Origin of the sequence: Acinetobacter sp. SK-43 (assembly GCF_015351505.1) — a bacterium.
GTDB classification, from domain to species: domain Bacteria; phylum Pseudomonadota; class Gammaproteobacteria; order Pseudomonadales; family Moraxellaceae; genus Acinetobacter; species Acinetobacter junii.
Map to the genome: position 1 here is coordinate 115,344 of NZ_JADKPY010000001.1, position 55,578 is coordinate 170,921.

Genomic DNA, 55,578 nt, shown 5'->3' on the forward strand with positions numbered 1-55,578 from the left:
TTTGAACATTTGTACCACAACCCATTTTTGCAGTAGAGCCTACCAAAACTCGAATCTCACCAGAATTGACTAGATCAAAGATTTCCTGCTTTTCTTGGTCTGTTTTTGCTTCTTGAATGAATTTTATTTGATTACTTGGTATCCCCAATGAAATTAAATTGTTTTTTATTTCCTGATATGCCGACCAGTTAGAATCTTGTGCCAATCTGATAGCTTCTATTTCATGCACATTAAAGCATTCCAATCGATCTTCAAGTATTTGTATTGCGGTCTCGTTTTGTTCATCTATAGCCTTATTCAACCTACCAATAAGTGAATCATATTGTTTAATGAGTTTCACATCACTATTGGATTTTGGAACAGAACGATCAAGAAAAATTAATTGAGTTCCTTTTGAATGATTCCATTCGTTATATATCGAAAACACATTATTGGCTAAAGCTGTAATTTTGCCTCCTGTTTCACCAGAATACTTAACGGGGTCTACACATCTGGCAGATAAGGATAGTTTTCTTGCTAAATCCATCAGTCTTAGACGTTCACTATTGCGATCCTTCAAATCGGAAATATTTTCCAATTTTTCATATCGCTGCAAGATTTGATCTAATATTTCTCTTTGTTCAACTGTCGGCTTAACAACATGTGTTTGACGACCGCCATTCGCAACACGAGGAACAGGGAAATCTTTACCTGTAGTCTCTCTATGAATTCTGTTTAAATCTTCTTTACTGATAGAGTCTGCAAATTGAAACCATAAGCCCATCATTGAACTTAAGTTTCTCCACTCCCTTGCAAATCGCGTTACTTGTTTTAATTTACCTGATTCAGTAGCTTCAAACTTAGTTACGTTATCAGCATACAACCGCGCCCAATTATCGAAATGGTCTAAGTTCAATTCTTTAAGAATATTAGGAATTAAGAAGCGTTTGATATTGTAAATTTCAACAGCACTATTCGATACTGGCGTACCGGTGTAGCAGCCCGCAGAACCATTAATACTATGTAAATACAAAAATTTGATATACATATCAAAAGCACGGTAGGAACCACTAGGATTTCCCATTCCTACAACGTTATTTAAATTGCTGTAATATTGAAGATTTTTATAGGAATGGAATTCGTCCACCTCAATATTATTGACCCCAAGCAGATCAAATGTAATCAATTTATCTTCACGCTTAAGGTTTAATCCATTCGATAATTTTTTCTCTAATCGTTTTTTCAAAGTCACAAGAGCTTTTGCCGTTCTACGCTGACCACTATTTGTCTCAATTTCTAATAAGGCATTTTCGACCGTATCAATTTCATCTTGTATAAATTTATCTTGGATTGAATCACTTAATTTAATAAATTCAAAAGATGAATGTGCCATGATTACTACATCATAATCACCAGTTGCAATCCTGCAAAAAAGACGTTTACGGTTTTTCTTTGCAAAATCATTAGGTGTAGCAGCTAAAACTTTTGCCGATGGGAACAATCTATATACATCTGCTGCGAATTGGATAACTAAATGGTTTGGGACAATAATTAACGATTTTTTTGTTAACCCCAATTGTTTTCTCAACATTGCTCTGGCAATGGAAATAAAGCTTTTCCCTGCACCAACTGTATGATCATAAAGGGTAAATTGTGAGAGTACACCACGGTAGATCGCATTTAGCTGATGTTGCCTAAACTCAATGATCGAATCTGGCACTTTACCTTCTAAGATAATATTTGAGCCTTCAAACTTTGGAACTACATAAGAATTAAACGTCTGGTTATAGATTTCTTCAAGGTTTTCTAAAAGGTGCGTTTGACTGTATAACCATGTAATAAATTCTTGCTTCATTGTTTCTGCAAGAGAGATTGCTAGTTCAGTTGCTTCTGCATCAAAAACTTTTACATCACATTTTTTTATAGTGCAATAATCATTTCGAATGATTCTTATTGTAACGTTATTAAATAGATGTTCAAGAAGCTTAAGTAAACTCAAGTTATCTGTACTATAAAGTGCTGATTTCGCAGCACTTGGTGTACATACTAGGTCATATACGTTTGACACTCTTTCATAAAAGATTTTCGCGTTTGGATCATCGGAAATATAACGAATAAACGATTCATATAAGCTTACTGGTAGCCAAGTCATCCCTAGTGATATTGAAATATTTTCTAAGTGAATATATTCAGGTTGAACGGCTAGAAGTGCTTGCTCAGCAATTGCATCACCATTACTTTGCGCATATTTAAGTTTCTTTCTGACATTTCCAGATAGATAGACACTCTTATGAACCCATTCATAAATTTGGTGATCAAAAAAGATTTGCGGGGTAGGGGTGTTTGTATAAAGCTGATCTATAACTTGTTGATTATCCATATCTAACAGATCAGCCATATATTGTATATCAACACCTCCTTTATAACTTAAAGACAAACTCAGTGCATGAGCGCAATCAACAGCCTTTCTTGGTCGAATTTGTTTGAATATCACACGTTGACTAAAAATAGCTGCTTTGGTTGCATTCTCATCTTGAACAATTCGATAATTTTGTTTGCCGGTCGGCAAATATCCCACAAATTCCTTAACAGGTTTTTTATAGCCATCCTCTAAAGCAAGTAGCAACCCCGCATCTGGCAAATCATTAATTAAACTTAATGTTGCACTTGCATTGATATATCCAAATTTCTTTAAAAAATTATCGTATTTGGTATTTAAAATAATTCTGTTACTTTCAATTTCATCAATACTACAATCATTTGATTCAAGTTTGAGCTGTTGATTCAAGCATTCGCGCAGATCGACAAGAAGCTCCAATTTTTTCATACGTGTTTTGCCGAGCTTAGATCGAACGCCAATTTCATCAAGTTCTATAAATTGTTTTTCGTAAACAATTCTACCATTTGAGTAGCCTTGGTCATTGACCTCGTAAACTTTATTGCCTAGTTCATCAAGCTTCGGAATTTTAGAATAATAATTTCCACTGACATGAAAAACATATTTGTCGGACCAAACCGTATCTTCACACAATATTTGAGTTTTGTACCTGAAACCAGAATCAACATCTTGCTCAATAATTCTATACAATTCTCCTGTCTCGGTCTTATCAATTACACCTATTTCCTTACCCGACATTTCTATATACAAGTGAGCTACCAGAGCATCAAATTCAGTCTGAATTTCAACTAGATTCGGTACTTCTGCATCTTGATTGACTTTAAAAGTAATATCTACCCAATTTGTTAGGCTTACTTCTAAATTAGCAGTCGGAGCAATAAATAACTCACGACCAAACGGACCGCTTTTAAACTCAATTTGACCGGCAAGATTTTCTGGATTTTTACTAAAAAATCGATTTAAAAAGAGATTCTTCCCATTTTGATCATCAATGACATCTGCATTTACCCATACAGGAAAACTTACACCATCTGTACCATATTTTGAACGTGCAAAATTTTCATCATTTAAACATTTTCTTTTAAATACAAGAATATCCGTAATTACCTCTGTATTAGAGGTTGTACCATCTTTAAATGCACCAGACGGCAATCGGAATGCTGAAACTAAATCAGCAAGAAACGAAATTTCTTTTCTAGCTTGCGCATCTGAACTATCTAATACATATCGAGAAACAACGAAAACGGCGTACTTATTATGTTTTAAAGACTGTAAACTTTTTAAAATGAACTGATTGTGAATAGAGAAGCGATTGTATTCTAAAAAATCCGTTAAATTTATGCCGAAATCTCCATAAGGAGGATTGCCGATAATGAGGTCAAAGCATCCTTGTTGTAATGGCAAATTTTCGAAACCAGTTTCGAAAATATATGAACCTGTATTATTGATAAGCTTTGCAATTCTCGCGCTTATTGGGTCATTTTCGACACCTATAAAACGCATATTTTCAGGGGAAGGGCATTTGTAAATGAATTTACCTGTACCGCAACTTGGTTCAAGTACTACACCTTGATCTTGCCCAAGGCGCGCTATTATTTCCCACATCGAGGAAATGATAACATCTGGTGTATAAAATGAATCTGTAATCGAAGCCCGTGCGGCTGTGTATTCAATATCCGCTAAAACTTCTCTTAGGAGAGAATTTCGAGTTGCCCATTTTTCAGAAACAAAACAATTTTCAGAGTCAGGAAATACTTTTGCAAGACTGCCCCAACCAATATACCCCTTTAATATTTCTAATTCATTTTCAGTAGGGAGGGTGCCGTTAGCTTCATGTTTTTTTAAACATTTAATTGCTTCTATATTATTATCAAAATGATGAATTTCTAAAAAAGATAATTTCTCTAAGTTCATTAAATATGCTCCAAAGTTGATTTTATAATTATACAACTTATACCGCATATTTAGCATATTATAATAATATTTAACGACATATTCTGTCGCTTTTAAAAACATTAGATTCTAATAAGCACATGTTTTAATTAAAAAATTAAATCGTGCTATTCGTTGAATAGCACTCTGGATGCGCTAGCAGATAGAGTACAAGCGCAAGCGGGCACGGCGACAGAGTTAAAAACTCTGCAAAATTTAGTTTTTGTTAGTCGGTACTGCGCCAGAAAACTTTCTTTTTTTAATTACGACAATGCTGCCGTTTGAACTTAAGCTTTTCGAAAGGATTTGATCGCTTTGTGCATTAGTAGATTTTTTACTTTTGACTTTATTAGCCTTTTTTATAGTTGATCGAATCTTAGCTAAAGACTGTTTAAATATTTTTTCTGCTTCTCTTAAGGGTAAAATAATGTTGAGTTCTTCTTCTGATAGTGATTCGAACTCCTTTAAACCTTCGCCAATTTTATTTAATTGGAATTTTTCTATCAATTTTTTATTTATAATGACATAGAAATGGTGGTCTCCCATCTGAACTACGCCATAATTAAAGGCACCTAATACATTAAAGCCTTTTAAATTCACTAACTTACTATAAATTAGGAAGCGAAAGATTTCTGTTCGTTCAGCATGAAAAAATTGCTGTTTCTTCGTTAATTGCTTAAGTTTAAGCTTTAAGGCATTTAGCTCCTCATCACTTGCTGTGTAGGAGCTAATTACCTCTTTTAAACGAAGAATTTCATTTTTCCGTTGATTTGCAATTTGTGATAACACGAATAATGCTTTTGATAAATTTTTAAGATTTTTTTCAATAGACGAGTTTTTCTTACCCTTATTCATGGCAGTAATCCAAAGTTGATATTTATAAAATATAAAAGATATACCGCAAATATACAAGGATTTTAGATGTATTTTTACATTATTAAACGTACAACTAATGCCACGACTAAAGGTGGTAAGCCTGCAACAATAAATCTCGTGAGTTTTGTATTAGAGTTAAGTGCAAATCTTTTCACATAAGAAATATATTTCAATGCAAATAATGCACTTGATGCTAAACAGGAAAATAAAACACTCAAGCCAAATGAAAGATAAATTTTATCTAAAGGAATTACTTCGCCCACGAACTTGAAGTATTGATAAAAAATACTAGCTATCATGAATAAAAGGCATAGTACACCTAATCCTGTACCAAAAATCTCTAAATTTTTATCTTTTTCTTTGAAAAGATATTTAGTACAGACCATGCAAATATTCATTAGAAGTGGTATCAATAATAAAGCTACACTAATCAATATGTTAGTTAAGAAAAAACCCTTTGGATCATCGCCTTTTATGAGTAAATATAAAGTAGTAAAAGGCATGAAAACGACAGGGAAAAAATTTAAGTACAGCACTTTAAACTTCTCTGTCTTTGAAATTTCCATTTTACTCTCAACTCTCATACATTCACCTGATACGATATTCAATATTGATGAATTTTTTTACCTAATTTGGTAAAATATTTCATCAAACTGTTAAATATTATTAATTTGCACAATATACCACATATATGACATATATTATGTTAATATCCTTGACTTAAATGTATATTTAATTAGTATTTTCTACAAAGTTATTTTCATGGTGTTCCTATGGACTTAGACCCGATTTCATTATTGAAATCAAAAGTAGTTCCTCTTTTTAAAAATGAACTCGCCGAACTAGATTCTGAAATAGGGATTTGTGAAGTATTTGGCACAAAAGAACAAGTTTATTGTTGGGAAGATTCCTACGGCGTTCATTACTCGTATTCTGACGCAGCAAAAGTTTTCACAATCGGCAGTTACGATGTTATTGGATTAAATCAAGGTACTTGGGCAGCTCCTAAATCTGCAATGCGATTTATGGATTACAAGGGTGCCTTTATGATTGTACCTGTTGACAATGCTGCCCCTGAATTGTGGTGTTCTGGGAACTACTACAAAAAGCTATCCCCCAAAACGCCATTTAAAACTAAAGAATTAGCGGGGAATGCGGCTTATTTAGAACTGATCGAAGATAGACGTTCAATGCTCGTTATCGAAGTTTCTATTCGAAAAGAGCTATACCTCAAGAACTTAATGATAGGTGATGAAGATCATTTGGTTTTAGCAACATTAAATGGCTGTGTGATAGTCCCAAGAAAGGGGTGGAGCGAATTTAAATCAGCTTATTTATCTCTGCCCAAACCTAAGAGAACAGAGGCTTTAATCCTTTTACGTTCACTTACTTCTGGATCGCTACAATCAGCCAATCCCCGTGTTCAAAAATTCTTTGCCGAATATAAGGATTTTGCTTCAATTTCACAAAAAACACTTCCTTCTTACCCTCACGCTAGAATGATTTGGTTAGCAGCTTTAGGAGCAGCAGTTTAATGAAAGCCTTTAATTTTGCATTCAAACAAGCCGGTCCTGATTTGCATACTACGCTTTTTAATAACCTTAAGCGGCTTAACAATCACGATTTTGATTTAAAAAATGAAAATCGAGCAAAGCTAGTTTTCCATTCAATAAATGAGAGAATCATGGTCCGAAGTGCTATTAAGCCTTCTGGGATTACTTCTATCGAAGAAACGCTCGATGTTGAGCAAGGAAATAGGATAAAAGGGACCGTAACTTTAAGTCAGATTAAGCAATGCTATTTATCTAAGGATGAAATTGCGAATTTCATTAAAGAAAAAGGGAGAGAACCCAATAATAAGGAAATTTATCCATATTTATTGATGACTGGTGAACGACTAGATCAATACATTGTGACCTTATTTGCTAAATCTGGTATGAATTTAGAGAAATTTATTCATATAGAAAATGGGAGTCGTTATTTCAAGAAAACGGATACATCCTTTAAAGCCATTGATGTTGTTTTCGAAGCAAAAATCACTGATATACAACTCTTTGAAAAGGCTTGGTATAACGGTATCGGTCGTTATAAAACCATGGGCTTCGGTATGTTAAGGGTGATCAACAATGAAGGATGAATTCTTAAATCTTATTGAACAAGTGTTTGGTAAAGATGGTGCCATTGTTAAATTGGGTGGTCGTTATAGTGATCAGCAGCTTCAATATGCTCAGCATGTAGGTCAATCTCTGATTGAAAATAATAAAGTTGCATTTTTAGAAGCTGAGACAGGTATTGGCAAGAGTCTGGGTTACTTTGTCCCTACCTTACTCTATTTATATCTCCAGAAGCGTAATGGTAATAACATAAAGCCCATAGCCATAAGTACTTTTACGAGACAACTCCAAAAACAGATTTTTCTTAAAGACGCACCTTTCGCTAAACAAGCTTTGAATCAAATTGGTCTTGATACATCCGAAATTACCATAGCATACCGCATGGGTAGAACCAGTTTTTTTTCTAAAAGTAGAACACAATTAGCGTGTGAACGTATATTGTTTGAAAACCCAGAAAGAAAAAATGAATTAAATAATTTTCTACGCCATGCACACATTAGTTGTGATTCTGGTACCGGATTAATATCTGACTGGTTAAATGATTACGGTTCATTTCCAGAGGGTATCAAAACTACGGATATTTGCTTGCTCGCAAGACAACAAGTAGATAATGATGCTTACCTCCTTCACCTTCAACAAGCAAAGAATGCTGATTGCCTTATCACAAATCACGCAACTTTAATCAACTTTAAAAAAGTCGGCATAGAGGCTAATTCATTTAGCGCAATCTTCTTTGATGAAGCCCACAAAATTGAAGGGATTTGTCAGGATCATTTCAATTATCACAGCAGCTTCAAAGAGTTGATCCGGTCCCTCATAAGCACCTATAAAATATTTCCTTCTGTTAAAGAAATCGATAGCGCAATTGATCTATTGTCAGAATTACAGAATTCAATTTCGTCCAGACACAAAAGAACCAAAGATAATTACATTACCTTTGCTAACTCTCCGGAGGATATAACTCATTATTTTCAAATAATTGATAAGTCGAGTAAATTACTGAAAAAAGCTTCAAACAAGATAGATAAGTATCTTGAACAAAGCGAGCTTGAAGCTGAAACGGCGAACGCTCTAACAAACTTTGATTATGCTGCTAGAGTATTGGAATTCTGGAAGCCAAAACAACCATATCCGCATATTATTTCTGCTATTCATTTCTCTCCAGTTATACGGAAGATGTCTTTAGCAACAATCAATATTTTTGGTTCAAGACTAATGGCATGGATGTGCAATGAACTCTCAGATAAAGCCATTTATACCAGTGCAACGATTTCCGACAATAAATCAACTCTTTCGTTCAAAGTGATTGCTAATACACTAGGCTACAAAGATGAAGAAATCGGGCAACAATGTTCACTTTCTCCAACCAGATATGGAGAAATGAATTTTGTACTGAGTCAAAAGAAAATTAACTCACCAATACAAACTTTTGATGATGAACAAACAGAATTTGATCCTGATTGGCTGAATAATGTATTAGGGATGATTGAAGCAGCTTATGATGAGGGTGGGGCTGTACTTTGTCTTACAACATCTCACCACGAATCTAAAGTCATTAGTGACCATCTTTCCCACCTATCATCCTTAATTTCAGTTCATAAAAGAAATACTGCTCTGAATGAATATTTGACAGACTTCATTAGTGGGAAAGTGAAAATATTGATTACTTCTGCCGGATGGGAAGGGTTAGACGTTAGACAAGCTGATGGTAGTCAACTGATTAAACATGTTGTCATAAGTAGAATACCCTTTAGCCCTCCTGATGATCTTTTAGAATATTTTTATAATGAATACGTTAAATTCAAGATGAAAGATGGTAAATACCAAGCGCAGGGTATTAGTTGGTTAAATCAAGTCAACAATGTAGTTCCTAAACTTAAGCAAGGTTTGGGGCGTGGTGTGCGAGGACCAAACGATAAAGTAAAAATCTGGATTGCTGACCCTAGAATGCCTCATTCCAATAGCGAACGTGCCAACTCAACGCTTATGTATGCCATTCCTAAACGTTTTCTTATTAACTACTCAAAAGCATCGATATTTGGAGAGCAAAAAACAGAGGTCATCATGATATGAAAAAATTAAAAATCACTCTCGAAATCCTTGCTCCAATTGAGGTTCCTAAATTTCCTATTCATCTGGATGGACTACTATTCTGGTCCATTATTGACCACTCTGAGTTCAGTGAAAGTCAGGCTATAGATTATCTGGATACCATCTTGGATAAGGAAAATGGAATCTATAAAACTTCTGCTCTTATCTATACAAGAAGCCTTAAGCACCCATTAACTGCCTGCGAAACGAACCATCCTACCACGGTTAACTGGAATGAGTTTTCACTTCCTTTATCAAAAAAGGTGGGGACTATCGTAACTAAAACAGGTTATTACAGAAAGAAAATGACCTCTCGAAATGCTCTCTCTGTAGCATTTGTTGAGTTCTATGCGGTTGGTGATGCCAATAAAATTAGACACCTGTTAGAACTTGCAGGATTTATTGGTCTATCTAATAAACAAGGTTACGGAGAAATTGGTGAAATCATCATTGAAGAAATTGAAAATGATTACAGCTTTTTCTTGGAGGATGGCTCTATTGCACGCAATTTGCCAGTTTCAATGTTACCAGAAGGCTATCAAGGCTTAAAACAGCAACTACCACTTAAGCCTCCATACCGATCAGCAGAAAGACATCTCGCTGCGCTTCCCGAATTTACTGTTATCACATATTAATTTTTCTGGAGAAAAACATGACTGTTACATCTAATACTACTGCAAAGAACTATAAATTTGTTGGTACCATAACTACTATTCAACCCGTATCTATTAGCTTGCCTAAAACTACAGGTATGCCAATTAACTCGCATGGCTCTGCATATATCCCTGCTTCTTCTATTCGTGGATTTTTAAGAAGCATTGCTCATCACGCAGTAGTCTTAGAACTCGAAAAAGCAGGAAAAGTACTGTCAGTAGACCAACATTACATGAATGCCTCTGGTGTAGATACTGCCCGAGTGGTCAAGCTTGGTGGGGGGTATGAAGCGGTCAATAAAAATTTACCTATCCGTAAAAAAAATCCCTTACTTTCTCTTTTTGGCAACTTTGTTGTTGGCAGTCACTCTCAAATCGGTAATGCCCTTGCAAGTCCAAATGAAAACCCTCTAGTAGTACTTGGGAATGGTTCACGTAGTCATGTTTTTACTCGTAATAAAGATTTAGTAAAAAGCGTAGATGAAAATGAATTAGAGTATCTACAAAAAGTAATGAGTGCTACAGCAGATACGGCAGAACAAACGGGCAGTATCAAGGATGAAATTTCAAAATTGAAAAAACAATTGAGTAAAGCTGATCCAGAAGCTAAAGCCGCAATTTTTGCTCAAATTGAAACTCTGAATGATGAAATGAAAGAGGTAAAAGAATCTCGTACTGGTAGTACTGAGTCCATTCAGCGAATTCTTGATGGGTTTGAGGCAATTGATGCCGGATACACACTATCACATCGTATACAAGTTACGGATGTTACCGGTGATGAATTCGAGTTCTTTTTGTGGGTCCTTTACAAAGCAGGATATGATTTTCGTATCGGGGGTCACTCGAATCTTGGATGTGGTCAGATTCATGCTGAATGGGATGTTTCGGTTAGCTCATTAAATGATCCGAAACCTACAAAATTGGGCAAAGTTTTAATGGGTGATGATGGATTTGAAGCGGTTCCAAACAAAGACGTGATTGATAATAAGTTAGTCTTTGATCCTTCAAAAGTTGAAGAAAAAATTCGTAATGGAACTTATGATTTCACTACTTACTAAACAATCAAACGATAAGTATAAAAGGAGGGGTTAACCCTCCTTTTTTTCGCCTTGTAAAGCCTTATAAGCGATATGCCCACGGACTAACAGGATCATAGCTACCACACCAATTACAAACGCTATAATCGCAAATGTGAGCTGTATAGCACTAACTGGATCAAGAGCATCTCTCATAAACAATTTTACGCCGGTAAATATTATTAAACCGTCAATGATCAAAAAGAGTAAAGAGCCAAGCGTAGAAAAGAACTTAAGTCGGGCAGGGGGGTATCTAGGTGTCTTATCTTCCTCTATTGGAACTGGCGATCCTTTAATTGCAAAATAAGTATGGAATGAGACCAAAATGATAGTTGAAATCATTACAGCTATCAGACCATAAAAAATAATCCATATACCAGTTGATTTTTCAGCGGATTGATATAGTGACTCCAGAATCATCGTCCCTAGTAAACACCCTGATATTGCCATAAAAATAAAATCTAATGACACTCCAGAGAAAAGGTATGGTTGACTTCTACCATCCAAATTCTTCCATTCTTCTTCAAATTTTTCTTCTTTAAGTTGATTTTCTTTTTGTTTTTCTATGATTAAATACTTTGCTAAACGATGTTTGTCCAGTTCAGTGAGGAGATCAAAGTCCTTTCCGGTAAGATCGGCAATATTTTTCTTCTGAACTATATCTATCAATAAAAGTTGCTCTCTTGAGGTTTTTATTACCAAGTAGCCGCGATATAATGTTATTAACGCATATAAAACAGCAAAAATAAAAAAGTATGTTTCATATCGACTAACGAACAAAATTAAGTCAAAAACAAATTGATTTGCTTGTAGATATTCCATGAAAGAGGGGTCAGATAGAAAGGACTTTACAATCAACTGAGATGTAATAAACATTGTTGGTAAAGCTATTCCAGTGAATAAGAAAAAACGTCCTTTTTTTATGTTTCCATACAATTTAGCCTGTAATCTTTTCTGATCCATTTCGGATAATCTTTCGAGCTGATGCATAAGTTTGACCGCTTAGAATAATTTTTGAAAAATGTTAAATTTTAAGTTGCTTTCCCTTTACAGACTTTTCATAAAAGCCGTGTTTAGAAGAAATAAGCAAATTTCGTTCAATCAATTTGTTCAAAGAGGGTTGTATTTCGTCCAATGTATAACCTTTAAGAGAATCTGGACGCTCAGATGTGGCACCAATAAAAATTCGATTATTGCCGACCCAATTTAAGATTGCTCTTTGGATTTTACCTATACGCATATTCTTATACTCAGCAACGATTTAGCTATCTGTATTTTCTTCTAAATCAATTGAATCGTCTGAATCATCGTTTTCATCATCCTCACTTCCTTCCTCGTTGTTTTCAAGTTTTTGCTGATAATTAAGCGCAAAATAATAGTCTAAGTCGATTGGTTTTTTAGAGTTTACAAGAGCTAAGTTTTCCGTGAGTAAAGCCTTCATAATGACTTTGGCAGTATTGTCATCGAAAGTACCTAAGAAATGTTCTCCGTAATCATTCATGAATACCTCGGAACTGATTAAGAACTTAATTTGTCTAGGCTTCAAAGACGTAGGAGGTGTGAAATGATTTTTTCGATCGGGATGGCGAAAATGCGAAAGATCATCAGACCACGGAATTGCTTTTTTGGCGTAAGAAATTTTTAATTTTTCAAGTGCCTTCGCCATTCGTGTATTAATGTCATTTTGCTTAAATTCGAAAGTAAATTCGACAGCATCAATGCTATTACCGCTTGTTTTAAGAAATTTATGTTCTACCTTGATATTTGTAAGGGTATTAATTTCCTCTATCGCCGGTTCAATGATTCTAGTTTTAAAGTGGATATGCTGCTTGTACTGATTCTCCTTCATAAACATACGTCTTAGCTCGTCATAGGTGAAAACGAGTCTATTTGTTCTCCAAATTTGACTGTTGAAAATACGATACAGCCGGAGCGAATAGTACGAACTCATTTTCATGATCTGCTTCAATTCATGACGATTAAAGCTGTTATTTTTAAATTTCAACAAATTATAAAAAAACTTAAAGAATTCTTCTGCAAATTGAATGCTGAAAACTTTGGACTTCGGTTCATAATGAAGTTTAAGGATCATCGTTACTTTTTCTGGTACCTCACTACCATCCACCTTAACCAACATTACTGGACTTGATGTAAACCGCTCATAAGCACGTTCCATGATTCTATGGACATTTTGCATACGTGTTTTTCTGGTCCTTGATTCCTCTGCTGTCAAATTATGAGGTGAACCTTTAGTTGTTGTATCGTCATATAGGAGTTGATAGAAGTTTTCGGCAGTGATTGAGACTTTATCTTTAGGATTGAAATCTTCTTTGTTATCCATTTCGTGCTTATGAATGATAGTTATTGCACAGTACATCAACTTCTCAAGATTAATATCAAGATTATAAGAAGCAGAGGGCATTGAACTTAGCGTGGAAACAACATCATGTTCCCGAACCGGTTTCATAATAGCATTTGAATTTGGATCACTCATATTATTAAGCAGCCAGTTACGTTATTTGAAGAATTTTATAAAAAATAAAATAACTTTCACTAAATAACAAGCACTTTAATTTAAATATATGTTTTTAAAGAAGTTATAAGTTCACAAATCTGTGTGAATTTATCAAAAATAATGGAACAGAAGTGTGTGAATCCTCAAGATATTGTTAAGTTTTGAATAATCTTTAAACGTATTTCGCTACTTTTAAAATTTTTCGGATGTAAGCCACACAAAAAATTTAAAAAAAGTAGGTATTGTGTGTGATGTACTAAAAAATAATTCATTCCAGTAGGTATTATGTGTTTTTTAAATTAAAAATGACCGAATTCGGTAGGTATTATGTGTGTTTTATTCTCTTTTTTTCTAAAAAGTAGGCATCATGTGTGCCCAGAATCAAATTTTAAATTTTGGGTAGGTATCATGTGTGAATAAATATTTTTATCGATAAATCATAATTTTAAGTTTTAATTTCCATTTCTCAAATCAATAAAGATAGGTAGGTATTATGTGTGCGAGATCAGCAAATTTCAAAGTTTGGTAGGTATGGCGTGTGTTTAAGCCTAATTAGAATCATTAAAAGTAGGTATTATGTGTGCATTCCTTTAAAAGTAACCCTAAAAAGTAGCTATTATGTGTTTTAACCCCTGAAAAGTGGCTTTAAAAGTAGGTATTGTGTGTGCCGAACAGCAAATTTTTACAACATTTGGTAGGTATCATGTGTTTTCTCCAGAACTTGTAGAACCGCAAAGTAGGTATGATGTGTGTCAACTGATAAAAGAATTAGTTAAAAGTAGGTATTATGTGTGTTTATGACCAAAAATAATGCTTATTTGGTAGCGATGATGTGTGTTTCACCTAAAACTTGATTATTAGAGTAGCTATAATGTGTGTTTTAGAGGTGATTTTAACGGCGTGATTCTTATAATCCAAAGTTAAAATCAAATTTTGGTAAAAAATAATCAGACTGAGCTGTCTAGTTTTAATCGACTAAAAATTAAATTGGCTAAAAAAAATTCAAAGTTTTGGACATTAACTCTAAATAAGAATAAAATAGCTACAAACAAATTCATACTAACTATTAAATCCAATTGCCTGTGGATAAACCTGTGGATGAAAGTAGGTATCATGTGTGTTTGGTAGGTATCATGTGTGTGAAAGTAGCCGTTATGTGTTCCACCAGAGCTATTATGTGTGTGAAAATAGCTATCATGTGTGCTACAGAAGCTATTGTGTGTGCCAAAGTTAAATTAAAGCTTTGAATTTAAAAAATAAAAAAACGCTCATATTCTAACATATACTCTCATATTCTATATATTCTACTATATTCCCAAAAAGGGTCTGGAGCAGCAAGGAGACAAGCAAAATAAGGATATATAAATATAATAAAATATTAAATTAATGTTTATTATTAAATTAATAAAATATTTAATCAAACATTAATTATCTCTTAGAATAAATAAATTTATATTTATCATTGCTTAAAAAATAACATAATTTTAATATTATAAAAAGTGAATTTATCATTCAATAAAAGATATTGGATATGTAAAAAATATATACCTAATAACAAAAAAATTATTCAAAAAGTCGGAAAGGCAGTTTTCAATTCAATCATTTCGTAAAGACTTTTTAAATTCTGTTACTTCATCCTGATTACAAGCATTAAACAATGGCGAAACACTTTCATTCCAGTCGCTCATTTCTGCTTCTATCCAGTCACAATCCTTATTACTACAAACTAGATAAGCATTTTCATCCATGTTTAAATTTTGCCGTTTGATTACCCTTTTTTTTAAATTTCCGGTTTTGGGGTCAACAAACCGTAAATTCATAAAGATAGTCTCTACACCATACATCAAACTTGACTGGCAAAGGGGACAACATATTTGTTTAGTCATTATTTCCGATCTCCATACTTTGCATAGCTTTGACGTAAAGACCTTATACTATGTACTATTCTTGAAAAAATATTTAAAAACAATTCCTTATAAATAACTATTTCCTAATTTTCGATCGAGTTATTAGGAAATAGTATATTCATATCTGAGGTTATAACTTTTACATAGCGATTTTGTAATAATCTTCGGGTTCACATCCCAAAAGGTCCATGCTCCATAGATTCATATTGATACAATGATTACTGAAACGTTCATTTAGCTCAGCCATTTGTTCAATATTCCGCACATCTATGTCATCCCAAATATCGATCCAAATATAGTCGTATTGTTCATCCGAGGCAGGCTCATACTCATGAATATCTCCATGAATTATTTCCACTCTTGGATCGTCTTTGAAAAAATTTCCGACATATTGAATGATTGCCATGTCAGCTTCAATTATACGAATATGGGTAACTTCTGACTTGGTGAGCATTGCTTCTAAGATCATCCCCATACCTAAGCCGGCAATCAAAACTGATCCTCGTGCATTTTTGAACGCTATCTCGTTACTTTTCAATTCCATTGGCGTATTGCTCATTACGGTATAGCCTGTGCTTACTTGCATGAGACGTAAAAATTTGCCCGCAGTAATCATTTCACTGTGTTTGCCTTGAAAAGCTTGACGCATATTATAAAACTTTGCCTCATCTTCACTAACAGTGAATTCTTCAATAACCCAATCCCCAAATCTTTGTGGTTTGACTCGGGTTGAACCATATTCGAATGAATTTTGCATTTTATAAGTCCTCAAATTTGTCTAAATTTTAATATATATACCGCAAAAATGCAATATTATAATTTGAATTATTTGTTTTAAATCACTATAATTTTTATGATTGAAAATAAGTCTCAGATTATCAATCTGAATGACCATAAACCAAGTTTAGAGTTTAGAAATGAACGAATATCAATACACGCATCAAGAAGTAGTACAGATCGGCGCAAAATGGCTGAAACAAGTGATTAAATGCCCTGTAATAGCTCAAGAAATTAGATGTAGTGGCAGTCGAGAAATACCTGATGTTCTTGGCTTTAGATCGGATACGAGTTTTCTCATCGAATGTAAGGCAAGCCGAGCAGACTTCCTATCAGATTTTAAAAAACCGGAACGTCAAGGACTGTGTAGTAGTCTTGGGAATTATAGACTTTATTTGGCACCTAAGGGCATTCTTGATCTTGCTAAGGTGCCTGAAAAATGGGGAATTCTTGAAATTAATGAGAAGGGGAAAATAGAGGTAGTACGTTTTCTACAAGGTAATATCTATTGTGGCACTAGCACACCAGAAACGTATAAAACAAAGGACCCGTTCTTTCATGAATCTGATATTCGAAAGGAAAGGTCCATGTTGTATTCACTTCTTAGACGTTAACCAAGATGCACTCTGAATTGATGCATAAATTCTTGATCCGGTTTAAGACCTTCCTCAACTGGACCAGATAACAAAGCTGTTATCCAATGGTTATCTATAAATATATTTTCTTCCAAATTAGCTAGGAAGTCTTTGATATTAAACATCTCAACTGCCTTTTCCTCGTATTGGTCGAGGTGATTGAGACGTAAACTGAACATTTCACCATCATCATATTCAAACAAAATCGTATCAGTTAAAGCATCAAACTTATAACTAATGATTCTTTCAACATCCTCGCGGTAAATGTGGTGACAGTTAAATACTAAAATCTTAATCTGGGGAAGGTGTTGATCTTCATTTTTAAACAACTTTTTTAAGCTATTTTCTTCAAAACATAACTTGTAATTGAGTGCATGATAGATTTCGTTATTACTATCTTCAATAAACTCTAACAGGTCAAAAGCAACATTCTTAGGCTCTGTAGCTTCATCTAAAGAAGCTCCTTTAACGATGCATTTTGATAAAATTCTGTATAAATTCGATAATGGGTACATAATGTTTAATCCAAAGTTGATGAGTAGTTATTATATTTGTTTTTTTTGAAATATTTATATTTAACATTGGTTTAACGTCAATTTGTGACGCTTTTAAATTGTTTGATTTCTGATATGTGGGATGTATTTGAACCTTAAATAATCATAAACCGCGTGTTCTTAATCCACGACTGCCATTTATTAGCGTCAGCTATGTTAAGCGTTAGCGATCGGCGAGATGAAGAAAAATGATTACTACGCACTCTGCTATGAAGTTAATTGAGGACATTCCTCACCATTAAAGCCGGCAATAAAATATTGGTATAGTTGATTTTGGCTATAGGTGGTGCCAAACATAGTAGTTGCTTCTTCAAAGCCTATGCCACCAATTTTACTATCTCGCCCAATTTTCCAAGCTTGCCTTTTATCTTCATCATCAATTTTAATTTTCAATTTTTCTTCAATTAACTCAATATAGTATTGTGCCATCGCTCTGAAAAGATCGACAGTTGCTTGAGCATCAACCAAGGCATTATGAGCTGCTCCAGAATAAACTACATTAGCCTGATCTAAAGCGGCTGCTAACGAAATACTGCCATATTTATTAGTAGAGCCAAAACATTGGGCGGCTAATTTCATAGCACAATGTAGTTCTACAGTTTTCCACCACTCGAATCCATCCTCAAAGGCTTTTGCTGTTTGGTTAAGTAACCGACTATCAAACTTTGAATTGAAGATAATACAAATACGATTAGATAATACTGATTCAAGCTCCGAAGCGATCTCAAGCCAAGTTGGAGCTGTTAGAAGGTCCTGATCAGAAATGCCGTGGACCTCAAATGCACGCTGTTTGATACCAACAGTGGGTTTAATCCGGCTTTCGAATTGTTTATTCCCGAATGAGTCAATTACACCAATTTCTATAACTTGATCATTATCATTTAAGCCAGTTGTCTCAGTATCTAAAAATACAGGGTTGAGCAATAAAAGTTCAAAAGCTTTGCGGCAGGCAATCATTTTTTTACTTTTTAATTTATTCCTCAATATGAACGCTTTTCTAGCTTGTACTTGTTTTGGTGATGGTCTTGCGCTGCGAGTCAATAGCGGTACACAATCGGCTTTAAAATACATCTTGCAAATAGTTCCGTAAGAGTTTTTATATGTGCGTGCAATCGGGGCATCCTTTTGGGGGCGTAGTTTAAATTCCTCACGTAGCCTTGATATTGTAAAACACTCAGATTCTAAATTTTTCATAAAACCTCGCACGATTTTAAGGCTTGCCGTTATAATTTAATCAGTATTTTCATACTCAGCTATAGCATCATTCAATTGCTTCATTGAACCGGTAACATAGCTTTGCGCACTGGTGTTTTTGCAAATTTTACTAAGTTGAAACCATCGTTTCATATAGGCTTTTGCTTCTTCTAACCCGCCATAAGAAATGATAATCTTATTTGCTTCTTGTTTTTCCATATTTTTATCTCTAAAAATAAAAGCCCATTGTGAGTACACATGGGCATTGAGAGAATCAATTTTGTAAAAAACGCCAAAACATAAAACGTTTGTAAACTTCATCATTCTGGTACCGCCAACGCGCTAATGTTGAATGCATTTCACCATTCTGAGGCACGCGATGGTATTCATAAAAATAAGCTGTATTATGATCTCTATTACGTTGAATACTTTCGATCGTTTTTTCATCGTACTTGTTAAATTTATAATCAAGCTCATCAAATGTATTGAATAAAGAACGCATTTTTTCGATGTCCTGCTCATCATTTTTGGGTTTAAAACCCTCAGGTTCAACAACGTTGCAGTTCAGAATATTTTTTAGTTCATTGATGTCAGACATTATTTTATCTCCTTTACCATTTTGTAAATGTGGTTTTCTACCTGCTTATACTGATCTTCTCCTACGCCCTCATAACGACTGGTAAGTGTGTATTCCTTAAATTTTTCGAAATCACCGGCGGAGCAAATATAGTGATGCTCATATCTTGCCCACCGTAACTCTCCAGATAAATTACCCGATAGATTAGCGAACTGTTCTTGGACCTCTTTAGTTACAGCCTCAATGTATTGAGAAAGGTAGGGTTCAGCTCCGATATAAAAATGTTTTTTGTGGGAAAGCGTATTGCTGCCTTTACGTACCAATTCTTCAAATCTATACGCCTTAATTACAGTCAATGTTTCTGTAAGATGCGGATTATTTATTTCTGCATCTAATGACGGAGTAAAAGTAACCATGGCTTCTTCATCAAAGACACAAAACCGGATTGCACTTTTTACATCTAGTGTAGAGCTGTCATGGAAACGATCTTCTTTCATTAACTCTTTTGCGGAAGAATGCAAAACATAAGATAAAAGTTTAATAGAATGTTCATATTGATTGTTTAGGGCATTTTTAGCCGTGAATGAATCCCAATGACTCTCTTTTTCTAAAACCTTAGTAAAAAGCCTGTTAGAATGATTGAAAGACGAATTTCTTTCTATCACTCCAATAATCTGGGATAAATTATCCTGATCTATGATTTCTTTATCACTCTTAGAGTAGCGTTCTGCTAAACCGTCTAACCAAGTAATCCCATCTTTTAAGCAGATTGAACCAATTGAGCTACGTTTAAAAACAACAAATGGTAAGCATAAAGTCAATTCTTTTGAGTCAGTAGTTGACCATGAGTCAAATCTGCTGTTTTCAAATCTTTGACGTTCAGCACGAATTTTATCTTGTAAGGTGTTTACTAATTCTCTAGTGAGTGTGTTAGAGAACAAGGCAATTATAAATTGTTTAGAAAATTCCATATTTTCTAAAAATTCACTTTTAATAGCGTATGAATCAAACAGCTTAGGGTAAGACATAGTTCCCTTACCATCAGAAATAACTTTTTGTCGATAGGTTGCACCAATAGAATAATAATACTCGTATAAGTCATTGTTGATTTTATTCAAGACCAACTCATCACGTATATGGTCTAAAATCGAAACAACCTCGGCTTTATCAAGTTTGACCTGACCCTTTTTAATGGTTTTTATTGGGCAACGATATACCCAATAGTCTTTTTCGATTTTGTTGAGCGCAGGAATCCCAAGATCATCCGGCAATGATGCGTAGATGTATTGGTTTCCAGAACGATCAATAGTGATTGCTATCGCTTTAGTCCCGATCAAATAATTTTCATCTTTTACAAAATTTATATCAGAAAATTGAGCCTGAATGCGTTGTGTACTCTCCAAAGAAAGCATCTGGTGTAATAGATTCAAAATGGTCGATTGATCTACCTTGGCACTAAAGAAATTGATTACAGTCATCACTAGCTCATTAATTTCTAATGGGCTTTTACCATGATCTATATTTTGCTGAACTGCATTTAAGTAGTAATTAAACTGTTTGGAATTACTAGACACAAAATCTTTAATATAAGCTTTAGCACCTTTAAATAAACCCATGTAATCCAAATAGAATTGGCGGTATTTACGCTTCGATATATAATTTTCCAAGCGTTCAATGCTTAAATTATCGAGTACTAAATAACTTATTTCTGAACCGCCTTCGTCAATGCGCACTTTTGCTAAAGGTGATCGTTTCGTGTATCCCGAATTAACAGGAAAGCGAACAAAAAATCCATCTTTATCTTGCTCAACCTTAACAATTTCATAAGCATTTACTGGCGGGCGGGTAAGTGCATCAGAGTCACGCCCTCGAAGCCATGAATATGTCCAACAATAAGGTGCAGCCTCTTTACTTACCATATTGTTCGTGCGGCAAATGAGAGTAGAACCTTTGGCTAACTTACTATTTTGCTCTCTGACATAGCCATATAAAGACAATTCATCCAAATCAGCCAACATCCCAGACCCATCTTGATCATGAATGAAATTGAAATACTTATTCTGGAAATGAGGAAAGAAAATTTCAAAAGTTTCGTTGTCTGGGTAGAATTGACCTAAAATATTTAAACGATGTTGCAAGCCGGCAATTAAAATTAGAAAGCGTTTATAGTGCAGAGTAATCCGGTCTATTTCGCTTAAGGCATCCGAGTATTTTAAGTTATCTACGTTGATGTCCATTTCACCGTCACGGGTAAGAAAGCATTTATCTAAAATATCTTTTGACGGGAATAAATTTTTAGCAGCTAAATGAGTGCCGATAGGGGAGTAAACAACACTAATATTCTCACCATTTCTGACTAACAAGAATGTCTCCTTGTTAAGCTTATTCATGATGATGTTCCAAAGTTTATCCTTGTAATCGATATAAGACTCTCGAATTGCGGCAACACAAATACACCGCTCTGTAGGAAAAATTTGATTAACTAATTGTGGATTATCTGCCAATACCTTGAAGAATCGGTCGTAAACGTTATCAACGTCCAAGTAGGCTGAGGATTCGTCATTGAAATAAGCCAACTCTACATCACAAAGAATTCTGTCCTGCACAAGCGTAAGAGGGATGTGCTGTGGTGCCTCAACACCTTTTTTTACCTCGTAAACCTCGACACCCTCACCCGTGTATAAGGATAATGTGGCAATGCCATCGTTAACTTCTTTGATAGTATCTTGAGCTTCCTTGGTCGATGCCAGAGTTGTTGCATAACGCTCAACCATGAATGGGGTAAGTTCATTCATTAAGGTTTGAAGTTCATTCACCTTTTCAGTGATTATGTCAGCTTGAATCTTTGCAACATCAGCAAACATATTTGCTTGGCTCTTAAGCAAGTGAATTTGCTCTACAGCATTGGTTTGACCCAAAAGATTAGCAATATTATCTGTTTGAATAACTTTTGGTGTGGCAGGGCTTCCAATTCGTTTAGAATAGATTGACAGAGCTAATGCTTGTAATTTTTTTGGATTGTCACGGTATTCCTGAACATCCTTTTCCTTATGACCGATAAGAATCTTTAAATCTTCGATCTCTTTTTCTCGGACTTTCTCACCCTCAGCTTGAGTAATAACATCAAAATATTGATAAAACTCGTGGAGTAAAAAACCAACTGTACTTTTTCCATATTTTGGGTGGTGCCGGACATGCACCGAATGCAAATTATTATCAGCAAATTTCAATTCCTGAATTAATAAAACCGCGCCCAGATCATAATGTAATTCACGATGAAGTTTTTTTAGTACGGCAAACATACCTTCTTTCAATACATTTGAATCTTCAATAATCTCTACTTTTTCATTAGATTCCGTATTGCTTTTATCGTTAAAATTTAAAACTTCTAATTCTTGGTTTTTCATAGCTAGAGATTCCAAAGATGATGGCTTATTATAAAATATATACCGCAAATATGCAATATTATAATTAAATATTTTATGTTTTTTCATCATTATTTTAAGCAAAAAAAACTCCCGACACTGAGTGCGGGAGGTATTCAAAAGTTGGAGTTATTTACTCCTTTGTAACGCCCTTTCTCTATTCATATCAACTTTGGTGAGAAAGGGACTAACTGGTGTTGGTCAACCAACAAAACCTGAATCTGTTTAAACATCTTATCAATATATACCGCAATATACAATACTTTTTAGAGGTAAATATAAAAATAAATTTAAAAAGTATTGTGAATATTAACAGCATTAAAGGTTGGAAAAAATGGCGCAGCAGTCGGCGTTGTGTGAGTTTATGTAATTTATATTTCTGAAACCATTGCTATTAAAGGCTTTGAGGGGGATTGTGAATTGTTAAATTATGTAATTTTAAGCTTAAAATAGCCAAATAAATTTTATTGTTTGTGGTATATGTTGTATAATTAATAATATAGAAAGATGGTTAATAACTTGGGTTTTTCAGGATTATAAGCTATGAAAGAAACCAATAATTTCAATTTTGATGCAACAAGAGAAACACATGTGTTTTATGCATCTACTAAAGAAATTAATGAGATTTCTATCATGGAAGCAATTCGGGCTTGTGGTGATATTGAGGAATATCATTGGAACAATGAAAAGCATTTAATCCTTATAAATAATGGGTTTGTGGTTGCAACTCTACATTCAATCGCACAATCAAAGTTTACAATCATCAGTCTATTTAAGAGGGTGGCTGATAAAAATTGCGTATAGCATATTTGCTATATATATGGTAAATATGCGGTATGTTTAGTATTTCATTTTTTTAAAGCCAAAGATTAATTTCTATTCAAATATTAATTTGTCTTTTTATTTAAAAGGTGATTTTTATGAATGATCAATCTTGCAAAAAAATGGAAAAAATTTGCATCTTGAATGATAACCAAAGAAATCATGTATGCCGTCCCATTTCGGTGTTTGGACCATCTTATACAGGTACTTCAAAAGAGTATTTGGTTGATAGTCTTTTAAAAGCCCTAGCTATTGCATTTTGTGAAAATAATCAGGGTTCGATCGATGGTTTAGGTAGCGAGCAAATTGCAAACCTTAGCGATAGTGAGCTACTAGATGCTTTGCCTTACCAATTTAAGTCAAATTCAATTTTATTGAATGGCTTAGCGGTATGGAAATATAATTAGGAGTTATGGTATATGTGCGAGAATCTTCGTAAAAGTGAACAAATGGTGAAAGATGTGGCGGATACCATTGCAATTGATTATGCACAAGAGCTAAAAAGCTTGGGATTTACTAAAGAGCAAATTAGAACTGAGGTAATTAAGTATATTGGAACACCTCAGTTCATTGATGCAGTCAAAAGAAAGGTAGAGGAATATATAGCTTTATTTGATGAGCCAGACAAGACGCAGCTACATTAAAATGAAACTAGCTATGTTCTGATTTAAGCCTGTTTAACTAATAGCAGGCTTTTTTCTATAAAGACTTTTATAACTTGTTGTTAAATTATAAAAATATTTTAAAAGAATAAATGTAAATATGGACCCAATTGGTCATTTAAATTCCAATTTGTTTTTTCGATTTTTTCTAATATTTCTAACTCATTTCCATACAAACGCCACAGATCATTATTCAAATAAATATCACCCTCCGAGTCTAGTTCATTCACATTAAGGCTAACGCAAATTTCATCAGATTCATTACTGATGCCACATATACTCAATATCAATTCGCCATGGGAGCTTGCTAAAATTGTAATGTCATCCGAATCTTCCCAATGATTAGACGTGGAAGGGGAGACAGAGATTGTCTTGATTATATTAAGCTCTAATATCTTCTTCGTAATATCTCTCATTTAAGCCTCAATTTTCATTCAAGAATAGTGGTTCCAGTAATTCCAAAGTTGCCGATCGGCAAATTCATTGCTTTTAAAATCATGAATATTTTGCATGAGTGAATTATGAACATACTAAAATTAGATTAGGACCGCTAACACGGTGAATACACAATATAAACCTGCGTTAGCAGGTTTATATAGCGTCAGCGGCGGCGGCTAAGGCATTATAAGTTAATACTTATAATGCCTTAGATTTAGTCAATAATATTGTAAAATCCACTAGAATTGAAACATTCAGTCTCATAATTATGACTAGCTAAAATTTTAATAAAATCAAGCATGAAAGCTGAAAATTCAGCTTCAATTTCATTTTCAGTGCTTTCACACAGATAGCAATAACTCATGGCGTTAATTGCCATAGATGCTTCAATATGAGTTAATTTTTCCGTTGCATAATTCATTCGGTTGGAAATTACACAATCTTCGAGTGGGTAATTATCTAGCATTAAAAAAGGGAAGCCAGAGCGAATTTCATTTTCAAAACTGAAAATTTGAAAATCATCACGTTGAATGATTGAACTGATGGCTCGACAGCATTTATTAAGATTTTCAAGATGGTTGGGGATAAGCTCATTAATGGCTTTTTTACCTTTTAGTAAGGCATTAAAAATTTCAATATTTTTTTCAACGTCACCTAAATAAACTCTATTTTGGATTTGTTCTTGATCTAACATAACAAGAGGAAAAGATTGATCGATAAGGGTTTTAATCATGGTTTACATCTCCAAAGTTGAGATTAAATTATACAATATATACCGCATAATGACAATACTATTATGTGATTTTATTGTTGTGATTTTCGCTCTTTTTCTCTGTTGAACAATACAAATTTGCGTCAGCAAATATGTTTTAGCGTAAGCGAGCAAAAAAAAACTCTGCCTGAGCAGAGTAAAAAGTCCTCTTTATTGGGGAGAGGACAGGGGTTAGGGGGGCGGAAAATATTAAAAAACAATAAACCCCTTATATTTTTATCCTAATTTATATTATTTGATAATGCAAATATTAAATTAATGTTTTTTTGTTAATAATATTTAGATAATAAAAAAGCCCACCGTAGTGAGCTTGATAATTTAACAAATATTTAATTTTTATTTCCAATCATAAGGTTGTTCAATTTACCTTGCATATCTTTCAGTCGGATAGCTGCCTTGTCTCGCTCTGCCACACCTTCTTTTTGGATTTGAATAACATCGTTGACAGTTTTAATTAATGTATTTTGAACATGCTCAAGAGTCTCAACATCAATCACAGAGCGTTGATTCGCTTTTGCCGTCTGAACCGAGTTGGTATGCAGCAAGTCCGCATTACGGCGCAATAACTCATTTGTAGCATTATCGATGTTATTGGCAAGGGCAACGCTATTCTTTTGTTCATTCAACGAAAGAGCTAGACTTATTTGGTTTTTCCATGCGGGCAAAGTAATATTCTTAATTGCATAGAATTTATCCACCAACATATTATTGTTAGATTGGATAATTCGAATCATTGGCAATGTCTGGATAGCGGACTGTTGTAAAAGAGTTAGATCATGTACACGCTTTTCCAGATTATTTGCAGCATGGTTTAGGTCATAAATTTCTTGAACAATACTTGGCGTTTGTTCTTGTTCTGTTAGTTCCTTGATCTGATCTTGAATATCGTTATACCGCAGCTTCCCCGCAGCCACATATACGCCTAATGTTTTATATTCTTCCTGAACACCCTCATACATATTATCCAGAAGGGTAACACGATTTTTTAATCCGGCTTGTGAAGCTTCGACTTCACTAACCAAAACATCCATTTGCTCCTTAGTGGTATTGAACTGTTGCTGTATATTTTGTTTGGCACCTTTAATCTTTGAAAAGATAAATCCAATTACACCTTTAGGGCTATCATTGAGAAAATTTTTGGTATTAAGTTGTTGAGCTACATTAACAACTTCATTCAGTTTTTTGCCTGTTTCGTCTAGGTCTTTATTTTTGACTAAATCTAATAGTTCATCTGTATAGGTTGCAGTTTTTGTAGCAATATTTTTACCGTACTCTGCGACCGCAGTATTATTTATAACTGCAAGTTCACCCTTTGCTTCAACAACTTTCGAGAAATCTTCTTTAGATAGCCCTAAGGTTTTTAAGTCCAAATTTTCAAATTCTTCAACAGAGAGCGTGTTGTTGCTTTTCATACTAACTTGATAATCGTTCATCGTATTCTCGCTTAATTTAAAAAAGTTTTATGTCTGATTCAAAATCTACTGATTTTCACTTAAGGGTTGATCTGAGGGTGCATCGATTTGAAGCAGTTTGGAAGAATCACCTCCTAATGACTCCAATCCCAATGCAGTTAATCTAAGTTTGATGGCGGCTTCGGTATTTGCTTGAACTTCATCGGCTGTTTTATCCAAAGATTCCTTTGCAAAATCTAGGCTCGATTTTAGATTAGTGGGTAATAGTCGAATTTGATTCTCAGCAGTTTCGATTTGCTCAAGTAAGGCTTTACCAGTTTTTTTGGATTGTGCTAATTCTCTTAAGGTTGCAATAGCTTGAAGTGCATTATCAACATGCTTTTTAACAGACTGTTCTAGTTCATCTTTAGACATATCCAATGAACTATCGAGGGGATCGATACTTGGGAACATTACAACGTCATTGTTTAGTGTTGAAGGTGCATACTGGATTGTTACAGGTATACCTTGGCTATTACCAATGGATTGAGCCATTGCATGAAAACTACTATGAGTTAAAGCAACTTTGATAATAGGCTTCCTAGAACCATACACCAGATTCTCACCATAAGATCGGTGGAGTTCAGCCGGCACAATTTCCAATGTCAGATAATCATTATGTTTTAAATCAGAACCAAGGAGGGTTTGACTACCACCATGGCAACTGTGAACACGGATAATGCCAAAAGCAGGGTGATCATATACCTGTTGTTTTGTATTATCTGCTGAATCCACACGCTTTACTGGTCTTTGTTTTTCCATTTAAACACCAAAATAACCAAAGTTGATGTTGATATTATAAAATATATACCGCATAAGTGCAATACTTTATATTAAATAAACTATTTTTTTAAAATTTACGGACTGATGCCCATAAACGAGCGTAGCTGTAAGCCGGTAGGAAATACAAATAGTTTCATATTTATGATGAATGAATACACCATCTATGAGGTGCGAAAGCACCGGCGTAGCAGTCCTTTGATTTATTTACTCATCGTTATCGAGTAATCAGCATTGTTTGGTACGACAGTGATTTGGAAAGTATCTAAGTCAATCGAGTTTATGATTTCTTTAAGAGCTGTACTGAGTACTGATAAGAACCTATTGAAGTCATTTGGTGAGCTGTATAAAAAACTTGTCGCAGCAAAAAAATTAATATGCTCACCTTTGTTCTTGGAAAAATGGCATTCTTGATGTGAATGAAACAGGGTGATTAATGAACCATTTGGAGCATGTTTATATTCAGTCGGGTAGAGGATAAATATTTTATTTTTTGCCTCTTTATCAAATTGCTTTAATTCACAAACTAGCTGTATGTTTTTTTTCATAAAAACTCAATTCCTTGTAATAAAGAACAAATTGCCCAACGTGAAAGTTAGGCAAGACAATTTTACGGGATCATTCTTTTTCATTTACAATCGTGTTGATACTATCCTTAGCTTGGTCACTTATGTAGGGTGTTAGCTTATCCATGGCTTTATCAATATTGGTAGTTTCTACCGGTTTATTTCTTTTTTGATTTTCTTCCTTATATTTTTGATAAGTTAATATGCCAATCCGCAAATACTCACGAATTGTTAGAATATTATCTTTCTTAGCTTCTGTAATCAGGTTTTTTAAAGTTTGATCCTTATCTACAGAATTTAAACCTAATATATCGTTGTATAGAATGGTATCGATGGATACAGGGCGATCAACGACAACCTGAATACATGTAGACAGTTCTTTATTTTTTTCAAATCGCTCTAAATCATACTGTGATTCTTTAGGTTTAATCTTGAGTGCGCCTTCATGTATACATTCCAAGGCGATCTGGGTGTATGGTGAGTTGTCACCGACAAAAGTCATAAATGTAAATTTTTTAAATCCAAGTGTTTCATCAACATATTCTCTAAAAGAGTATTCTTGAGATAAAGATTGTTTTAGCTCATCTAACACGGCGTAATCCGTTGATTTAAAGATAGTAGCTTCGTTTTGCTTTTGACCACACCCTGCTAGTAAAATAATTGGCAGGGATATACAGGCAAAAAATTTCTTAGGATTCATTACGTCTTCCTTTTTACGCTTCATTACTTACCAGTTCTGATGCTTTTTGATCGATATTTAGCTCCGGACTTTTCTCAAGTACATTCACTACCGTTGAATATTTTTTGATTTCTTTTTGCTTGAAATATGCATATAGCACACACAAAATTAAAAAGCCAAGATAAACAATTGTTCCAGAAGTACCTAAATTGAAAAAGTCGTAAGTGACTTTAACAGTTTGTTCTACATACGTGGTTTCAGTTTCTTCAAGACCAATCACAGGTTTAATAAGTGAGGGAATTAAAACACTGGTTGCACCCATCATGACACCCATGGCTAAAATGCCAACACCTTCTCTTTGCCAAGCGAAGCGAAATAATCCAAAAAGAACAGTAACAAGTCCCAGAACAGTGCCTACTTTAGAAAATATGTCTAACATATTTCCAACGCCTCCTGCGGCAACCATTGGTGCTCCTACGCCATGCGTACTTGCAAAACTACTTGAGGCAGCTTTTTGAGCAATACGTTGGGTTGAGTCGTATGTAATATGGTACTTGTCTGCAAGGAAGTTATATACAACCAAAATAGTAAATAAGACAGCAGATTTGAGAGAATAATCCTTTCTAGATTTGAATTTATCAATTACACGGCGGATTTCATCAACAATTGGGAGTTCTTTATCCGTCTTAGTGTTATTGATCGTATCTGAAAGGTGGTAAAGCGTTACTGTTCTAAAACGCTCTAAATTTTCGATTTGAGAAGATGCTGATTGAATTTGGTTTTGAATATTCTTTAACTTCAAGTTGTTCACGGAAACAATGCCTAAGGCATCAGTTTTTAGGGCATCATTCTCATCAATTTCAAGAGCAGAACTCTTTAATGATTCAATAACATTCCCATAATCAACACATAAATTTGTAGTTTCATTTTTTGCATTTTGGAGCTGCAATACATAGGAATCAATTTTTGTTTTTAAATCAGGGAGACGTTGTTCAAGCACCGCCAAATATGCAAGTTTTATCAATAAGCTTTTAGTGTTGAGTTGATCAATTTCCTCTGTAACTTCTTTGAGTAAAGCATTACTTTCTTCAATAGGCTTAATGATTTCAAGCATATTGGGATTTAGATCAGTAAGTGTATTCACTAAAGCATAAATTCTAGCTTTAGCATCATTACTTTCAATTTCATTCGAGGAAGCAGTTGATGGAAACATTATTTTGCCATTAATAACTATAGTTGAAGATAATATATAAAATATACCACATACTTACAATATTTTTAATTGTAAAAATTGATATGATTTTAAGCTTAAATTGAAATGCTATCAGCTATTTTGATTCTATTTTATGATAAAATATTTCGGTAAATTTAGGAGCAAATTAGATGAAGTGGCTTGAAGATCAGAGAAAGGAATCGATAAAAAAACAAAGAAATGAAATCATTAAATTTATAAGAATCAATGGTTATAGGTTGATTTTTGGTATTGGAGCGATTCTGATTGGATCAACGGTTTTCTTATATTGGGCAGGTGAGAAATATAATACTCCGGTACTTTCTATGGTCATGACCTTTATTGGACTTGGGTTAGTAATTACTGCTTTCTTGAGTATGATTTTGGTAGAAGCATTTGTGCTAAAAGCTAAAAAATATTCTGATGATCAAGTCTCTCAGACATACACGAATTTACTTAATATTGAAAAAAATAAAAGAAATAAGTGAGTTAATAATTTATTAATATTCTTTGTATTTTTAAATAAATACAATTAATATTTACAGCTAAGTGAAAAATATATTTAGGATCAGCTATGACACAATTCAAGCGAATGATAACAACTATCATTGCAGCAGGCATATCAATGAATGCTCTGGCAAACGATGAGTATTACGCACGACCAATGTGGGATGTGCATCCATACTTGGGTATTGATGTTGCTTCAATTGATTTTGATATGGCTGAAAAAAAGGCGACCACAGTTGGGGTAGTCGGAGGGATACAATTTAATGACTATCTAGGCTTGGAAGTTCACTGGTCTCAAAGTGTAGACAAACTTGCGCTTTACTCCAAAAATGCTTCTGGTCTTAAAACTAAAATAGCAGACGATAAAACCGTAGAAACCTATGGTGCCGGTTTAACTTTCCAAGCTGATTTATACAATAGGCTATATGCTAAGTCATATCTTGGTGTTAGTCGTATTGATCCTGATGTCAAATCTCTCAAAGATGATGTAGGTGTTGCTAAACTTGGGTTTGGATACCAATTTACTCCAGATGTTGCAACAGAAGTGACTTACAACTACAACTTTTCAAAGAATGACTCCACAAACCACGGCGTTGGATTTCAATTGAAATACTATTTTTAAGGGCTGCTCGGATATATCCAAGAAAAGTCCGACATAATTAACGATCTACAGGTGAGCCTATGTGTGTAACCACAGCATCACAAAATGCTTCGAATTGGATTAAGACCCATCCCGCTTGGATTCGTATTTGCGATTTACCTAGTGATTATTGTGAAACGCTATATGTGCAATGGCATGAATTAAGCAACTCAGATAAAGAATATTGGGGTAGCGAGTATGCCTATGACGAGTTCGCAACAAAACAGATGAAAGTAGCAGAGGGATTTATCACAGATAAGAATAATTTCTATTCGAAAATCACTGAGGTTCCTTGGGGTGAGGATTTAATGACTGTGTTTAAGATTGGCAAGAAAGCAAAGGCAGCTTTGCAAGTGGCATGACGAACATCACCAAGGAAGCAGTAAATTTCTGGGGTTATTCCGAAAAGTTTTTTAAGTTAAAGAAAAAGACCAAGTTTTACTTGGTCTTTTAATCGAAAATTATAAGTTTCAAAAAAGATATAACTTAAGGATTTAAAACAAAATAATATAAAATGAACGCAACAACTATAAGTAAACCGCCTCTTAGACTCGAATAATAAAGATATTCAGCGAATCTAAAATACTTATTTCTGATTCGATTTTCAAATAGTATTGGGAACAGACGAATTCCATCATAAATAATATAAACAACCCCAAAGAATAGGGTGAGATTTCTAATCATGTCAGGGGTAATAGAACTTAATATACTCATTTGTATCCAACTTAATTAAGCCTTTGGTATCATCGAGTTCTAGGGTAGTTTTCAGGATACCCGCATTGTAACCATGGTCTGTATTCAGATTGATCAATCCATCCCGCAGTATCCCAGACGACAGCTTGCTTTTTAAACTTGATTCTATAAAGAACCCAAGCAAAGAACAGATTTTTTGTTCTTACTTCTTGGTTGGTTTTTGCATTTGGTATTACTAAATATCGTTTCTTCATATTTATAGGCTCTACAAGTGTTGGCTATACCGTTCTCTCACGACAAGCCTTGAGGAAACTTAATCTCTCTGTAGTCAATAGGTAGAGGTTTTAGTCTTCCATCTATTCCACCATCATCATCTTCATACTTTTTTGCAATTCTACTTAAATAATTTATGGCTTCACCAGTTGCATAAACCCAATCATCGTCAGCAAGAAAATCAGTTGGCAATGTAGCTAAACGAGCCTCTAACTTTTCCACGGCATCCATTGCGCATGAGCCATCCATAAGGGGAAGCCAATTAGTATTAAGTAAATATTCCATTTTAGGGATCATCAGCGTATCACCATCTTCAGAAGCTTCATAAACAACTTCACATTGATTAAGATAAGGCAGACAACAAGCCCATGCCCCACTGGAATAGCGAGCATCCCAAGTTAGTAGAACAAATTTTTTTTCTTTTACTAATTTATCAATGAGTGGGATTGGTGAGTTGGTAGTCATTTTAAGTCTCCAAAAAAATTAACCTGTTATGTGTAGGTTAAATTCAACTTATTAATCCGTATTTCCGTTATAAAATTATTGAATCAAATCTATTTCTTAACAAAAATTATCGCGTTGATTTCACTTAGACGCTCCAGATAACCTGATGTCAACGCTTTGCCAAGCTTATCATCACCGAGTCCTTTTTCTTCTAAATCATCCTTAAAGTGCGAAATGGCTACACGGATGCTCATTGCTTGAGCTTCACTAAGTTGTATGCCATTAATGATAATTGATGGCTCTGAATCTAAGCTCATATCTTTTTTCTCCTTAAGTGATAAGTCAATTAGTCGCGTTTTGCTGATAATGACTTAATTACTTCCTGTTGTTTCAGAGCTTCGTTTGCCAATGCAAAAAATGGATCATCTCCCTCTGAAATATCATCTATCTTCCAGTCACACTTTGAACACTGAACACCACAACGTCCATCTGATTGAAATAAATTCTCGATTCTTTGATTTATTAAGTTGCCACTCTCATTTACCTTGAAAATAATTTGAGCATCCAGATCAGCCCAAGCGACAATACTTGAACCACATTCAGGGCAAACATATTTTGAATTTGACATAGGATTACCTTTTATTTTGGCTATTCGGCATAGCATAGGGAAAATTAAGAACTAAGCCTGAAATTGAGCAAAGACATCAAGTGGCAGTTTTTTCCATCGAGATACTCTGCATGAGTTTGCATGACGAAATGAGAAAGTATCATTCCATTCGAGCTGCTGCGTTTCTTTGTCAAATACAAGTTTGGAGGTCGCCAGACCGGTGAAGATTCCATTAACGGTGTTGTATTCATATTCAACAATGACTACATCACTTTCAATTGTTAAATCTGTTTCCTTGTATAGAGGAGGTAGACCTTGACCAATGTGCAAAAAATTTTCTGTTTGAGTATTATCTTTTACTGCCAAAAGATCGGGAGTCCAATAAGTTCCTGTTTGGGAAACACGACTTTCCTTCAATTTTTTAATAAGACTAAGTTTAGATTCTCTGGTAGCTTCGTCAGGGTAAGGCATCCAACCAATTACATTTGTAATGACATCATCTTCATACCAGAATAAATGATCATCATCTTTCCATTTTGCTAAGAAACCTTGTTCAATCGATAACTCGCCTGTTGAGTCCTGAACCAATAAGACACAAGTTGGACTGACGAACCAATCATCATTATCCTCCATTGCCGGCAAAAGTTCTTGTACGGCAACGAAAGTTGTAGGCTGAGGGATAGTAACAACATCCGAATAATCAGGTGTCATACATGCAACCATTGTCTTGTAATCAATCTTTAATTCACGCTCTTTTTGGAGCAGTGCATTCACGGTAGAAGTACTAACATTGACATCAAATTTGGTGATCGTTGTCATTTCGGTTTGCTCCAAATGATTAAGGGTTTCTAATAATTTCAGTTAAAAAATAGGTTTTGTCTGCCAGATCAGCAAGGTAAAAAATACTATCTGGTTGTATAGGCTCAAACTTAAATTCATCACCTTTTTCAAGGTGTAGAATTGATTTGCGAATAAATGGAGCGGGAACTTTGAATGCTACATTACTTTTACCAAGATTTGCCGCATTCTTATTCGTGATTTCTATCCAATTGTCGCGGGTAATTGGACAAGAAAATGCAAGGACATCTGCAATTTGTTTTTGATAAAAATGTTCTTCTCCTTTAGCGGAGTAACAGGCAAAGTAGTGACGTTTTTGTATTGAAGTTAGTTTTATTTCAGCAAGACTCATAATGTACATCTCCTTGATAGTTGGAATTATATTATATATACCGCATAAATACAATACTGTAATTAAATTAATTATAATAAAACAATCAAAAACATACACTTATTAAATATTATTTTATTTAGTTTGGGGTTATATTTTTATCTCAACTTTGGAGATATGAAATGGTTAATTCAGCCTTTGATTTTGCAAAAAATAATGAAACTATAAGTGAAATTCGATCCGATCACAGATTTTATATGGTGGATGGTCTTACCTCAATAGTCAGTCACGGAGATACAGAGGACTTTGAAAGAGTATTTCTTTTGGCTGCGCAGACTGAATCACATGCTAAGGTGTGGGTGGAGTTAAACTATTTGATTACAACGCCGTGTGAATCGTATACAGAGCTTATGGAGGCAATAAAAGAGCATACTGTCAAGGAAGATGAAATCGACTACATAGATTCAAAATTTGTTGGCTGTATAGATGTTGGTGCTTATAAATACCGAAGCATTCAGCGAATCACAGAAATCACTAAAGAAGCGGCGATGCAAATGCTGAAACTTGGCAATTATTATGAAAGCAATATGCTAAGTACTGCTTTTAAATAACCGGTCTACGTTGAGAGGTAGATTTGAACTAGCGGTCTGCCTCTTATATTTCGATATTTCCTGTGACTACACCCATATCATGTTTTAGAGTTTGAATTTCACCATCTTTTACACCAAGCATAATTTGTTGCTTTTCCAGTTCTTGTCGATAAAAATTTTCATTTTGCTGAGCTATCACCAGCATTCTTTTAAGATTAGAGATTTCTTTGGCTGACTCTATATCTTTATTTCTAAATTTGTCCCTTTGTTTTTTTAATTCTTTTAAATCCAATCCTTCTTCTTCGTTGTATAACATGCCTTGTAAATTTACAGCTAAAAGCCTTGATTCAAGCTCTAAATCATAAGTAGGGAACTTGTATTTTTCATAACTCTGATTGATTTCGTAAGCGGTTGCCTTAGATTCAAAGACTCCTTTAATGACTTTAACTCGACCTGCGTCACTGACATAAAGTAGTCCCCATAATGGTGGAACTTCATCTGGTAATATCAATCCTTTTGGGCAAATATAGTAACGCCATTTCCCCATACCTTTACCATCTTGCCGGTGAGGTTTCGTTTTATCATTTAGAAAGTCTTGTCTCGTAATTTTTGCTTCTAATAAAACTGATCCAAATGGTTGACTACGATAACGGAACCCAAGAACATCTGGTCTTTCTTCAAATGATCCTCCATCAATTAAGATGGATTTGCAATTATGGTAATTGCTGCTCCGGAGCCAATTTGCTCCAATTTCACAAAGCTCGCGGTGTGTAAATGACATACAAAAAGCCTTAGAGATAATAGAGTCTGATATTAATATTAATAAAATATTAATGAAATATTAGATTATAAATTTAGTGATTGACTGATCCATTATTTCATAGCTTTTGCTGAGTATCAGTAAAGTACTTATAATGAGAATTTATTAATATTTACATGTGAAATGAAAAACAGTCGGAGGAAAAGTATCAATATTTTTTTCAAATGCTTACCACTGAAAACAAAAACGGCTGCGTTAGCAACCGTTTTAAAGCGATAGCGTAGGTGGGGAAAATCAGTAGTTGTAGTCTAAGATGGTTCTTGAGAACAGCTTTAACTGTTCATCTAAGAAGATGAGAAACTGCCTGTTGTTCAGTATCATTTCATCAAAACAGTCTATATTTATCTTTTCGTGTATCTGTCTAACCTGAAAAGTATTGGTCTGCATGTGGTTTAAGCAATCACCTTTATCAAAAGCTTTGGCAGCAGCAGAATCCGGATCGCAAATAAAAAATATTCCGTTATCTTCCCTTGCTGTGTAGAAACATCTAAATTTTCTTTCATCTCGAGTGAAGTACCACGGTGGTAATATCAGCTCACACGAAAACTGAACATCACCCCCACATGAATAGTGGTCCCAGAGTTCAATGATTTCTGCTCGAGTAAGTTTCGAGGCGTTGAATGAAAGTGTGACAGGTCCGGTAAAGTCAAGTAACCCTAGTCGGGAACAAAGATCATAGAATTCATCATCATCTACATTGATCGTATCTTTAAATCTTTGCTTCTTAATATCATTTAGTAGACTGATCTGGTCGTCAGTAAAAATGGCATCCCATTGTGTTTCTGGTAGGGCTTTAATCGCAGCTAAGAATGCTTTCTTCTCATATCTAGCTGAATCGGCTTCATCTCGTTCCTGACGGTTGTGAAGATAGCCAAAGCTACCACTTTTAAGATCAGCTTTAACCCAATAAGCATCCTCTAATGCGCGATCAGCTTTGCTTTCTAATGGAATAATACAACTAAGATTTACATCTGCTGCGAATGTACTTTCAATAATTCTGTGTCGATAGTTTTGGTAAAGGTTAATCGTAGGCAAATGTTTTTTTATAGGGAAAATGCAGTCGAAAAAATTCTCCTGCGAATTAAGGACATCAATAGATAATGCATATTGCTCTTGAGAGGTAATGTAGGAATTGTCCCTAGTCATTTTTTTATAGAAGCCAGTATGCGGATAGTCCTGATGTTGTAAAAATTTGGAGATAGCCTTCCTATTTTTACTATCTGAGAATGAATAACTAATTCCATTCGTCTCAAGCCATTGATAAAAACAAGGTTGAATTAGTTCTCTACACCGGTGATCTATTACTAGAAGATCAGGTATCCCTTTTATTTTTTCAAAATTAAACCCATGGATTTTATATTCCCGCTCCCAGAAAGATTTTAAAAAATCAGAAATTGAGACACTCGAATCGTTCTTATAACAATATTTGGTATATTTAAGTGGAAGATTATCAACTGATATGCCGATAAGACAAAGTGGTTCAATGAGTAGATATGAAGGAATAATTAGGGGTTCGCTAGACCGCATTACACCATAATTGGGATCAAAGAATACACGTTTACATGTTTGTATTGTTAAGTAGTGCGTAATTGTCATCGTCCAATCTTCTCATGTGTCGGCAGTCAATTTAAATATAGAGCGACTTATTCAAAGATCGCTGAATAAATTTCTGGATTGAAGTTTTTGATAATGTCTAAGCAACTATTTAGAAACTCCTTATACCCACTTTCAGTGGAGCAGTAATCGTAATGTGATTTCAAAATATCTCTCGGGAACAACGCCAGAACAATACTTGAATCGCAATCCTGCTCAAATGCGTAATCACCGGATTCTAATTCAAATTTAGAGAGATCAAGCAATTTTAGTTTTTCAAAATATGTGTGAGTGTGTAATGTTTCACGATTCACAATGACCCCTCCATGATTGGAACAATCAAGTACTGAGCAGCCTGTAAATAGCTCTGTTATGCTATGAGTTGGTCCCCAATTGATCGCACGCATTTATAACTCCTGTTTTTACAGTTCTGGACCTTTACTTTTTAATTGAGTTAATTTGTTCGAGTTCATTCTTTATTTCAGGATATTGTTCCATTCTTGCTTCATTTAACCGCTCGCGTAACCATTTATTTTGATCACGCTCGCCGCAAAACATGAGGAAAATAACAAAGCCGCAAAACCATGCAATAACAGCTTGGAGGTTAGATTCAAGAGCTGCTCCAATACACGCAAGCGTTGCGATGACTAGAAAAAGATTCTGAAACGGCGAATTATTTTTCAAATATGTTAAGTACTTCTTCATGTATAAACCTTATTAAATAAGTGAAGGGCGTTTAATAAAAGTAATATCCAAACCATCTTCAACATTCAGATGTTCATCAATGGTTGCTTTTAGGCAAATTGTGTCACCAACTGCTCCAAGGAATTTTGAGCCACGGTATTTAACGATTTTGCCATCGACCAGTAAAGTATAACTGAGAATGTTTCCATAGAAAGAAATACTCACATCATATTCTTGAATTAGTGCAGAAAATTTAATTCTTTCACCAACATGACCTAAAGGGCATGTTGTCTCTTTTTTTACTGCTTCTTTGTTAAAAAGGTTCAGCTCAAGTACAAGATTTAAAGCAACAGAAGCTAATGTTTGAAATACACGATCATTCGCCGTATTTGCTTGACCGGTATACTGATCCGCCAACCATAAAAGGTAATGATCTGGCAGTTCAGAGATTTTGAATCCGCTATAAGAGCCAATAGGAGTGATGCCGTTTTCGATCTGACTAATGCGATCATCACTTAACACTTTCCGAGATTTGAATTTTTGGGAAGTAGTATATTCAGCTTCTACTGATAGAACGAAACTTACCCCATGATTTTTTAAGTGATCTGTAAGTGAAGCGAAATGCTCTTTTGCTTTGGTAACTGCTTCTTCTTTATTTGCTGAAAGAGTGCAGACATAATCATCACTTGTATGTCCAGAAGGCATAATGACCATCTTCCGGAGGGTATAGTAAATTTCTTTGGCACCAACAGAAACATAGAAAATATGCTTTTCTTTCTTTACCGAGGTTTGATTAGTAGCAGTAGACATGACAATTCTCCCAAGTTGAAGGGAAATTATACAATATATACCGCAAATTGATAATACTATTATAATATTTTTTTGTGTTTTAAATTTATTTCAACCAATACTAATTGGTTGATTTATCAGAATTGTCTATCAATTAATGAAATTGCTATACATTCTAAAACATTAACTAAAATATTTTTGATATATGTAAATAATACAAAATATTGCACTCAATATAGAAAGGATAATTGCAATGTAAAAAGTTAAACTCAATTGCTTTAATTCGTTGCTATCATTTAGTTCTGTCATAATAAATAATCCTATTTCGATTTTATAGTGGCTTCTGGAGCTTAACGTACGATTTCGTTTAAGCTCCAAGATTTTATACGGCATTAACTCATAACTGATCTACAAATTGCTTGGCATTTTCCTTATCACTAAGACGTTTATCTTCAAAATACATCTTCTCTAATTGAGCTTCAATTTTTTGGTATTCACCGATCGACAAGACAGAATCTTTTTTGGCTTCTTCCAAAATCGGCTTTAACCTTGGGTCCTCTTTATATTTCTGATACGCATTATTGTTTAGTAGTTGTTGGACTTCCTCTGGATTTAATACATAATCAGGACGAATTCCAGAAAAAAACATTGGTAAACCTGAAAGTGGGCTTTCTGGAACAGCAGCTTTATCTTTCTCTAATGTCAAAGTTACATTTGAATCATCTAAATTATCAGTTGGTAAAAGCACTTTTTCGGATTCCAAAGGAGGACATGTGACTTTAAAGCTCATTAAGGAATTCTCACACGGAACACCATCAGCATTTCGAAATGAAAACACTTGACTCATAATCAAGTTTCCAATTGCGCCGCCAATAAGAGCGCAAAGAATTGTTACCGCAAGGTAGCGTCTTTTTGATGTTTCTATGCTCATAAAATTTTATCCTATTGATATAAATTACTGGAAATTAAGAAACCAATGGTAGCTGTTTGATACGGTCAATCAGGACCCCAAGACGTATATGAGCAACCATGGATAAAGAATTACTCTCATGTTGATCAAAAGCTTCCAATCGGGGGAGAAGTCTTTTTAAAAATGCACCGTGCTTATTAATATTTTTTTCGGAGATGCTGACTAGGTGTAAAAACATATCCCATGCCTGAACATCAAAGGTGTCAACATAACGTTCAACATGATCCTTAAATTCATCAATTTTGCCTTCATCCTGCCCAAGATTGCACATTTTAGTTTTTGCATCCCACTCCATATCAATCTCCATGGTTGTTATTTATAAGTCATCAATGCTTAGACACCAGAGCAAACCGCTCAAGAGCTTAAGTAACTTGGTGTTTGAACATTATGTTTGATTTTCAATTGACGATAACTCATAGGAGATTCACCAATGCCTGCAAGTTCATATAGTTGTTTTGCTGAATTTTCTCCATGTACTTCGATCGGAAAGGATTTCACGCCTTGTACCAACAACCACATTGTTCTTGTAACGCCGTTGGTAAAGCCAATATAAGGGTTGCCAAACGCATGGTCCGCAAAAGCAAGGGCTAACGGGACAGGATTGCCCACGCAGTCTGCAAAGCCTTTAATGGCATCATTGAATTTGTAATCCTGTGGCATATCTTTAAGTAATACACAATGATTAGGTCTGCTCCGATCGCTTGGATTTACGGAAGATAATAACCAATAGTAATAGAATCGTTTCGCGTCAACATGGACCACAAAATATTCGTCCTCAAGACCACCAATAATACTTCGCATGAAACAGGGCTTTTGAATTGGCAATTCAATTTGCCATACGATTTCATTCCCTGTTATTGAAGCCAGATGTGAAGTGGTTGGGGTAGAAGGGTTCTTAATCTGCTGCTCAAGTGCAAAACATTCAAGCTTTTTTAAATATGCATAATGACTTTTTAAAGATGGATTTAATTGATTACTCATAAAAATTCCTAGTTCCCGAGATCAGGGTTGTGACTACCAAAGAATTTTCCGTATGGACCTTCCGCCGTGTATTTGGCTAACTGTTTACCTAAGGAACGAACAGCTTCTTCTTCGTGAGCCTTTAACGAGTTGGCAATATCACTAATGGTTGTCTGTTTCTCATTCTGAACAATGACTGACCGAATAATATTTTTTACCTGATCCATTAACTCGGTACTTAAGTTCTGTACCGGTGAAACCATCTGAATAACAATTTGTTCTAAATAGTCCATTTCATTGTTGACGTTATCAAGCAATTTTTTAATTTGATTTGCATTCGCACCAGAGGTACCACGAATAAATCCTCCTAATGTGCTAGGCTGATCATAAAGCGAAGCTGCATTGCTTGTTTGGTGCAAATTCGTGTCGGTAGCGGTGTTCTGATTCAAATAGGTGGGTATGATGCTTAATATAGATTGAAAGTTCTCACCACCATAAATTTTGGCAATACGTTCTGCATCTTGACGTTTTAATTCGTCAAGTTCAGACTCCAATAACTTTGCTTCTTCAATACTTAATAGTCCTACAACTTTATAGGCTGTTATGACACCATCACAATTGCTCATCAAGATCAATTTATCAAGGAGACCTTGTAAATCTGTTGCTTGGTCTTTTTTAATCTCTTTAAAAACTAAATCGATTAAGGCTTTTACCTGATTCTTCATATCAACCATTGTTCTATCCTATTTGCTTGTAATCAAAATTATTTTGGTACATATACAGGTGCTTCACCTTGTACGCATTTTATTTCAGTTCGAGATTTAGAAATTACTGTATCTTTAGCTTTTATTTGAGCAGTTAGTTTTTGTAATTCACTCTCGCATTTTTGCTTTGTTGAGAAAGTGATCTCGTATGTAGTAGCTGAATTACTAGCACTATTCATCGTCACAACCAAAAACCAAATTGGTACCCATTGAATCATTTTAAAGCTCCAAAAAAATAGATAAATTATTAGGTTAAAATTAATCCATTACTAAATTTATGATCAGCAATGGTATTGGAAATTCGATCAATGAATTGTAATGAGCAATCCAGTCGGTTTGTCTGGATGAATTTATTTACGACTTTTAAGTTGCCCTTGTTTAAACATTCAAAAGAAATGATTGCGTCATCTATTCGATCGCACCGGAGAGCATTGGTATATGAACCCCAATGTTGTAATTTCCAGTATGAAAGGTCGTTTATGTTGTATTTATCGATCATATATACAAGAGATTTACCAGTAGCGTATAAATCATCTAGCCTATTATGTGGAAATGGATAAAAACCTGCATGTTGATTTCGGTTGAATAATCCATTTTCATCAAATTTCGAGATATAGTTTTGTGTCATGGAGATTAAATTCTCCAAACTTGGTGTGCGTAGATCAGGAATGCGGCAACCTACGAAATACATTTTGTATTCAAAAGTCGCTAATTTTTGAGTTAAACGATTGGTTAAAAAATAATAAATAGCTTCATCATTTTGAAGATCGTGTATATGTTCATGACCTAAAGGCAGGGGGGTGATTTTAGAAAAGTCAAAAGGTTGCTCCGGAGAAGCAACGGCATCAAGCATAGATTTTCCATTTTTTGAATGTATTTTCAAAATGGTTTTATAATGCACGGGCATGGTTTCGATCTCACCAAAGTTGATTTTTGAATTATATCATATACCGCTTTAATATAATACTTTTAGTGTAATAAAATTTAATTTTTTCTTTTAAGCTGCTGCTTCATTTTTTAATGCCGTAAGTAAATCTTACTGGTAAAAATATGTTGCGTCTTTACATTGAATACAAAAACGCCGTATGCGAGAGCATACGGCGATAAGCGTTAGCGTGCGGACCTTTGAAAAGGCTGATCTATAGGGTACGACCTCTTTGTGCATTTAATTTAGTGATTAATTCATCTCTAGTTTTACTATTAAATATTGCCTCAAAAGCTTCATCTGTAAGTACCCATTGTTCCCCTTCAAAGGCTATCAATATCCCATCAACTACATCCCATGTGATGTAGACCCCATCAAATCCTAAGTCACCTAACTTCTCATTTAGTTCAGAAGAAATGATGAAGCTTTTTTCTGAAAACTGTATGAGACGTTGGAGTTTCCTCAAAAATTGGCTTTGTCTCATACAATATCCTCTGCGTAAAAACTAAAAAAATTAATGTACTGGAACAGGCATAGGAAACATAACTAAACAGAACATTGTTACTCCAATTGCCCAAAGAAAAGTATTCAAAGCAGTTGCTTTCATTCCATGGCTGAATTCAATGCTACCTTGGATACATCTTTGAATGATGATTGCAATCAAAGCAAACAAAACAGATTGAGTGTCATGAGTAAAGAAAACGGAAATACAAGTGATTAGAAACCCAATTGTTATTACTACACCAACTATTAATGAAATGGTTCGTGCCATCGAATTACGATTTGGATTTGATAAATCCGCAGATTCGTCAATAATTCCCTTTTTAGGCATATCGATTAATTTGTTTAGTTTCAAAATTCTACTCCTAGTTTTAAGTTTTGGCGAATGCTATAGGTTGATTCAGGCAGCTTTGTTTGTAGGTAGGTTAAAGCCAAAATAATGTCGTCATTATTAAGGTTGCGATCACATAAAGCAAAAAAATTATCTTTAATATTAAAGGTAAGTTCTCTACTTTCCCCATCTTCATTATCGATGTTGATCGTGACTTTTTGGATCGAATCGTAGTTAACATTGCGTAGAGTGTGAAGATTTTGGATTTTAAAAAGGGCATGACAAAGACTTTTAGCTCTAAAAGTGTCGTCTATTAAGTTTGAATCTTCATCAAGTACTTCAAAAAGAAACTCATTTTTATTGTGCCTGAGCGCATCCATTGCAAACGCAACGACAATTAAAGACCATTCCTGTGCCGTTCTGTCATCATTCAAAAATAGGGTGAAATCGGCGCGATCATCACCAATATTTAAATCAGGATTAATAAAGACTGAATTGTTTGAGACTGAAATTACGCAGCCGGCTGAAAGGCTAGGTGGGGATAAGTTAAGCGTTAGTTCGCCGTGAGAAGTGTCCACTTCATGTTCGGAGATGACAATGTTTTGATTCTCTAAGGTAGCCAGTACAATTTTTAGCGTACTTGTAGTGAGAGAGTTGAAATTTAGCTGTTCTAACATATCGGAAACAAGGTAATTTTCTAACATAGAATGAGTTCCAAAGTTGATTTTTATATTATAAAACATATACCGCATAAACATAATACTTTTATTGTTTTTAAATGTAATTATGCTTTTAGATTTTAATTGCCACGTTATTGAGAACAGTCGGGGATTGAAACGCTATTTTTTTGCACCACCACCTCAGCGAACACATAAGCCGAATGCGTTAGCAGCCGGCTTAAAGCGCAAGCGTGCGCAGAAATGTCCATTAAAAAATCAAGTAAAATTAGAGGATGGTTCGCAATAGTGAAAAATTGTATTGTAAATGAAAATAGTATAAGAATTTGATTTATAATTATAAAGGTTTGATTTTCTACAGTTCCATATCGTGTAGTCGATTTGTAGGTATACTGGTACTAGCAAAAACTAGAGACGACCGTTCCATATCGTGTAGTCGATTTGTAGGTTAGTAATACGGGGGAAAAGTTGGAGCTAGCTGTTCCATATCGTGTAGTCGATTTGTAGGTACCACTTCCCGTACCATGTCTGGTCAACGGTATTCTTTATCGTGTAGACGATTTGTAGTGTTTGCAATCAAGAGAAGCTAACAATTCGCGGGTTCATATCGTGTAGACGATTTGAAGTGTCAATGCAGAGGCGGCAGCATTTAAAAAACGTTCCTTATCGTGTAAGCGATTTAAAGAGGGTCGTCCAGATTTGTGGGGACATAATGTAGTGTGCTTATCGTGTATTCGATTTATAGTTCTTAGTCGTCAATTTTTGTACAATTCACTCATTATCGGGAAGCCGATTTAAAGTACCCAAGCGGAATCTGTATCTTTTTTTTTGATGTGGTATCGAGTAATCGATTTGAAGCTTATCAAAGACTTGATATAAGAGTTCATGCCTCAAATATCGGAAAGCCGATTTAAATTTTAAGCTTGGTAAATTTATAAACGAGTGTAACTGTAAGCAAATAGGGAGTAGTAGGGGGAGAGGCTAATCAGTTACTAAATATTCAGGAGTTAGGTGCGTAAGCACCGGCGCAATCACAAGAAAATTATAATAATAAAAAACTCCACATTAGTGGAGTTTTTTATTAACTTTTTAAGGGTTATATTCTTCTAAAAAGACATGACTTTTAACTACTTTTTTTTCACCAATGCAGATAGCATCGTAAAAAATCTTACCATCCTCTTTGGGTTTTAAGTAAATAAACTGTATGCCCAATTCATCAACTTTATAGAAAAAATCACATATTTTATTTGAATCATTTACTGAATATTTTTTTTCAAATAAAGGAATACTTTCATGTAAATGAGCTACACCTAAATTATATCTCTCTAAGAGCATATCATTGACACCAAGAACAGAGTCTAAACGTTTGTTTATTCTATCTTGGGGCTGTCGAACTGTCACTCTTAAGTAATCGTATATTCGATATGAAATTAAATAACCAACATATATACCAAAAAGTCCAGAAAGAAATCCAATTAATTTTACTAATATAGCTAACATTCTTCTAATTCCTTAATTTTAGCTGTATATACTTTTCTGCTGTTTAAATCATGAAAAAAACCTTTCACAGATAAATCATCAATCTTATAAAAAAGAATATGAGAATGCTTGTTAAAAATAAAATTGCTCAAAGGATGATCCTGCTCGATTATTAATGGGTCAACATATTTAAAAGTAAGGTCATTAATAGCATCTTGAACTGTCACCTTTTTTCCATCAATTTTAGGGGAATAAACTAATGCTTGTAATCCTAATTTATCGACCTGAAAAATATAAAAACTTAGAAATAAATGAGTTATGTACGCGACAAAGGTATTCTCACCTTTATACTTCCTGCAAAACAAAACTAACAATGTTCTACATACAAAAATGATGAAACCCAAAATTATACCGAATAAAAAATAGTCTAAGACTATGTTCAGAAGTGATTGTAAAAAATCCAAAATATTACTCCTGTTCCCTTAACAGTCTTAAGATTGCACTACGCACGGGTATACTGACATAAGTATGTCCGGAAATCAGCATATCCCAAGCAATTTTATCCTCATAAACATCTTTTGATGGGTAAATAAAGCCTTCCGGTGACTCCATCTTAAAGCCAATAGCATAGCCATTACTGAACCTTTCAAATTTGAAACCATTAGCATAGATAAATTTTTTTCCAATTTTATCTATAACAAGTTCCATCTGTTCGCCTCTGGATAAATCAGTCGGTGCAAACCATATTTTTGTTTTAACTTTTAATTCTGGTTGTGTCATCTTCATCACCTTCAAGTTCAAAATGAGATACAAAATTAGGGAAAACATTTTTAATAATATTAAAACTATTCAGGTCTATTTCTTCGATCCTGTTGATTTTTACACTACAAAAGCCAATAGTTTCATAATAATCATCATTAAAAGTAAAACCCTGCTCCGAAGCGATATTTCTCATTATGCATTCTTCTAATTCTTTTGGGTTGGGTTGATCAATACAATTGGTAGCTATTGCATAGGGGAGAGAAAGGCTAGATTCACCATCTGAAAGGTTCAGAAAAACACTATAGTATGTGGTATTCATTTTTTTAAACCTTTTGTATGACTCGGAAACCAGTTTTATTATTACCTATTGTTAGATCGTAATAATAACCTACATCTATATAGTCTCGTCCTATATCACTATCAGAATAATAATCACAGCGCACATTTGCATGAATCTTTTCTAAAAGCTCCAACGCCTCACCAGAAAAAAGTTTTTTTAAATGATGTACATTACAATGCACATGACTTGGTACATCTTTATGCAAAATGGTGCATTTTAATACTTCTTCTAAATATTCTTTATCTGTGCCTATTAGACCGCCCTTGTCTAATGTTGATTTTACTGTTTCGATGAGATTTGTTTTTAGGTCAATACTACAGGATTGAATATTAACCTTTAACACTAAATAATTATGTATCTTGGCTGTTGCATATAACTTGATTCCCATCTCTTTAGTGGTCTCACTTATGAGTCCAATAACCTTATTTTTTAAAACTTCGGAAACCATATAGACCTCTAACGCATCATTTTTACTTGGTTAAATTATACATTATATACCGCAAAAAAATAATACTAATATGTTTGTTATTGCTTTTAAATTATTGCAATATGTTATTAGTATTAAATATTTCCTATATTCAGCTAATATAATTTCAGCTATATTTTTTATTACAAAGCCGGTTGCGAGAGCATACGGCGTTAAGCGTCAGCGCGGGGCGGCTAATTCTTAGTAAGCATGTTTCATCGGGCAACCGATTTAAAGATTTATACCATCAGGATGTAAGTCATCTTTCTATCAATCGGGGAGCCGATTTATGGTGCATATTGAGGTAAAACCCAATAATCTCTTGGTAAATAAAAGAAGCCTCTAGCAAACTGCTAGAGGCTTCTTATTCTGGATGGTCGGCTTAAGCCAAATTAGTAAGGTAATGGCATCGAACTATCTTGATCAAAATCATTAGGGTTTTGATCATATCCATGATGTGAATAATTATGTTCTTGGATATTGCCATACCCTACTTGTTGCTGAGATGTCTCATTATTTTGGTTAGAAATCTGTCCAACTTGTCCAGAAATGATACTGAATTGTTGTGCGTGAATTTCTGTCTTTTCACGATTTTGACCACTATTGGCATCAGTCCACTTGCGAGTCTCAATATAGCCATTAACGAATAGAGCATCGCCTTTCTTGAGTTTTGCAGTTACTTCCGCAGCTTTACCCCAGAAAATCACTGTATGCCATTGAGCTTTTTGACGATCACCGCTACCGATATTGGTCGCAACTGAAATCGTAGTCTTTGCATTATCGCCAAATTGTTTAAACAATGCATCAGCACCAATATTTCCTAGAATATTGATTTGGTTGATAGTTTGCATTGGATTTTCAACTTTACTGAAATGCTGAACATGAATTTCAGTTTTTTCTCGGGGCTGACCAGTTTCTTTATCATTCCATTTACGATAATCAACATATCCAGAAACAAATAAAGCATCGCCTTTCTTTAGTTTTGCTGCGACTTCCGCAGTTTTCCCCCAGAATAAAGCGGTGTGCCACTGAACCTTTTGACGATCACCGCTACCGATATTGGTAGCGATAGAAACAACAGTTTTTAAAGTGCCATTAGGTAGCTGAGTATGTTGTGGATCACTACCGATATGACCGAGTACGTTTGAAATATTGATTGTTTGCATGGCAATTTCCTCTATCTGCAAAGCCCAAGTTGTGTAAAGCAAGTTCATCCTGCTGTATAGTTAATATACTAAATATACCGCAAAAATACAATACTATTAAATGTTATTAAATGTAATTTACTTCCGATCTTGGAGAGGCTTTTACAGGGATTACCCATTTGTACAGATTTCAACCCTATCTGACATTAATCCCTTTTTTGTACATTGATTGATTCTTTGATTTCGGTTTCAAATTGGTCCTGTAAGGGAAGGTAAGCAGTACGAAAAATAAGATAAACCAATTTTTCCATTTCTTCTGGTTTAACGATAATTCCGTCAAAACCCGTGGCTTGATCAATCAAAAAACTGATCGCATCCTTGGGCTTTGCTTGAAAGTTAATATTTGATCCTGTAAGCCGATTAAATGTTTCCATGAATGATGGGTCTGCTACACATTCCGTGAAGATCAACTCAAATGCAGGGTTATCGGTGATCTCAGCTAAAATTTTAGATGTAATGAGCTTTTCTGGCATTGCTTAATTCTCTAGCTAAATGAGTGGGAAAAACTGTTAGGAAGTTTATAGCCTATTTTTTTAATTCTTCTGAAAAATCAGTATTCAAAGTATATGTTTTATTGTCACACACATATTTATATTGATCGTTATCAATAATCGAGGGAGCGGCAATAAATTCAGTCATTTTACAATTCTGAGCTTTCAATGTTTTAATAGCATTTGCTCGACTTTCTTTTCCTTGAAGCGTTACTGTAGTTGCCAAACCTGCCCCAACAATAATAATAACAACTAATAAAATTAAACCTTTATTCATGTAAGTACACCTTCTTGAATATATTTAGTTTAACAGCTCAAGAGCTGCTGCATAACGCTTCTTTGCTTCAATCTTGCGAGATCGTACCCAATCGTTAAGCTGACCTATTGAGTATTCAGAGCGAGAACGATTGATTACCTTCAAACTGTGATCTATTTCCCTATTCGCAATGATTTCAGCTTGTTCATCTGATAACTCATTTGGTACAACTTTAAAGCCTTCTGGAATATTTACTAACGGGGTCATGATATGCTCCTATGTCTTGCTTATATTATATTTATATACCGCAAAAACACAATACTTGATTTATAAAATAATTAATTTATTATGATAATCCTATCGAATAATCGATTTACAGTTCAAAACCTCGAACGCTTTATCGGTTCCCATAATTATCGAGAATTCGATTTAAAAAAGCCTTGTGATAGACACAAGGCAGTTGAGAAAGGCTACTTATTTGAATGTTCTTAAATTTAATCTTTTTCAAACGGATTTTTGGAAAGACGTTTGTCATTCAGGTCCATGTATATAACTTGATCTTTCTGCTCAGCCGGTGCATTTTCTTTGATTAGTTCAACCAAACTTTTGGAAGCTAGACCGACATCAATGATATGAATTTGATTGTTTGAATGCTTATCTTTTTGAGTCATCATTTAATCCTCTGTGTAATTTTGATTTACTGGCAACTATATGAGTATGGTGATGCAATAGCATCTATTTCAACTTCTGGACGCATCCAGAATGCAAAATCACCGCTCCAAGGGTCTGTTTCTGATCCCCAGTCTTGTATATCGCCGTAAAACCATTTCATACCCTTAATAATACGTTCTAGCTGATTATCCCATGCCCAAAAAATTTCGTCCTTTGCGGGTTCTTTTGACAACAGGGGAATCCATGGGGATTGATCGGTAACGTCATCTTCATTTGAAGGCATTTTCAACTCCTAAATTTTTATTCAACATAACTCGGAGACCATTTTTTCATATTTGGAAAAACTATAGCATTTTCTTTATAACGTGAGGTATTAGGCATATCACAATATTTAGCATGGCTTAAACCATTAATGCCAATGTATGAATTAAGTTGTAAGCAAGTACGAATACTGGCTCCTTCGCCACCATATTGATCATCTTTTATGATCTCATGGTCTGGTATGCCTAAATGTTTACCAACAGCCCATGCCCAAGCTGTCACACCATGGTCATCCATTGCCATCAAATACCAATGTAATTGGCTATCAAGTGGAATTGATACCGTTTCGAAAATATATCGAAACCCTTTATAAAGATTATTATGCAAATGCTTCCTAAATGGTTTTGGACAAAGCATTACATGACCAGATTCATGAAGAAGGTCAGAAACCAAAGTACAGTCGGGATCGTAATGGATTGCTCCATTTACGATCTCAATGTTAGGCAAAAACGTATTCTCAGATTTTAACCCGATGTTAATTTCTAACCCTTGTGCTTGGAGGAACTCAACGGCGTTGGATAAGTGTTTATTCATCAAAATATACCTTTTTGAGATACACCACTTAAAGTGATGCATCCTGTGGCATGTGTTTTTTGAGTAGGGTTTTTAATTTGCTTATACAGGATTTGCATGTAATGCCAGATTCTTCAATTGATTGAGCTGCATAATTAAAATCGTAAGACGATCCTAGCCCCATGTGCCGTCCTTTTTGAGAACTACACAACACACTACCACGGTATATAGAATCGGCATTGCTGTACTCGTGCATAGGATTTTCAAGTATAAGAAGGTGTTTCACTGTGTTGCGCTTAAAACCCGTTCCATCACTTCTTGCTGAAAGTCCAGATAGATTGATCTTGACTGCGCCTACAACATCAAATGGCAAGTGCTTAAAAATGCCAGATTCACGAATATTTTCAGTTTCTATTTGATCAGCCTTTTTCATGATTTCATCAATTAATGAAATTTTACGCTCAAATCTTGAAAGACATTCCTCCCATTTCGACAAAGCGTCATATTCATGGGTTGTTAACCAAACTAAATTTTGGTCGGAGTCAATTTTAATGGCTATTTTTTTTCCACTTGCGAAATGATTTTGTAGTTGCTCATCGCACTTTATTTTATTGTTGAAGAAGAAAAGATGACCCGTTTCTGAATCATAATAATTTTCTTCACTCGGCAGGAAGTTAATTTGCTGCTCCTTTGGACCACTAACAAGATCAACGTCTACTGGTGAAATAGATCGAAATTTGATTTTTGGATCAACATATTCAATGAATGGTAATTCATAGATTTCTGGAAAAATGTAATGATTGCGGAGTTTTTTGATAGCAGCCGCAAACTTTTCCGAAGTCAATTCATAATCTTCGCCGTTCGTGTTAATTATTAGGCTTTCAGGACTTACTTGAGGTGATTCTTGAACAATGATCACCTCATCCGGATTGAATACACCGTGTTTAGCCAAATTTTCTGCATCTATAATTCTTTGAAAAAAGTTCAACATTTTTAAGCTCCAAAATTATTCAAATAGCATCCATTAAATTGTTAAGGCTTCATCTTGTTCATTCAGGTCCCAAAGCATTTTTGAATATTCAGGTTGAATTCGAATTATATTGTAAATCAATGAATCAAGTAATAATTTACACAAGGAATTAGAGTAGTTGTGCATCTCTGAACATTGATAAATGATGCAATCGACTAGCTTAATAAATTGTAGGAATGAAAGCTCTTTTGCTGTCTTATAGGCTTGTTTCCGTTTATCAATCACAATTTGAGTGATCAACTCCAGATTCATTTCTTTGACATATTCAAGACCGTATCTATCTTCTAAAGCCTGAAAATTGGATGTACAGAGCAAGCGTGCCAAGAACCCAAAATTGTTCTTTTGATATAGGTCCACATCGAAAAAATCATTCAATTCTAAATCTATATATAGCGATTTATCGAATGTTGAAATGTTCGTATCATCAATAATCTTGGTGTGGTGCGGTAAGTATTGAGCCTTGATTTTTAATTCCATAGCTTTAAAAAAATAAGAGGCTAAGGATTTTTCTTCTCCACCATTTTGAACGTCTCTATGAATCAGAGAGTATTGAATTACCACGGCGAGATGAAAGGGTAGGACCATTGATGCTGACATGTTGAACACTCCAAAGTTGATAAATACATTATACTCTATATATACCGCAAAATGACAATACTTTTAATATTTTTTGTAAATTTGGCTTAAAGTTTTATTCGATATTAGCTTTTAAAGTTAACTGTAGAAAAATGGCGGTCGTTGATAATGCAATCATTATGCGAGATGCCTTCTTTTTGAAGGCTAAACCGGTTGCGTCAGCAACACGGTACCGAAGCGTTAGCGCGGGGGGCGAGGCTGTAATTAAGGGCAAAAGCAAACTAAGTGCATTATCTGTGATGTGAATGCACTTACTTATTGAAGCTTGATAGAAGGTGGCAGATTAGAAACAAGAATGGGTGGCTGGATCAGAAAAGTAAACACAGCCACTTATTGAGATTTTATATTTAGTCAGATTTAATCTGAGCTTGATTAAGATTGGCTTCTTCGAGATTTTTAGGAGTGTTGTCTAAAAGTTCTTTGCGCTTGCTTGTGAAGCGATCCAGAGCCGCTAAATAAAATGGGTCTACATTTGTCAATTTCACAATAGGATCATTGGACATTTTTAGCACCTTAAATATATGGGAAAGAAATATTTTGACCACAAATGGCAACTTTGTTTGCTAAAGCAAATAGCTCACAATCAATTCCTTTTTTATCCGTGGAAACAACCTCGAGCATGGAATTTCTAAATGCACGGACAATTTGCTGTTGAATGGTTGGATGGGCTTTAAATAAATAAGTCGCAAAGAGAGAGCTTGCATCTTCTAATGAGCTGAATTCATTAAACAGTTTTAATAAATGTTCTAATTTTTTTATTTCTGCTGCTTCAATAGGACCTTTATTTTGGAAGTTTTGAGTTTCAAGTTTCAAATGATCCGCTTTGCCCCAATTTGAATTCAGCATGGCTATAAAATCAACCATAGACTGATTTCTTTCATCGACATGAATAGGTGTATTCATTAAGCCAATAAACCCGTGCAGAAACGTTTCTACAAGTTTCTTTCCTTCAGAATGGGTGAGAACAACATGTGTTAATGAAACGCTGAGTTTTGAGATATTGATGCTATTAAGTATTTCTGAAATTTCTTTAAAAGAGTTGTTTTTGGCAAATGCGTGTCTATAGATTTTTTTAGCTGAATTTAAATCCTGCTTTTTTAGGGAGTTCGCGTAACGTAATTCATTCTGATAATTGAATGGGATTACTATTGGTATAGTATTCATAGTAGGCTCCAAAGTTGAGCTTACATTATACATTTTATACCGCAGAAATAGAATATTATTTATTAAAAAAGCTGCTTTTATTGGCAGCTTTTTAGTCTTATTTTCTTAAATAATTTCCAAGTTTATCTATCCTCTTATAGCTCCATTCTTTATTAAACTTAGAAGTTTTTTGTTCAACTGTGGTGGGTGCCTGTTCCGAGAGAATACGGTCCAAAGTAACGATAGGTGATTTGTAATTAAATCGTCCAATCGTACAGTACATTATTTGTGGTCTGCTCACTTTGTAGCCTATGATTGAATTTGTATTAGGATCAATAAAAGGTGAAGCCTCAACGCTATAATCACTGTCCTTGACAACAATTCCTTTGGTTGTGCCATCCGCTTCTTTTAAAACAGTTACATTATCGAAATAACAGTCATTCTTGGAACCCAATGACATTGTGTATTGGGCAATATCCATATCCGTCATACTTTCATTAAATTTTTTCCCCTTATAAATAAATATAAAGAGAATAATAAGTACGATCGCAATAAAGGGGAGGACATAAAGTCTTTGTAGGAAGTTAAATCTTATATGGTTGTTATCTGGACCTTTACCGTAACTCATATTCATTTCACTCAAAAATTTAATGTTTAACCAGAGTTAAATACTTGCAGAAATATGCGCCTGAAAAACCATCCAGATGAACGCATTCCATGCCTGCTTTATCTTTAAAGCTATCATTTAGGCATGTCCAAATTCTGTCTGAATATTCGGGTAAAGTAGCCTCATGGCTGCCAAACATGATGACTTGATCACCCTTTCGGAAATTCCGCTCTTTTAGGCTTTCAGTGCCGCTATGCCCAAAATCTTTGCCTTGTTGTGAAACATATACTGTGAACTCCTCTACTTTACGATTGTGTCCACAAAGAAAGCCTTTTAGCAATTCTTTACTAAAGTTCGCGTATGCTCTATCAGCATGGAGATCAAAGGGTAGGATATTCAAGCCCAAAAGTTCTTGAGATATGGGGGCGATTAGTTCTACATCGGGATTGATTTTCTCATTCACTTGGATCTCAACATTCGCAAAAGGTGCTTGTTGATTTCTTGCCAGAGCGTAAATGGTGCAATTGATGTCTGCATCAAACCGAACTTTTTTTACATCAATTTGAATCGTCTGGAAAAGCATACTTTAACCCTATCTATATGTGTTTCAAGGTGCTAAAACCGCAATGTAAATTATTCGGCTTCATTTATTCTAAAGTATACCGCAAAAACACAATATTAGTATTTGAAGTTGCCCCGTATAACAACTTCAAATACATAAATTTACGAAAGATTAATTTGGTGTCTTAAGCTCTTTTATTAGGGAGATACTTTTCATCGAACATAAGGGAGTCATCACTAAATTGCGTTATAACTCCCTCAGCGTTGCAATAGTATGAAGTGTATTGAAGCCCTGCGCCGTCTAGTTGTACATATTGCAATTTAAACTCTGTCCCATGCTCAACAATGCTTGCTAATGACTCGGAGAGATCAAGAGGATCATTAGATTCATCATGAGGATAAAGAGTGCCATCGTGTATTTGCTCAATACTCACAAAACTTAGAGTAGGAAATCTCCTATTACCATTTTCGTCTGGTTGATCGATAGCCATTGTCTGGTCATTAAAGTCTGGCAAATTCCAGTAGTCTGAAAAAATATTTTCAAGTTCATGCAATTTCTCGGTTGGGATAATGAGAATGCTTGAACTTAAGTATGTTTCAGTAAACTTAAGAGTTGGCATAGAGAAACCTCCAAGGAGTTAAAATAGTTCACCAAAGTTGAGCAATTATTATAACAAAAACTGAATAAGTGATTAATATATATATGTTTATAGGCGTTAATATGTGTCGTGGGCTTTTAGGCTTTTAGCAATCAATTAAGTATCATGTATGTAATTATATAAAAATTTTATTAGATGCCTTCTTTGAAGGCTAAACCGGTTGCGTCAGCAACACGGTACCAAAGCGCAAGCGAGGGCGGCAGCCATAATCATTGCGATTGCAATAATCATGACTGCGGAAGTTAAAACCTATGTACTGGCGCAAATTTTTTCAAACACTTGAGCTGTTAAGCGCAAATTCATTACGAATTTAAGTTGTCGTTCAATACCATATATATCGTACGCTAGAATATATCCGGTGTGATTCGAAAAGGTTATTGGCATATTCGGATTGAAG

General features: G+C 34.6%; 72 protein-coding genes (2 of these 72 running past the window's edge). 13 read left to right on the top strand and 59 right to left on the bottom strand.

The features are described from left to right. From IRT38_RS00635 to IRT38_RS00645, 3 genes are all read right to left on the bottom strand, one after another. Positions 1 to 4,291 carry the 5' portion of an Eco57I restriction-modification methylase domain-containing protein gene (locus IRT38_RS00635; RefSeq protein ID WP_194596758.1) on the bottom strand. The gene continues 1,370 nt to the left of window position 1, outside the view, so 4,291 of the gene's 5,661 nt are visible here — the first part of the coding sequence; the start codon lies at positions 4,289 to 4,291; its stop codon lies off the left edge, out of view. Positions 4,292 to 4,525: 234 nt separating this feature from the next. Further along, positions 4,526 to 5,164: a hypothetical protein gene (locus IRT38_RS00640; RefSeq protein ID WP_194596759.1), complete on the bottom strand. Its 639-nt coding sequence runs from the start codon at positions 5,162 to 5,164 to the stop codon at positions 4,526 to 4,528. Between the two features lie 74 nt (positions 5,165 to 5,238). Continuing rightward, a complete protein-coding gene (locus tag IRT38_RS00645; protein WP_194596760.1) occupies positions 5,239 to 5,751 on the bottom strand; it encodes a hypothetical protein in 513 nt (170 codons plus the stop codon). Between the two features lie 207 nt (positions 5,752 to 5,958). On the opposite strand from IRT38_RS00645, the gene IRT38_RS00650 reads away from it, so the two are divergent. From IRT38_RS00650 to IRT38_RS00670, 5 genes are read left to right on the top strand one after another with little or no spacing between them, the layout of a single operon-like run. After that, entirely contained in the window at positions 5,959 to 6,720 is a 762-nt protein-coding gene (locus IRT38_RS00650) for a hypothetical protein (RefSeq protein ID WP_194596485.1), read from the top strand. Continuing rightward, positions 6,720 to 7,322, top strand: coding sequence for a hypothetical protein (locus IRT38_RS00655; RefSeq protein ID WP_194596486.1), 603 nt, complete (start codon positions 6,720 to 6,722; stop codon positions 7,320 to 7,322). The genes IRT38_RS00650 and IRT38_RS00655 overlap by 1 nt, the downstream gene beginning before the upstream one ends. Further along, positions 7,312 to 9,372 (top strand): helicase C-terminal domain-containing protein, encoded by a 2,061-nt coding sequence (locus tag IRT38_RS00660; protein WP_194596487.1) that lies wholly within the window; start codon positions 7,312 to 7,314, stop codon positions 9,370 to 9,372. Before IRT38_RS00655 ends, IRT38_RS00660 begins: the two co-directional genes overlap by 11 nt. After that, complete coding sequence (locus tag IRT38_RS00665) at positions 9,369 to 10,025, top strand: hypothetical protein (protein WP_194596488.1); 657 nt, start codon at positions 9,369 to 9,371, stop codon at positions 10,023 to 10,025. The genes IRT38_RS00660 and IRT38_RS00665 overlap by 4 nt, the downstream gene beginning before the upstream one ends. Before the next feature lie 17 nt (positions 10,026 to 10,042). Further along, positions 10,043 to 11,101 carry an RAMP superfamily CRISPR-associated protein gene (locus IRT38_RS00670; protein ID WP_194596489.1) on the top strand — a complete coding sequence of 353 codons (1,059 nt, stop codon included), beginning with the start codon at positions 10,043 to 10,045 and terminating at the stop codon, positions 11,099 to 11,101. 30 nt (positions 11,102 to 11,131) lie between these two features. On the opposite strand, the gene IRT38_RS00675 is transcribed toward IRT38_RS00670, so the two are convergent. The 5 genes from IRT38_RS00675 to IRT38_RS00695 all read right to left on the bottom strand — a co-directional run bounded on the left by IRT38_RS00675 (position 11,132) and on the right by IRT38_RS00695 (position 16,298). After that, entirely contained in the window at positions 11,132 to 12,109 is a 978-nt protein-coding gene (locus tag IRT38_RS00675) for a hypothetical protein (RefSeq protein ID WP_194596490.1), read from the bottom strand. Positions 12,110 to 12,143: 34 nt separating this feature from the next. Beyond that, complete coding sequence (locus tag IRT38_RS00680; protein ID WP_194596491.1) at positions 12,144 to 12,359, bottom strand: hypothetical protein; 216 nt, start codon at positions 12,357 to 12,359, stop codon at positions 12,144 to 12,146. A gap of 21 nt (positions 12,360 to 12,380) precedes the next feature. Beyond that, positions 12,381 to 13,613 (bottom strand): replication initiation protein, encoded by a 1,233-nt coding sequence (locus tag IRT38_RS00685; RefSeq protein ID WP_194596492.1) that lies wholly within the window; start codon positions 13,611 to 13,613, stop codon positions 12,381 to 12,383. Between the two features lie 1,616 nt (positions 13,614 to 15,229). Continuing rightward, positions 15,230 to 15,520: a hypothetical protein gene (locus tag IRT38_RS00690; RefSeq protein ID WP_194596493.1), complete on the bottom strand. Its 291-nt coding sequence runs from the start codon at positions 15,518 to 15,520 to the stop codon at positions 15,230 to 15,232. A 160-nt stretch (positions 15,521 to 15,680) separates the two neighbouring features. Next, positions 15,681 to 16,298 carry a hypothetical protein gene (locus tag IRT38_RS00695; protein WP_194596494.1) on the bottom strand — a complete coding sequence of 206 codons (618 nt, stop codon included), beginning with the start codon at positions 16,296 to 16,298 and terminating at the stop codon, positions 15,681 to 15,683. A gap of 160 nt (positions 16,299 to 16,458) precedes the next feature. Between IRT38_RS00695 and IRT38_RS00700 the strand changes: the two genes are divergently transcribed. Further along, the gene (locus IRT38_RS00700) at positions 16,459 to 16,932 is read left to right on the top strand and encodes a hypothetical protein (RefSeq protein ID WP_194596495.1); all 474 of its coding nucleotides are present in this window, start codon (positions 16,459 to 16,461) and stop codon (positions 16,930 to 16,932) included. Here the strand turns inward: IRT38_RS00700 and IRT38_RS00705 are convergent. The 5 genes from IRT38_RS00705 to IRT38_RS00725 all read right to left on the bottom strand — a co-directional run bounded on the left by IRT38_RS00705 (position 16,929) and on the right by IRT38_RS00725 (position 22,685). After that, positions 16,929 to 17,468 carry a hypothetical protein gene (locus IRT38_RS00705; protein WP_194596496.1) on the bottom strand — a complete coding sequence of 180 codons (540 nt, stop codon included), beginning with the start codon at positions 17,466 to 17,468 and terminating at the stop codon, positions 16,929 to 16,931. The two genes, IRT38_RS00700 and IRT38_RS00705, sit on opposite strands and share 4 nt — an antisense overlap. 246 nt (positions 17,469 to 17,714) lie before the next feature. Then, positions 17,715 to 18,701, bottom strand: coding sequence for a 3'-5' exonuclease (locus tag IRT38_RS00710; RefSeq protein ID WP_194596497.1), 987 nt, complete (start codon positions 18,699 to 18,701; stop codon positions 17,715 to 17,717). Positions 18,702 to 18,737: 36 nt separating this feature from the next. Beyond that, positions 18,738 to 18,920, bottom strand: a complete 183-nt coding sequence (locus tag IRT38_RS00715) for a hypothetical protein (RefSeq protein WP_194596498.1) — start codon at positions 18,918 to 18,920, stop codon at positions 18,738 to 18,740. Between the two features lie 55 nt (positions 18,921 to 18,975). Continuing rightward, positions 18,976 to 19,299, bottom strand: coding sequence for a hypothetical protein (locus tag IRT38_RS00720; protein WP_194596499.1), 324 nt, complete (start codon positions 19,297 to 19,299; stop codon positions 18,976 to 18,978). After that, positions 19,299 to 22,685, bottom strand: a complete 3,387-nt coding sequence (locus tag IRT38_RS00725; protein WP_194596500.1) for a hypothetical protein — start codon at positions 22,683 to 22,685, stop codon at positions 19,299 to 19,301. The genes IRT38_RS00720 and IRT38_RS00725 overlap by 1 nt, the downstream gene beginning before the upstream one ends. 561 nt (positions 22,686 to 23,246) lie before the next feature. On the opposite strand from IRT38_RS00725, the gene IRT38_RS00730 reads away from it, so the two are divergent. From IRT38_RS00730 to IRT38_RS00740, 3 genes are all read left to right on the top strand, one after another. Further along, complete coding sequence (locus IRT38_RS00730; RefSeq protein WP_194596501.1) at positions 23,247 to 23,507, top strand: hypothetical protein; 261 nt, start codon at positions 23,247 to 23,249, stop codon at positions 23,505 to 23,507. Positions 23,508 to 23,623: 116 nt separating this feature from the next. Beyond that, a complete protein-coding gene (locus IRT38_RS00735; RefSeq protein ID WP_194596502.1) occupies positions 23,624 to 23,932 on the top strand; it encodes a hypothetical protein in 309 nt (102 codons plus the stop codon). Between the two features lie 12 nt (positions 23,933 to 23,944). Continuing rightward, positions 23,945 to 24,169 carry a hypothetical protein gene (locus tag IRT38_RS00740; RefSeq protein ID WP_194596503.1) on the top strand — a complete coding sequence of 75 codons (225 nt, stop codon included), beginning with the start codon at positions 23,945 to 23,947 and terminating at the stop codon, positions 24,167 to 24,169. 98 nt (positions 24,170 to 24,267) lie between these two features. On the opposite strand, the gene IRT38_RS00745 is transcribed toward IRT38_RS00740, so the two are convergent. From IRT38_RS00745 to IRT38_RS00775, 7 genes are all read right to left on the bottom strand, one after another. Beyond that, positions 24,268 to 24,603 (bottom strand): hypothetical protein, encoded by a 336-nt coding sequence (locus IRT38_RS00745; protein WP_194596504.1) that lies wholly within the window; start codon positions 24,601 to 24,603, stop codon positions 24,268 to 24,270. 236 nt (positions 24,604 to 24,839) lie between these two features. Beyond that, positions 24,840 to 25,358, bottom strand: a complete 519-nt coding sequence (locus IRT38_RS00750; protein WP_194596505.1) for a hypothetical protein — start codon at positions 25,356 to 25,358, stop codon at positions 24,840 to 24,842. A 368-nt stretch (positions 25,359 to 25,726) separates the two neighbouring features. Beyond that, positions 25,727 to 26,830, bottom strand: a complete 1,104-nt coding sequence (locus IRT38_RS00755; RefSeq protein WP_194596506.1) for a toxic anion resistance protein — start codon at positions 26,828 to 26,830, stop codon at positions 25,727 to 25,729. A 45-nt stretch (positions 26,831 to 26,875) separates the two neighbouring features. Beyond that, a complete protein-coding gene (locus tag IRT38_RS00760; protein ID WP_194596507.1) occupies positions 26,876 to 27,610 on the bottom strand; it encodes a hypothetical protein in 735 nt (244 codons plus the stop codon). A 221-nt stretch (positions 27,611 to 27,831) separates the two neighbouring features. Next, entirely contained in the window at positions 27,832 to 28,176 is a 345-nt protein-coding gene (locus IRT38_RS00765; protein ID WP_194596508.1) for a hypothetical protein, read from the bottom strand. A gap of 70 nt (positions 28,177 to 28,246) precedes the next feature. Continuing rightward, a complete protein-coding gene (locus IRT38_RS00770; RefSeq protein WP_194596509.1) occupies positions 28,247 to 28,894 on the bottom strand; it encodes a hypothetical protein in 648 nt (215 codons plus the stop codon). 13 nt (positions 28,895 to 28,907) lie between these two features. Continuing rightward, complete coding sequence (locus IRT38_RS00775) at positions 28,908 to 30,086, bottom strand: hypothetical protein (RefSeq protein ID WP_194596510.1); 1,179 nt, start codon at positions 30,084 to 30,086, stop codon at positions 28,908 to 28,910. A 170-nt stretch (positions 30,087 to 30,256) separates the two neighbouring features. Between IRT38_RS00775 and IRT38_RS00780 the strand changes: the two genes are divergently transcribed. From IRT38_RS00780 to IRT38_RS00790, 3 genes are all read left to right on the top strand, one after another. Next, positions 30,257 to 30,592, top strand: a complete 336-nt coding sequence (locus IRT38_RS00780) for a hypothetical protein (RefSeq protein WP_194596511.1) — start codon at positions 30,257 to 30,259, stop codon at positions 30,590 to 30,592. An 86-nt stretch (positions 30,593 to 30,678) separates the two neighbouring features. Next, entirely contained in the window at positions 30,679 to 31,233 is a 555-nt protein-coding gene (locus tag IRT38_RS00785) for an outer membrane beta-barrel protein (RefSeq protein ID WP_194596512.1), read from the top strand. A 59-nt stretch (positions 31,234 to 31,292) separates the two neighbouring features. Next, the gene (locus IRT38_RS00790) at positions 31,293 to 31,613 is read left to right on the top strand and encodes a hypothetical protein (RefSeq protein ID WP_194596513.1); all 321 of its coding nucleotides are present in this window, start codon (positions 31,293 to 31,295) and stop codon (positions 31,611 to 31,613) included. Positions 31,614 to 32,235: 622 nt separating this feature from the next. Here the strand turns inward: IRT38_RS00790 and IRT38_RS00795 are convergent. The 5 genes from IRT38_RS00795 to IRT38_RS00815 all read right to left on the bottom strand — a co-directional run bounded on the left by IRT38_RS00795 (position 32,236) and on the right by IRT38_RS00815 (position 34,457). After that, positions 32,236 to 32,682, bottom strand: coding sequence for a hypothetical protein (locus tag IRT38_RS00795; RefSeq protein ID WP_194596514.1), 447 nt, complete (start codon positions 32,680 to 32,682; stop codon positions 32,236 to 32,238). Between the two features lie 89 nt (positions 32,683 to 32,771). Then, positions 32,772 to 32,978, bottom strand: a complete 207-nt coding sequence (locus IRT38_RS00800; RefSeq protein ID WP_194596515.1) for a hypothetical protein — start codon at positions 32,976 to 32,978, stop codon at positions 32,772 to 32,774. Between the two features lie 29 nt (positions 32,979 to 33,007). Next, positions 33,008 to 33,289 (bottom strand): hypothetical protein, encoded by a 282-nt coding sequence (locus tag IRT38_RS00805; protein WP_194596516.1) that lies wholly within the window; start codon positions 33,287 to 33,289, stop codon positions 33,008 to 33,010. 51 nt (positions 33,290 to 33,340) lie between these two features. Beyond that, on the bottom strand, positions 33,341 to 34,087 hold the full coding sequence (locus IRT38_RS00810) for a hypothetical protein (protein WP_194596517.1): 747 nt from the start codon (positions 34,085 to 34,087) through the stop codon (positions 33,341 to 33,343). A gap of 19 nt (positions 34,088 to 34,106) precedes the next feature. After that, positions 34,107 to 34,457: a hypothetical protein gene (locus IRT38_RS00815; RefSeq protein ID WP_194596518.1), complete on the bottom strand. Its 351-nt coding sequence runs from the start codon at positions 34,455 to 34,457 to the stop codon at positions 34,107 to 34,109. A 161-nt stretch (positions 34,458 to 34,618) separates the two neighbouring features. Here IRT38_RS00815 and IRT38_RS00820 point away from each other — a divergent pair, with 161 nt between their 5' ends. Then, entirely contained in the window at positions 34,619 to 35,047 is a 429-nt protein-coding gene (locus IRT38_RS00820; protein ID WP_194596519.1) for a hypothetical protein, read from the top strand. A 43-nt stretch (positions 35,048 to 35,090) separates the two neighbouring features. Here IRT38_RS00820 and IRT38_RS00825 read toward each other — a convergent pair whose 3' ends face one another. From IRT38_RS00825 to IRT38_RS00990, 34 genes are all read right to left on the bottom strand, one after another. Further along, positions 35,091 to 35,807: a hypothetical protein gene (locus IRT38_RS00825; protein ID WP_194596520.1), complete on the bottom strand. Its 717-nt coding sequence runs from the start codon at positions 35,805 to 35,807 to the stop codon at positions 35,091 to 35,093. A gap of 273 nt (positions 35,808 to 36,080) precedes the next feature. Then, positions 36,081 to 36,992 carry a hypothetical protein gene (locus IRT38_RS00830; protein ID WP_194596521.1) on the bottom strand — a complete coding sequence of 304 codons (912 nt, stop codon included), beginning with the start codon at positions 36,990 to 36,992 and terminating at the stop codon, positions 36,081 to 36,083. Between the two features lie 497 nt (positions 36,993 to 37,489). Then, positions 37,490 to 37,846: a DUF7007 domain-containing protein gene (locus IRT38_RS00835; protein WP_194596522.1), complete on the bottom strand. Its 357-nt coding sequence runs from the start codon at positions 37,844 to 37,846 to the stop codon at positions 37,490 to 37,492. A 31-nt stretch (positions 37,847 to 37,877) separates the two neighbouring features. Then, complete coding sequence (locus IRT38_RS00840) at positions 37,878 to 38,144, bottom strand: hypothetical protein (protein ID WP_194596523.1); 267 nt, start codon at positions 38,142 to 38,144, stop codon at positions 37,878 to 37,880. Positions 38,145 to 38,156: 12 nt separating this feature from the next. Next, the gene (locus tag IRT38_RS00845; protein WP_194596524.1) at positions 38,157 to 38,933 is read right to left on the bottom strand and encodes a hypothetical protein; all 777 of its coding nucleotides are present in this window, start codon (positions 38,931 to 38,933) and stop codon (positions 38,157 to 38,159) included. Positions 38,934 to 39,309: 376 nt separating this feature from the next. After that, entirely contained in the window at positions 39,310 to 39,843 is a 534-nt protein-coding gene (locus IRT38_RS00850; protein ID WP_194596525.1) for a hypothetical protein, read from the bottom strand. 34 nt (positions 39,844 to 39,877) lie between these two features. Continuing rightward, entirely contained in the window at positions 39,878 to 40,177 is a 300-nt protein-coding gene (locus tag IRT38_RS00855) for a hypothetical protein (protein WP_194596526.1), read from the bottom strand. Positions 40,178 to 40,236: 59 nt separating this feature from the next. Further along, complete coding sequence (locus tag IRT38_RS00860) at positions 40,237 to 40,863, bottom strand: plasmid fertility inhibition factor family protein (RefSeq protein ID WP_194596527.1); 627 nt, start codon at positions 40,861 to 40,863, stop codon at positions 40,237 to 40,239. Positions 40,864 to 40,871: 8 nt separating this feature from the next. Then, the gene (locus IRT38_RS00865) at positions 40,872 to 41,576 is read right to left on the bottom strand and encodes a hypothetical protein (protein ID WP_194596528.1); all 705 of its coding nucleotides are present in this window, start codon (positions 41,574 to 41,576) and stop codon (positions 40,872 to 40,874) included. A gap of 29 nt (positions 41,577 to 41,605) precedes the next feature. Then, positions 41,606 to 41,824, bottom strand: a complete 219-nt coding sequence (locus IRT38_RS00870; protein ID WP_194596529.1) for a hypothetical protein — start codon at positions 41,822 to 41,824, stop codon at positions 41,606 to 41,608. 29 nt (positions 41,825 to 41,853) lie between these two features. Then, the gene (locus tag IRT38_RS00875) at positions 41,854 to 42,459 is read right to left on the bottom strand and encodes a hypothetical protein (protein ID WP_194596530.1); all 606 of its coding nucleotides are present in this window, start codon (positions 42,457 to 42,459) and stop codon (positions 41,854 to 41,856) included. Between the two features lie 286 nt (positions 42,460 to 42,745). Further along, positions 42,746 to 43,015: a hypothetical protein gene (locus IRT38_RS00880; RefSeq protein WP_194596531.1), complete on the bottom strand. Its 270-nt coding sequence runs from the start codon at positions 43,013 to 43,015 to the stop codon at positions 42,746 to 42,748. Between the two features lie 30 nt (positions 43,016 to 43,045). Further along, positions 43,046 to 43,387, bottom strand: coding sequence for a hypothetical protein (locus tag IRT38_RS00885; protein WP_194596532.1), 342 nt, complete (start codon positions 43,385 to 43,387; stop codon positions 43,046 to 43,048). Further along, positions 43,384 to 44,067 (bottom strand): hypothetical protein, encoded by a 684-nt coding sequence (locus IRT38_RS00890; RefSeq protein WP_194596533.1) that lies wholly within the window; start codon positions 44,065 to 44,067, stop codon positions 43,384 to 43,386. The genes IRT38_RS00885 and IRT38_RS00890 overlap by 4 nt, the downstream gene beginning before the upstream one ends. A gap of 1,062 nt (positions 44,068 to 45,129) precedes the next feature. After that, the gene (locus IRT38_RS00895; RefSeq protein WP_194596534.1) at positions 45,130 to 45,540 is read right to left on the bottom strand and encodes a hypothetical protein; all 411 of its coding nucleotides are present in this window, start codon (positions 45,538 to 45,540) and stop codon (positions 45,130 to 45,132) included. Further along, positions 45,534 to 45,746 carry a hypothetical protein gene (locus tag IRT38_RS00900; protein ID WP_194596535.1) on the bottom strand — a complete coding sequence of 71 codons (213 nt, stop codon included), beginning with the start codon at positions 45,744 to 45,746 and terminating at the stop codon, positions 45,534 to 45,536. The genes IRT38_RS00895 and IRT38_RS00900 overlap by 7 nt, the downstream gene beginning before the upstream one ends. A gap of 241 nt (positions 45,747 to 45,987) precedes the next feature. After that, entirely contained in the window at positions 45,988 to 46,299 is a 312-nt protein-coding gene (locus IRT38_RS00905) for a hypothetical protein (protein ID WP_194596536.1), read from the bottom strand. Continuing rightward, positions 46,274 to 46,600 (bottom strand): hypothetical protein, encoded by a 327-nt coding sequence (locus IRT38_RS00910; RefSeq protein WP_194596537.1) that lies wholly within the window; start codon positions 46,598 to 46,600, stop codon positions 46,274 to 46,276. The genes IRT38_RS00905 and IRT38_RS00910 overlap by 26 nt, the downstream gene beginning before the upstream one ends. Positions 46,601 to 46,604: 4 nt before the next feature. Further along, positions 46,605 to 47,069, bottom strand: a complete 465-nt coding sequence (locus tag IRT38_RS00915; RefSeq protein ID WP_194596538.1) for a hypothetical protein — start codon at positions 47,067 to 47,069, stop codon at positions 46,605 to 46,607. Positions 47,070 to 47,479: 410 nt separating this feature from the next. Then, positions 47,480 to 48,253 carry a single-stranded DNA-binding protein gene (locus IRT38_RS00920; RefSeq protein WP_194596539.1) on the bottom strand — a complete coding sequence of 258 codons (774 nt, stop codon included), beginning with the start codon at positions 48,251 to 48,253 and terminating at the stop codon, positions 47,480 to 47,482. 185 nt (positions 48,254 to 48,438) lie between these two features. Next, positions 48,439 to 48,765, bottom strand: coding sequence for a hypothetical protein (locus IRT38_RS00925; protein ID WP_194596540.1), 327 nt, complete (start codon positions 48,763 to 48,765; stop codon positions 48,439 to 48,441). Between the two features lie 52 nt (positions 48,766 to 48,817). Next, positions 48,818 to 49,060, bottom strand: a complete 243-nt coding sequence (locus IRT38_RS00930; protein ID WP_194596541.1) for a hypothetical protein — start codon at positions 49,058 to 49,060, stop codon at positions 48,818 to 48,820. A 24-nt stretch (positions 49,061 to 49,084) separates the two neighbouring features. After that, the gene (locus tag IRT38_RS00935) at positions 49,085 to 49,306 is read right to left on the bottom strand and encodes a hypothetical protein (protein WP_194596542.1); all 222 of its coding nucleotides are present in this window, start codon (positions 49,304 to 49,306) and stop codon (positions 49,085 to 49,087) included. 227 nt (positions 49,307 to 49,533) lie between these two features. Then, entirely contained in the window at positions 49,534 to 49,710 is a 177-nt protein-coding gene (locus IRT38_RS00940) for a hypothetical protein (protein ID WP_194596543.1), read from the bottom strand. 26 nt (positions 49,711 to 49,736) lie between these two features. Next, complete coding sequence (locus IRT38_RS00945; protein WP_194596544.1) at positions 49,737 to 49,994, bottom strand: hypothetical protein; 258 nt, start codon at positions 49,992 to 49,994, stop codon at positions 49,737 to 49,739. A 17-nt stretch (positions 49,995 to 50,011) separates the two neighbouring features. After that, on the bottom strand, positions 50,012 to 50,566 hold the full coding sequence (locus IRT38_RS00950) for a hypothetical protein (protein ID WP_194596545.1): 555 nt from the start codon (positions 50,564 to 50,566) through the stop codon (positions 50,012 to 50,014). 28 nt (positions 50,567 to 50,594) lie between these two features. Continuing rightward, entirely contained in the window at positions 50,595 to 51,536 is a 942-nt protein-coding gene (locus tag IRT38_RS00955) for a hypothetical protein (RefSeq protein WP_194596546.1), read from the bottom strand. A 33-nt stretch (positions 51,537 to 51,569) separates the two neighbouring features. Then, complete coding sequence (locus IRT38_RS00960) at positions 51,570 to 52,172, bottom strand: hypothetical protein (RefSeq protein WP_194596547.1); 603 nt, start codon at positions 52,170 to 52,172, stop codon at positions 51,570 to 51,572. 386 nt (positions 52,173 to 52,558) lie between these two features. Next, positions 52,559 to 52,714, bottom strand: a complete 156-nt coding sequence (locus IRT38_RS00965) for a hypothetical protein (protein WP_194596548.1) — start codon at positions 52,712 to 52,714, stop codon at positions 52,559 to 52,561. A gap of 10 nt (positions 52,715 to 52,724) precedes the next feature. After that, a complete protein-coding gene (locus IRT38_RS00970) occupies positions 52,725 to 53,375 on the bottom strand; it encodes a hypothetical protein (RefSeq protein WP_194596549.1) in 651 nt (216 codons plus the stop codon). 97 nt (positions 53,376 to 53,472) lie between these two features. Next, on the bottom strand, positions 53,473 to 53,982 hold the full coding sequence (locus IRT38_RS00975) for a hypothetical protein (protein ID WP_194596550.1): 510 nt from the start codon (positions 53,980 to 53,982) through the stop codon (positions 53,473 to 53,475). A gap of 19 nt (positions 53,983 to 54,001) precedes the next feature. Continuing rightward, positions 54,002 to 54,544 (bottom strand): hypothetical protein, encoded by a 543-nt coding sequence (locus IRT38_RS00980; RefSeq protein WP_194596551.1) that lies wholly within the window; start codon positions 54,542 to 54,544, stop codon positions 54,002 to 54,004. Positions 54,545 to 54,707: 163 nt separating this feature from the next. After that, positions 54,708 to 55,142 carry a hypothetical protein gene (locus IRT38_RS00985; protein ID WP_194596552.1) on the bottom strand — a complete coding sequence of 145 codons (435 nt, stop codon included), beginning with the start codon at positions 55,140 to 55,142 and terminating at the stop codon, positions 54,708 to 54,710. 288 nt (positions 55,143 to 55,430) lie between these two features. After that, positions 55,431 to 55,578, bottom strand: the 3' portion of a protein-coding gene (locus IRT38_RS00990) for a hypothetical protein (protein WP_194596553.1). The gene runs 194 nt beyond the window's last position; 148 of the gene's 342 nt are visible here — the last part of the coding sequence; its start codon lies off the right edge, out of view; it ends in the stop codon at positions 55,431 to 55,433.

Coding starts and splice junctions, on each gene's coding strand:
- IRT38_RS00770 (WP_194596509.1), bottom strand. CDS start 28,894: ATGAATCCTAAGAAATTTTTTGCCTGTATATCCCTGCCAATTATTTTA.
- IRT38_RS00745 (WP_194596504.1), bottom strand. CDS start 24,603: ATGAGAGATATTACGAAGAAGATATTAGAGCTTAATATAATCAAGACA.
- IRT38_RS00915 (WP_194596538.1), bottom strand. CDS start 47,069: ATGGTTTCCGAAGTTTTAAAAAATAAGGTTATTGGACTCATAAGTGAG.
- IRT38_RS00965 (WP_194596548.1), bottom strand. CDS start 52,714: ATGTCCAATGATCCTATTGTGAAATTGACAAATGTAGACCCATTTTAT.
- IRT38_RS00970 (WP_194596549.1), bottom strand. CDS start 53,375: ATGAATACTATACCAATAGTAATCCCATTCAATTATCAGAATGAATTA.
- IRT38_RS00955 (WP_194596546.1), bottom strand. CDS start 51,536: ATGTTGAACTTTTTTCAAAGAATTATAGATGCAGAAAATTTGGCTAAA.
- IRT38_RS00690 (WP_194596493.1), bottom strand. CDS start 15,520: ATGACTAAACAAATATGTTGTCCCCTTTGCCAGTCAAGTTTGATGTAT.
- IRT38_RS00780 (WP_194596511.1), top strand. CDS start 30,257: ATGAAGTGGCTTGAAGATCAGAGAAAGGAATCGATAAAAAAACAAAGA.
- IRT38_RS00640 (WP_194596759.1), bottom strand. CDS start 5,164: ATGAATAAGGGTAAGAAAAACTCGTCTATTGAAAAAAATCTTAAAAAT.
- IRT38_RS00870 (WP_194596529.1), bottom strand. CDS start 41,824: ATGATTCAATGGGTACCAATTTGGTTTTTGGTTGTGACGATGAATAGT.
- IRT38_RS00860 (WP_194596527.1), bottom strand. CDS start 40,863: ATGAGTAATCAATTAAATCCATCTTTAAAAAGTCATTATGCATATTTA.
- IRT38_RS00865 (WP_194596528.1), bottom strand. CDS start 41,576: ATGGTTGATATGAAGAATCAGGTAAAAGCCTTAATCGATTTAGTTTTT.
- IRT38_RS00810 (WP_194596517.1), bottom strand. CDS start 34,087: ATGACAACGATCACCAAATTTGATGTCAATGTTAGTACTTCTACCGTG.
- IRT38_RS00940 (WP_194596543.1), bottom strand. CDS start 49,710: ATGACTCAAAAAGATAAGCATTCAAACAATCAAATTCATATCATTGAT.
- IRT38_RS00850 (WP_194596525.1), bottom strand. CDS start 39,843: ATGAGCATAGAAACATCAAAAAGACGCTACCTTGCGGTAACAATTCTT.
- IRT38_RS00750 (WP_194596505.1), bottom strand. CDS start 25,358: ATGATTAAAACCCTTATCGATCAATCTTTTCCTCTTGTTATGTTAGAT.
- IRT38_RS00800 (WP_194596515.1), bottom strand. CDS start 32,978: ATGAGCTTAGATTCAGAGCCATCAATTATCATTAATGGCATACAACTT.
- IRT38_RS00725 (WP_194596500.1), bottom strand. CDS start 22,685: ATGAAAAACCAAGAATTAGAAGTTTTAAATTTTAACGATAAAAGCAAT.
- IRT38_RS00945 (WP_194596544.1), bottom strand. CDS start 49,994: ATGCCTTCAAATGAAGATGACGTTACCGATCAATCCCCATGGATTCCC.
- IRT38_RS00815 (WP_194596518.1), bottom strand. CDS start 34,457: ATGAGTCTTGCTGAAATAAAACTAACTTCAATACAAAAACGTCACTAC.
- IRT38_RS00985 (WP_194596552.1), bottom strand. CDS start 55,142: ATGCCAACTCTTAAGTTTACTGAAACATACTTAAGTTCAAGCATTCTC.
- IRT38_RS00795 (WP_194596514.1), bottom strand. CDS start 32,682: ATGACTACCAACTCACCAATCCCACTCATTGATAAATTAGTAAAAGAA.
- IRT38_RS00840 (WP_194596523.1), bottom strand. CDS start 38,144: ATGAAGAAGTACTTAACATATTTGAAAAATAATTCGCCGTTTCAGAAT.
- IRT38_RS00730 (WP_194596501.1), top strand. CDS start 23,247: ATGAAAGAAACCAATAATTTCAATTTTGATGCAACAAGAGAAACACAT.
- IRT38_RS00670 (WP_194596489.1), top strand. CDS start 10,043: ATGACTGTTACATCTAATACTACTGCAAAGAACTATAAATTTGTTGGT.
- IRT38_RS00685 (WP_194596492.1), bottom strand. CDS start 13,613: ATGAGTGATCCAAATTCAAATGCTATTATGAAACCGGTTCGGGAACAT.
- IRT38_RS00710 (WP_194596497.1), bottom strand. CDS start 18,701: ATGAAAAATTTAGAATCTGAGTGTTTTACAATATCAAGGCTACGTGAG.
- IRT38_RS00775 (WP_194596510.1), bottom strand. CDS start 30,086: ATGTTTCCATCAACTGCTTCCTCGAATGAAATTGAAAGTAATGATGCT.
- IRT38_RS00700 (WP_194596495.1), top strand. CDS start 16,459: ATGAACGAATATCAATACACGCATCAAGAAGTAGTACAGATCGGCGCA.
- IRT38_RS00655 (WP_194596486.1), top strand. CDS start 6,720: ATGAAAGCCTTTAATTTTGCATTCAAACAAGCCGGTCCTGATTTGCAT.
- IRT38_RS00740 (WP_194596503.1), top strand. CDS start 23,945: ATGTGCGAGAATCTTCGTAAAAGTGAACAAATGGTGAAAGATGTGGCG.
- IRT38_RS00645 (WP_194596760.1), bottom strand. CDS start 5,751: ATGGAAATTTCAAAGACAGAGAAGTTTAAAGTGCTGTACTTAAATTTT.
- IRT38_RS00660 (WP_194596487.1), top strand. CDS start 7,312: ATGAAGGATGAATTCTTAAATCTTATTGAACAAGTGTTTGGTAAAGAT.
- IRT38_RS00835 (WP_194596522.1), bottom strand. CDS start 37,846: ATGCGTGCGATCAATTGGGGACCAACTCATAGCATAACAGAGCTATTT.
- IRT38_RS00930 (WP_194596541.1), bottom strand. CDS start 49,060: ATGAATAAAGGTTTAATTTTATTAGTTGTTATTATTATTGTTGGGGCA.
- IRT38_RS00825 (WP_194596520.1), bottom strand. CDS start 35,807: ATGTCATTTACACACCGCGAGCTTTGTGAAATTGGAGCAAATTGGCTC.
- IRT38_RS00880 (WP_194596531.1), bottom strand. CDS start 43,015: ATGAGACAAAGCCAATTTTTGAGGAAACTCCAACGTCTCATACAGTTT.
- IRT38_RS00980 (WP_194596551.1), bottom strand. CDS start 54,544: ATGCTTTTCCAGACGATTCAAATTGATGTAAAAAAAGTTCGGTTTGAT.
- IRT38_RS00735 (WP_194596502.1), top strand. CDS start 23,624: ATGAATGATCAATCTTGCAAAAAAATGGAAAAAATTTGCATCTTGAAT.
- IRT38_RS00695 (WP_194596494.1), bottom strand. CDS start 16,298: ATGCAAAATTCATTCGAATATGGTTCAACCCGAGTCAAACCACAAAGA.
- IRT38_RS00905 (WP_194596536.1), bottom strand. CDS start 46,299: ATGACACAACCAGAATTAAAAGTTAAAACAAAAATATGGTTTGCACCG.
- IRT38_RS00960 (WP_194596547.1), bottom strand. CDS start 52,172: ATGTCAGCATCAATGGTCCTACCCTTTCATCTCGCCGTGGTAATTCAA.
- IRT38_RS00895 (WP_194596534.1), bottom strand. CDS start 45,540: ATGTTAGCTATATTAGTAAAATTAATTGGATTTCTTTCTGGACTTTTT.
- IRT38_RS00820 (WP_194596519.1), top strand. CDS start 34,619: ATGGTTAATTCAGCCTTTGATTTTGCAAAAAATAATGAAACTATAAGT.
- IRT38_RS00680 (WP_194596491.1), bottom strand. CDS start 12,359: ATGCGTATAGGTAAAATCCAAAGAGCAATCTTAAATTGGGTCGGCAAT.
- IRT38_RS00705 (WP_194596496.1), bottom strand. CDS start 17,468: ATGTACCCATTATCGAATTTATACAGAATTTTATCAAAATGCATCGTT.
- IRT38_RS00785 (WP_194596512.1), top strand. CDS start 30,679: ATGACACAATTCAAGCGAATGATAACAACTATCATTGCAGCAGGCATA.
- IRT38_RS00975 (WP_194596550.1), bottom strand. CDS start 53,982: ATGAGTTACGGTAAAGGTCCAGATAACAACCATATAAGATTTAACTTC.
- IRT38_RS00890 (WP_194596533.1), bottom strand. CDS start 44,067: ATGTTAGAAAATTACCTTGTTTCCGATATGTTAGAACAGCTAAATTTC.
- IRT38_RS00950 (WP_194596545.1), bottom strand. CDS start 50,566: ATGAATAAACACTTATCCAACGCCGTTGAGTTCCTCCAAGCACAAGGG.
- IRT38_RS00875 (WP_194596530.1), bottom strand. CDS start 42,459: ATGCTTGATGCCGTTGCTTCTCCGGAGCAACCTTTTGACTTTTCTAAA.
- IRT38_RS00910 (WP_194596537.1), bottom strand. CDS start 46,600: ATGAATACCACATACTATAGTGTTTTTCTGAACCTTTCAGATGGTGAA.
- IRT38_RS00650 (WP_194596485.1), top strand. CDS start 5,959: ATGGACTTAGACCCGATTTCATTATTGAAATCAAAAGTAGTTCCTCTT.
- IRT38_RS00925 (WP_194596540.1), bottom strand. CDS start 48,765: ATGCCAGAAAAGCTCATTACATCTAAAATTTTAGCTGAGATCACCGAT.
- IRT38_RS00665 (WP_194596488.1), top strand. CDS start 9,369: ATGAAAAAATTAAAAATCACTCTCGAAATCCTTGCTCCAATTGAGGTT.
- IRT38_RS00920 (WP_194596539.1), bottom strand. CDS start 48,253: ATGCAAACAATCAATATTTCAAACGTACTCGGTCATATCGGTAGTGAT.
- IRT38_RS00765 (WP_194596508.1), bottom strand. CDS start 28,176: ATGAAAAAAAACATACAGCTAGTTTGTGAATTAAAGCAATTTGATAAA.
- IRT38_RS00715 (WP_194596498.1), bottom strand. CDS start 18,920: ATGGAAAAACAAGAAGCAAATAAGATTATCATTTCTTATGGCGGGTTA.
- IRT38_RS00845 (WP_194596524.1), bottom strand. CDS start 38,933: ATGTCTACTGCTACTAATCAAACCTCGGTAAAGAAAGAAAAGCATATT.
- IRT38_RS00790 (WP_194596513.1), top strand. CDS start 31,293: ATGTGTGTAACCACAGCATCACAAAATGCTTCGAATTGGATTAAGACC.
- IRT38_RS00675 (WP_194596490.1), bottom strand. CDS start 12,109: ATGCATCAGCTCGAAAGATTATCCGAAATGGATCAGAAAAGATTACAG.
- IRT38_RS00805 (WP_194596516.1), bottom strand. CDS start 33,289: ATGTCAAATTCAAAATATGTTTGCCCTGAATGTGGTTCAAGTATTGTC.
- IRT38_RS00755 (WP_194596506.1), bottom strand. CDS start 26,830: ATGAACGATTATCAAGTTAGTATGAAAAGCAACAACACGCTCTCTGTT.
- IRT38_RS00830 (WP_194596521.1), bottom strand. CDS start 36,992: ATGACTAGGGACAATTCCTACATTACCTCTCAAGAGCAATATGCATTA.
- IRT38_RS00760 (WP_194596507.1), bottom strand. CDS start 27,610: ATGGAAAAACAAAGACCAGTAAAGCGTGTGGATTCAGCAGATAATACA.
- IRT38_RS00935 (WP_194596542.1), bottom strand. CDS start 49,306: ATGACCCCGTTAGTAAATATTCCAGAAGGCTTTAAAGTTGTACCAAAT.
- IRT38_RS00720 (WP_194596499.1), bottom strand. CDS start 19,299: ATGTCTGACATCAATGAACTAAAAAATATTCTGAACTGCAACGTTGTT.
- IRT38_RS00855 (WP_194596526.1), bottom strand. CDS start 40,177: ATGGAGTGGGATGCAAAAACTAAAATGTGCAATCTTGGGCAGGATGAA.